The sequence below is a fragment of the Pseudomonas sp. OTU5201 genome, from assembly GCF_038440135.1.
Taxonomy (GTDB): domain Bacteria; phylum Pseudomonadota; class Gammaproteobacteria; order Pseudomonadales; family Pseudomonadaceae; genus Metapseudomonas; species Metapseudomonas resinovorans.
Genome location: NZ_JASATC010000022.1, coordinates 1 through 57,671, shown reverse-complemented (window position 1 = coordinate 57,671; position 57,671 = coordinate 1). Strand labels below are relative to the sequence as shown.

Annotated in this window: 43 protein-coding genes and 4 pseudogenes (1 of these 47 running past the window's edge); 17 read left to right on the top strand and 30 right to left on the bottom strand. The window is 65.0% G+C overall.

Features of this window, described 5'->3' with window-relative positions; translation table 11 throughout:
* Positions 1-135, bottom strand: partial view of an aminodeoxychorismate synthase component I gene (gene pabB / locus AAHM40_RS15245; protein ID WP_342245400.1) — the 5' portion only. It extends 1,218 nt beyond the left edge of the window; only the first 135 of its 1,353 coding nucleotides appear in the window; its start codon is at positions 133-135; its stop codon lies beyond the left edge, outside the window.
* Positions 136-299: 164 nt separating this feature from the next.
* Here pabB and AAHM40_RS15240 point away from each other — a divergent pair, with 164 nt between their 5' ends.
* The 9 genes from AAHM40_RS15240 to AAHM40_RS15200 all read left to right on the top strand — a co-directional run bounded on the left by AAHM40_RS15240 (position 300) and on the right by AAHM40_RS15200 (position 12,808).
* Positions 300-3,014 carry a LuxR C-terminal-related transcriptional regulator gene (locus AAHM40_RS15240; RefSeq protein WP_342245399.1) on the top strand — a complete coding sequence of 905 codons (2,715 nt, stop codon included), beginning with the start codon at positions 300-302 and terminating at the stop codon, positions 3,012-3,014.
* Positions 3,011-5,722 carry a helix-turn-helix transcriptional regulator gene (locus AAHM40_RS15235; RefSeq protein ID WP_342245398.1) on the top strand — a complete coding sequence of 904 codons (2,712 nt, stop codon included), beginning with the start codon at positions 3,011-3,013 and terminating at the stop codon, positions 5,720-5,722. Before AAHM40_RS15240 ends, AAHM40_RS15235 begins: the two co-directional genes overlap by 4 nt.
* Before the next feature lie 229 nt (positions 5,723-5,951).
* On the top strand, positions 5,952-6,401 hold the full coding sequence (locus tag AAHM40_RS15230) for a DUF6160 family protein (RefSeq protein ID WP_280285499.1): 450 nt from the start codon (positions 5,952-5,954) through the stop codon (positions 6,399-6,401).
* An 86-nt stretch (positions 6,402-6,487) separates the two neighbouring features.
* Positions 6,488-7,249: a C39 family peptidase gene (locus AAHM40_RS15225; protein ID WP_028627330.1), complete on the top strand. Its 762-nt coding sequence runs from the start codon at positions 6,488-6,490 to the stop codon at positions 7,247-7,249.
* 37 nt (positions 7,250-7,286) lie between these two features.
* On the top strand, positions 7,287-8,291 hold the full coding sequence (locus AAHM40_RS15220) for a transporter (protein ID WP_420847207.1): 1,005 nt from the start codon (positions 7,287-7,289) through the stop codon (positions 8,289-8,291).
* 24 nt (positions 8,292-8,315) lie between these two features.
* On the top strand, positions 8,316-9,902 hold the full coding sequence (locus AAHM40_RS15215; RefSeq protein WP_446731575.1) for an outer membrane protein transport protein: 1,587 nt from the start codon (positions 8,316-8,318) through the stop codon (positions 9,900-9,902).
* Entirely contained in the window at positions 9,902-11,059 is a 1,158-nt protein-coding gene (locus AAHM40_RS15210) for a MalM family protein (protein WP_342245396.1), read from the top strand. Before AAHM40_RS15215 ends, AAHM40_RS15210 begins: the two co-directional genes overlap by 1 nt.
* Before the next feature lie 180 nt (positions 11,060-11,239).
* Positions 11,240-11,989, top strand: coding sequence for a class I SAM-dependent methyltransferase (locus AAHM40_RS15205; RefSeq protein ID WP_342245395.1), 750 nt, complete (start codon positions 11,240-11,242; stop codon positions 11,987-11,989).
* A 108-nt stretch (positions 11,990-12,097) separates the two neighbouring features.
* Positions 12,098-12,808 (top strand): lipoyl protein ligase domain-containing protein, encoded by a 711-nt coding sequence (locus AAHM40_RS15200; protein WP_342245394.1) that lies wholly within the window; start codon positions 12,098-12,100, stop codon positions 12,806-12,808.
* A gap of 365 nt (positions 12,809-13,173) precedes the next feature.
* Here the strand turns inward: AAHM40_RS15200 and AAHM40_RS15195 are convergent, their stop codons facing one another.
* From AAHM40_RS15195 to AAHM40_RS15165, 8 genes and pseudogenes are all read right to left on the bottom strand, one after another.
* Complete coding sequence (locus AAHM40_RS15195; RefSeq protein WP_342245393.1) at positions 13,174-14,403, bottom strand: DUF3422 domain-containing protein; 1,230 nt, start codon at positions 14,401-14,403, stop codon at positions 13,174-13,176.
* A gap of 181 nt (positions 14,404-14,584) precedes the next feature.
* Positions 14,585-15,109 (bottom strand): annotated as a pseudogene (locus tag AAHM40_RS27305) (methyl-accepting chemotaxis protein); the annotation flags it as partial.
* 333 nt (positions 15,110-15,442) lie between these two features.
* Positions 15,443-16,435 (bottom strand): annotated as a pseudogene (locus AAHM40_RS27300) (HAMP domain-containing protein); the annotation flags it as partial.
* A gap of 341 nt (positions 16,436-16,776) precedes the next feature.
* Complete coding sequence (locus AAHM40_RS15185) at positions 16,777-18,102, bottom strand: hypothetical protein (protein ID WP_342245391.1); 1,326 nt, start codon at positions 18,100-18,102, stop codon at positions 16,777-16,779.
* A 194-nt stretch (positions 18,103-18,296) separates the two neighbouring features.
* Positions 18,297-19,250, bottom strand: a complete 954-nt coding sequence (locus AAHM40_RS15180; RefSeq protein WP_342245390.1) for a helix-turn-helix domain-containing protein — start codon at positions 19,248-19,250, stop codon at positions 18,297-18,299.
* Between the two features lie 140 nt (positions 19,251-19,390).
* Positions 19,391-20,413: a phosphotransferase enzyme family protein gene (locus tag AAHM40_RS15175; RefSeq protein ID WP_342245389.1), complete on the bottom strand. Its 1,023-nt coding sequence runs from the start codon at positions 20,411-20,413 to the stop codon at positions 19,391-19,393.
* A 10-nt stretch (positions 20,414-20,423) separates the two neighbouring features.
* Complete coding sequence (locus AAHM40_RS15170) at positions 20,424-21,704, bottom strand: aspartate aminotransferase family protein (protein ID WP_342245388.1); 1,281 nt, start codon at positions 21,702-21,704, stop codon at positions 20,424-20,426.
* Positions 21,697-23,016, bottom strand: coding sequence for an amino acid permease (locus tag AAHM40_RS15165; RefSeq protein ID WP_342245387.1), 1,320 nt, complete (start codon positions 23,014-23,016; stop codon positions 21,697-21,699). Before AAHM40_RS15165 ends, AAHM40_RS15170 begins: the two co-directional genes overlap by 8 nt.
* A 461-nt stretch (positions 23,017-23,477) precedes the next feature.
* On the opposite strand from AAHM40_RS15165, the gene AAHM40_RS15160 reads away from it, so the two are divergent.
* Positions 23,478-23,837 carry a hypothetical protein gene (locus tag AAHM40_RS15160; RefSeq protein WP_342245386.1) on the top strand — a complete coding sequence of 120 codons (360 nt, stop codon included), beginning with the start codon at positions 23,478-23,480 and terminating at the stop codon, positions 23,835-23,837.
* Between the two features lie 18 nt (positions 23,838-23,855).
* Here the strand turns inward: AAHM40_RS15160 and AAHM40_RS15155 are convergent, their stop codons facing one another.
* From AAHM40_RS15155 to paaA, 9 genes are all read right to left on the bottom strand, one after another.
* The gene (locus AAHM40_RS15155; protein WP_342245385.1) at positions 23,856-24,488 is read right to left on the bottom strand and encodes a cell wall hydrolase; all 633 of its coding nucleotides are present in this window, start codon (positions 24,486-24,488) and stop codon (positions 23,856-23,858) included.
* 802 nt (positions 24,489-25,290) lie between these two features.
* Positions 25,291-27,342, bottom strand: coding sequence for a phenylacetic acid degradation bifunctional protein PaaZ (gene paaZ, locus AAHM40_RS15150; protein ID WP_342245384.1), 2,052 nt, complete (start codon positions 27,340-27,342; stop codon positions 25,291-25,293).
* A gap of 40 nt (positions 27,343-27,382) precedes the next feature.
* Positions 27,383-29,029, bottom strand: a complete 1,647-nt coding sequence (locus AAHM40_RS15145) for a cation acetate symporter (RefSeq protein WP_342245383.1) — start codon at positions 29,027-29,029, stop codon at positions 27,383-27,385.
* Entirely contained in the window at positions 29,026-29,334 is a 309-nt protein-coding gene (locus AAHM40_RS15140) for a DUF485 domain-containing protein (protein WP_342245382.1), read from the bottom strand. The genes AAHM40_RS15145 and AAHM40_RS15140 overlap by 4 nt, the downstream gene beginning before the upstream one ends.
* Positions 29,335-29,486: 152 nt before the next feature.
* Entirely contained in the window at positions 29,487-30,563 is a 1,077-nt protein-coding gene (paaE, locus tag AAHM40_RS15135; RefSeq protein WP_342245381.1) for a 1,2-phenylacetyl-CoA epoxidase subunit PaaE, read from the bottom strand.
* A 25-nt stretch (positions 30,564-30,588) separates the two neighbouring features.
* Positions 30,589-31,122 carry a 1,2-phenylacetyl-CoA epoxidase subunit PaaD gene (gene paaD, locus AAHM40_RS15130; protein ID WP_342245380.1) on the bottom strand — a complete coding sequence of 178 codons (534 nt, stop codon included), beginning with the start codon at positions 31,120-31,122 and terminating at the stop codon, positions 30,589-30,591.
* Positions 31,109-31,870 (bottom strand): 1,2-phenylacetyl-CoA epoxidase subunit PaaC, encoded by a 762-nt coding sequence (gene paaC, locus AAHM40_RS15125; protein ID WP_342245379.1) that lies wholly within the window; start codon positions 31,868-31,870, stop codon positions 31,109-31,111. The genes paaD and paaC overlap by 14 nt, the downstream gene beginning before the upstream one ends.
* Positions 31,871-31,880: 10 nt before the next feature.
* Complete coding sequence (gene paaB / locus AAHM40_RS15120; protein WP_016493150.1) at positions 31,881-32,162, bottom strand: 1,2-phenylacetyl-CoA epoxidase subunit PaaB; 282 nt, start codon at positions 32,160-32,162, stop codon at positions 31,881-31,883.
* 27 nt (positions 32,163-32,189) lie between these two features.
* Positions 32,190-33,182 (bottom strand): 1,2-phenylacetyl-CoA epoxidase subunit PaaA, encoded by a 993-nt coding sequence (gene paaA, locus AAHM40_RS15115; RefSeq protein WP_342245378.1) that lies wholly within the window; start codon positions 33,180-33,182, stop codon positions 32,190-32,192.
* 312 nt (positions 33,183-33,494) lie between these two features.
* Here paaA and AAHM40_RS15110 point away from each other — a divergent pair, with 312 nt between their 5' ends.
* A complete protein-coding gene (locus tag AAHM40_RS15110; RefSeq protein WP_342245377.1) occupies positions 33,495-33,890 on the top strand; it encodes a DUF4280 domain-containing protein in 396 nt (131 codons plus the stop codon).
* 75 nt (positions 33,891-33,965) lie between these two features.
* Here AAHM40_RS15110 and AAHM40_RS15105 read toward each other — a convergent pair whose 3' ends face one another.
* From AAHM40_RS15105 to tssB, 10 genes are all read right to left on the bottom strand, one after another.
* A complete protein-coding gene (locus AAHM40_RS15105; RefSeq protein WP_342245376.1) occupies positions 33,966-34,511 on the bottom strand; it encodes a toxin-antitoxin system YwqK family antitoxin in 546 nt (181 codons plus the stop codon).
* Positions 34,512-34,513: 2 nt separating this feature from the next.
* Complete coding sequence (tssI, locus tag AAHM40_RS15100; protein WP_342245375.1) at positions 34,514-36,520, bottom strand: type VI secretion system Vgr family protein; 2,007 nt, start codon at positions 36,518-36,520, stop codon at positions 34,514-34,516.
* A 97-nt stretch (positions 36,521-36,617) separates the two neighbouring features.
* Complete coding sequence (locus AAHM40_RS15095) at positions 36,618-37,478, bottom strand: hypothetical protein (protein WP_342245374.1); 861 nt, start codon at positions 37,476-37,478, stop codon at positions 36,618-36,620.
* Positions 37,479-37,566: 88 nt separating this feature from the next.
* Entirely contained in the window at positions 37,567-40,113 is a 2,547-nt protein-coding gene (tssH, locus tag AAHM40_RS15090; protein ID WP_342245373.1) for a type VI secretion system ATPase TssH, read from the bottom strand.
* A gap of 2 nt (positions 40,114-40,115) precedes the next feature.
* The gene (gene tssG / locus AAHM40_RS15085) at positions 40,116-41,132 is read right to left on the bottom strand and encodes a type VI secretion system baseplate subunit TssG (protein ID WP_342245372.1); all 1,017 of its coding nucleotides are present in this window, start codon (positions 41,130-41,132) and stop codon (positions 40,116-40,118) included.
* A complete protein-coding gene (tssF, locus tag AAHM40_RS15080; protein ID WP_342245371.1) occupies positions 41,096-42,895 on the bottom strand; it encodes a type VI secretion system baseplate subunit TssF in 1,800 nt (599 codons plus the stop codon). Before tssF ends, tssG begins: the two co-directional genes overlap by 37 nt.
* Positions 42,879-43,319 (bottom strand): type VI secretion system baseplate subunit TssE, encoded by a 441-nt coding sequence (gene tssE / locus AAHM40_RS15075; RefSeq protein WP_342245370.1) that lies wholly within the window; start codon positions 43,317-43,319, stop codon positions 42,879-42,881. The genes tssF and tssE overlap by 17 nt, the downstream gene beginning before the upstream one ends.
* A 15-nt stretch (positions 43,320-43,334) precedes the next feature.
* Positions 43,335-43,832 (bottom strand): Hcp family type VI secretion system effector, encoded by a 498-nt coding sequence (locus tag AAHM40_RS15070; protein ID WP_280285525.1) that lies wholly within the window; start codon positions 43,830-43,832, stop codon positions 43,335-43,337.
* A gap of 79 nt (positions 43,833-43,911) precedes the next feature.
* Entirely contained in the window at positions 43,912-45,390 is a 1,479-nt protein-coding gene (gene tssC / locus AAHM40_RS15065) for a type VI secretion system contractile sheath large subunit (RefSeq protein WP_342245369.1), read from the bottom strand.
* Positions 45,391-45,421: 31 nt separating this feature from the next.
* Complete coding sequence (gene tssB, locus AAHM40_RS15060; protein WP_342245368.1) at positions 45,422-45,970, bottom strand: type VI secretion system contractile sheath small subunit; 549 nt, start codon at positions 45,968-45,970, stop codon at positions 45,422-45,424.
* Between the two features lie 207 nt (positions 45,971-46,177).
* Between tssB and AAHM40_RS15055 the strand changes: the two genes are divergently transcribed.
* From AAHM40_RS15055 to tssA, 5 genes are all read left to right on the top strand, one after another.
* Positions 46,178-46,651 (top strand): type VI secretion protein, encoded by a 474-nt coding sequence (locus tag AAHM40_RS15055; RefSeq protein ID WP_342245367.1) that lies wholly within the window; start codon positions 46,178-46,180, stop codon positions 46,649-46,651.
* Positions 46,652-46,714: 63 nt separating this feature from the next.
* A complete protein-coding gene (gene tssK, locus AAHM40_RS15050; protein WP_342245366.1) occupies positions 46,715-48,049 on the top strand; it encodes a type VI secretion system baseplate subunit TssK in 1,335 nt (444 codons plus the stop codon).
* A gap of 22 nt (positions 48,050-48,071) precedes the next feature.
* Positions 48,072-48,842 (top strand): DotU family type IV/VI secretion system protein, encoded by a 771-nt coding sequence (locus AAHM40_RS15045; protein ID WP_342245365.1) that lies wholly within the window; start codon positions 48,072-48,074, stop codon positions 48,840-48,842.
* Positions 48,839-52,660, top strand: a complete 3,822-nt coding sequence (locus AAHM40_RS15040) for a type VI secretion system protein (RefSeq protein ID WP_342245364.1) — start codon at positions 48,839-48,841, stop codon at positions 52,658-52,660. The genes AAHM40_RS15045 and AAHM40_RS15040 overlap by 4 nt, the downstream gene beginning before the upstream one ends.
* Positions 52,657-53,733 carry a type VI secretion system protein TssA gene (tssA, locus tag AAHM40_RS15035; RefSeq protein ID WP_342245363.1) on the top strand — a complete coding sequence of 359 codons (1,077 nt, stop codon included), beginning with the start codon at positions 52,657-52,659 and terminating at the stop codon, positions 53,731-53,733. The genes AAHM40_RS15040 and tssA overlap by 4 nt, the downstream gene beginning before the upstream one ends.
* 152 nt (positions 53,734-53,885) lie before the next feature.
* Here the strand turns inward: tssA and AAHM40_RS27295 are convergent.
* Positions 53,886-54,407 (bottom strand): annotated as a pseudogene (locus AAHM40_RS27295) (methyl-accepting chemotaxis protein); the annotation flags it as partial.
* 336 nt (positions 54,408-54,743) lie between these two features.
* Positions 54,744-55,811, bottom strand: a pseudogene (locus AAHM40_RS27290) (PDC sensor domain-containing protein); the annotation flags it as partial.
* 460 nt (positions 55,812-56,271) lie between these two features.
* On the opposite strand from AAHM40_RS27290, the gene AAHM40_RS15025 reads away from it, so the two are divergent.
* Positions 56,272-57,591 (top strand): Na+/H+ antiporter family protein, encoded by a 1,320-nt coding sequence (locus AAHM40_RS15025; protein WP_342245361.1) that lies wholly within the window; start codon positions 56,272-56,274, stop codon positions 57,589-57,591.
* Positions 57,592-57,671: the final 80 nt, after the last annotated feature.

Here is a 57,671-nt window from a genome sequence, read left to right as displayed (position 1 = left end):
TAGGTCATAGCGTCCACGCTCGGCGACTGGACGGCCAGCGTCCAGCAGCACGGCACCAGGCGCCTGACGGACCAGGGCGAAGCGTTCGCACGGAGATTCGTGATAGGGAAGAACGTGTAATTGGCAGTCGGGCATAGGGCGACGCAGGCTAAGTGCAGGAGCGGATTCTAGTCTGCCTCTAGTGTCGATCCTAGAGCCTTTTCCGACGTTTACGTAGGAAAAGCATTCTGATACTTATGTACCAATCCCACGGGCATGTACGCCCGTTCCACAATGATAACGATACAGGGATTCAGGCAGTGGACGCAGTTCTCAACCCCGCAGCCGGTAGCCGCCAGCGCTCCAAGCTCGTCACACCCCAGGCATCCGCCGATTATCTTCCCAGACCCCAGGTCCAGGCGGCATTGGCCGCTCATCCCCACGCTCGCCTCATGCTGTTCTCGGCGCCCGCCGGGTTCGGCAAGACCACCGCGCTTGCGGCCCTTGCCGAACAGCGCCGAATCGCGGGCAGCGCCGTGGCCTGGTTTTCCCTGGAGGCCGAAGACGATGACCCCGCACGCTTCTTCCAACAACTGATCAAGACCCTCGGCGAAGCCGTTCCTGGCATCGGGGACTACGCCCGGGGCTACCTGCAGAACACCATGCAGGTACCGGTCAACGCCGTGCTGGAAAGCCTGCTGGTCGATCTTGCCCGGCACACCGGGCCGCTCCTGCTGGTGCTGGATGATTTGCACCTGCTGAAAGACCCTGAACTCTTCTCCGCCCTCGGCCGTCTCGTGCGTCTGGCTCCTGCGAGCTTCACGCTGGCCGTGGGCAGTCGCTCCTTGCCACCGCTCAACCTGGCTACCTTGCGGGCCAAGGGCTGGCTGCTGGAGATCGGCCTCGACGAGCTGCGCTTGTCCGCGGACGAAACCCGCGACTACCTGGCCCGTTCCGGGTTGCACCTGGATGATGCCCTACTGGCGGCGCTGCACAGCCATACCGAAGGGTGGGCGATAGGTGTCCAGCTGGCGAGCCTCTGGCTCCGCCACCAGCCCCAGGCGGCCGAGCAGATGGAGCGCCTGGGCAGTGACCAGGCCACCGTCGGTCAATACTTGCTGGCCAGCGTATTCGAACATCTGCCCGTCGAGCTGCAGGACGCCTTGCTGGCCTTGGGGGTCGCCAGCCAGCTCAGTGGCGACCTCGCCAACGCCCTGACTGGCCGCCACGATGGTCAGGCCCTGCTGGAACGGCTGGAGACCATGCAACTGTTCCTCCTGCCGCTGGACCGCGAGCGCCAGTGGTACCGCTTCCACCACCTGTTCGCCGACTTCCTGCGTAGCCGTCTCAAGGCCCGTGACCCCGAGCGCCTGAAGCAGCTGCATTTCAATGCCAGCCTCTGGTTCACCAACCACCACATGCAGAACCTCGCCATCGAGCACGCCAGCCTGGCCGAAGATCCGGAAATGCTCGCGGCCCTGGTGGATGGGTGCGGCCTGGAGCTGATCAACCGGGGTCAACTGAACAAGATCTACCGCTGGCGGCAGAAGGTGCCGGACGAAATCGCCGAGCGTTATCCGACCCTGGTGCTGGCGGACGTCTGGAATCGCGCCACCGAAATGGCTCTGCCGGAAGCCAACCAGATGCTCGACGAGTTGCTGGCTCGCTGGGGCGGCGCCCGCGCCGAAACCCAGCTCAGTGACAAGTACCTGGCGACCTTGGCCGTGAAGGCCGCTCTCGCCTTGCAGAAGGATGACCTCGAGCTCTGCGTGACCATCGCCCGCCGGGTCGAGGCCCAGCTCGGGCGCAACCAGGCCTTCCTCGAAGTGGCCATCCTGGTGATCGGCGCCATGGCCCTGGTGATCCTCGCCCAGCCGGAACAGGCGCGTCGTCTGCTGGCCCTCGCGCAGCAGCGCAATCACTTTCTCGAAGGCCGCTACCTGGACATGCAACTGGCCAACGTTGAAATCCTTCTCGCCCTGGAGCAGGGCCAGGTGAAGCAGGCGCAGATGCTCTTCGATCAGATGCGCGCCCAGGTCGTGCCGCATCTGGGCGAGAAGTCCCGGGCCATGGCCCTGCCGGTCATCGTCGAATCCCTGATCGCCTACCAGCAGGGGCGTATTGACGGTCTGGAGGAACGCCTCGGCGCCGCACTGACGCATATCGACGTCATTCGCCCGATCGACATCTACGCCCAGGGCATGCTCTTCCTGGCGCGCATCCAGCGCATGCAGGACAAGCCCAAGGAGGCTCAGGCCACTCTGGTGCTCATGCAGAACCTCGCCGCCCGCAACCAGTCCTGGCGTTTTTATGCGCGGGCGGTGGCCGACGAAATCTCGTTGATGCTGCAGGAGCCGGGTACCGACCGTATCAAGCGTGCCGAACAACGCTTCAAGGGCGTGGACTGGAACAAGCTTGCCGCGGGTGGCAGCCAGCATGGTGCCAACTCGGCGCTCTGGGTGCAGGGGTTGATTCGTGTACGTCTGCAGCAGGCTCGCGGCCACTTCAGCGAAGCCCTGCACGAAATCACCCAGATGCGCGGCAAGCTCCAGCCCAATTGGCATGGCTTGCAGCGCCTGCGCCTGGACCTGCTGGCCGCCCTCAGCTACCAGCGCCTGGGCTACCAGGAACGCTCCCAGAGCCTGCTGGTGCAATGCCTGCTGAGTGCCGAGCGTGAAGGCGTGCGCAGCCTGTTCATCGAAGAGGGCGAGGCCATTCGCCAACTGCTGCAGCAGTTGGAGTCGGCAGAGCGTCAGCCCGCGCTGCAAGGCTTCATCCGCGACCTCCTGGCGTCCTGGCCCGGTAACGACGCTCGCAAGTCCCTGGATGTGCTCGAAGAGGGGCTCACCGACCGCGAGCGCGAGGTGGTCTGCCTGGCCGCCAAGGGCATGTCCAACGAAGAGATCGGTCAGCAGTTGGCCCTGGCGCTGGGGACCGTCAAATGGCACCTGCACAACATCTACGAAAAGCTCAAGGTGCGTAACCGGACCCAGGCGATCCGGCGCGCCCGCGAGCTGGGACTGCTCGAATCATGACCGACCTCTGCCTGTCACGTCCGCACCAGATCCCCTTGCTGCGCACCAAGCTGTTTCCGGCCGATGCCGGCGGCCGCCCAGTGCTGCAACGTCGTGCCCTGATCGAGCGCCTGCATGCGGCGCGCAGTCGTCGCGTGCTGGTGCTCAGCGCCCCGGCCGGCTTCGGCAAGAGCACCGTGCTCAGCCTGTTCCGCCAGCACCTGCAGGCCGACGGCGCGCACGTCGCCTGGCTGTCCTGCGATGAGGCCGACAGCGAACCCCAGCGTCTGCTGCAGTACCTGGTTGCGGCGGTGGATGCGGCCTTGCCCGGCTTTGGCGGCAACACCGACGGACTGCTGCAGGGTGATGTGAGCTGGCCTATCGAAGCGGTGATTGACGCCTTCGTCAGCGATCTCAAACGCATCGACGTCGACCTCTACCTGATGCTCGATGACTTTCATCGCATCCGCCATGTTGCCCTGGACCAGGGCGCCCGCTACCTGATCGAGAACCTGCCGGCCAATGTCCACCTGGTCAGCAGTACCCGCTTTACGCCGCGCCTGTTGTTCAGCGAGGCGGAGTCCCTGTTGCTCAAGGCGGAAGACCTGCGCCTGACCTTCGAAGAGACGGAAGCCTACTTCCGCGAAGTGCGCCAGCTGCCGTTGTCGAGCGCTGAAGTGCGCCTGCTCCACACCCGCACCGAGGGCTGGATCACCGCGCTGCACCTGGCCAGCCTGGCGCTCGCCCGACATCCGGATCGCGCAGCGTTCCTTGCCAGCCTGAGCGGCACCGAGCGCAATATCGCCGACTACCTGACCGAGGATGTGCTCGACAGCCTGCCTCAACCCTTGCAGCAGTTCCTCGATCAGACCTCTGTGCTGGATGAGTTCTGCGCTGATCTCTGCAACGCCCTGACGGGCCGCCGCGATGGCCTCGATATGCTGATGCGGCTGCAGCGCGAGCAGCTCTTCATCATCCCCCTGGACGAGCAGGGCGAGTGGTTTCGTTACCATCATCTGTTCGCCGAATTCCTTCAGGGGCGGCTGGCGCGTCAGACGGACCCGGCGACCCTGCTACACGCCGCGGCCCGGTGGTGCGAAGGGCACGACCTGCCGGATCGCTCCATCAAGTACGCGTTGCGCGGTCGCGACTTCGCTTTCGCCGCTGAATTGCTGGAGCGCCAGGGCGCGCGACTGATCGCCGGCAACCGGGTCTACGGCATTCTCTCCATGCTCAAGGGCGTGCCCGCCGAAGTCATCCGCGAGCATCCGGTGTTCCAGATCTTCTACGCCTGGCAACTGGCCTTCGAGCAGCGCTTCGCCGAGTCCGAGGCGCTGATCGAGGAAGTCAGCACGCGCCTGCTTCAAGGCCGTGGCAAGGTCATTCACTTCGGCCTTGGCGAATTGCTGGCGGCGTCCCAGGTGCTCAAGGCCCTGGTCATGCTCTACCAGGACAAGCTGGAGGCCTGCCTCAAGGTTGCCCGCCAGTGGCTCGCCATGGTGCCGGACAACCAGCCGGTGTTCCGCGCCAGCCTGGCCTGCGTGCAGGCGGCGGCCTATGCGCTGATGGGGGAGTTCGGTGAGGCCGCCAAGGCCATCGCCGTTGCCCGCGACAATCTGAAGCTGGTGGACAGCGAATACCTGCACGTTATGACCAGCCTGATCGAGGCGCTGATCTGCAAGGAAAGCGGCGAACTGGAGCGCGGCCGCGCCATCGCCGAAACCGCGCGGTCACGCGTGGAGCGGGTGTTCGGCCGGCGCAGCCGGGTGGGTGGGCCGTTGGCCCTGGCCTATGCCGACCTGCTATATGAACAGGACCGCCAGGCGGCGATACTTGCCGAGCTGCCGCTCGCCACCACCTGGCGCGACGTGGCGACACCGGTGGAGTTGATCAGCCGTGGCCAGTTGGTGATGGCGCGGGCACGCTTCTTCGCCGGTGAGGCGGAGCAGGCCCTGGTCCAGCTCGACGAATGGCTGACTGGACTGCAGGGGGCAGGCTACGAACGGGTCTTCGCCCACGGCATGGCCTGCAAGGTTCAGTTCCTGCTCTGGCTGCGGCGGCCCAACGAAGCCGAGCGCATCTGCCTGCAATTGCAGCAGCACCTGGCGGTGTTGCCCCTGGCGCGCTACTCCGACGCCCATACGGTTCTGGCCCTGACTGAAGCGCGCCTGGCCCTGACCGAGCGTCGTCCCGAGCGGGCCCAGGCCAGCCTGGAGAACTGCCTGGCGCGGCAACAGGACGAGCACCAGCGCGACCGGCGCCTGCGGCTGTCGCTGTTACTTTCTGTGGCGTATTGGCGCAAAGGTAACAGCGAAAAAGCCTTCTCCCTGTTCCAGAACACCCTGGAAGACGCCTGGAACCGCGGCTACCGCCGGCTGTTCCAGGATGACGCGCTCTGGCTGCTGCCGCTCTGGGATGCCTGGCGCGCTGCCGAGCCCAAGCGCGCCGGCGCCTGGCAGGGCGTGGCCGAGAGCTTGCGCGAGCAATGCCGCCGGCTCTCCGTCGACCCGGAAACTTTCGATGAAAATCAAGATGTTAGCCATCGCGAGCGGGAGATCCTGCGCTATGTCGCGGCCGGTCTTTCCAACCGCGACATCGCCCAGGCGGTGCACCTGTCAGAGGCCACAATCAAATGGCATCTGCACAACCTGTTCGCCAAGTTGGGAGTTCGCAGCCGTACCCAGGCCGTGTTGAAGGGTAAGAGTCTGGGCCTTCTGAGCGAGGCCTGAGGTGGGAGCCCCGCCGCCCCTCCATCCCTTGGATGGGCTGGCAGCGGGGGAGGGGCTCAGTAGTTTTGTTCCCAGGTCGAGAAGCACGGTGCTTCACGAATCCTCGCTGGACGCGCCTAGGGAATCAGTGTCCGGCCTGGAGATCGGCGTGAGCCGGTCCAACTGCCGATGACAGGAGTCGACGGCAGGCCCTGGGGCAACCCACCTGTGAACTTTGGAGATAAAAAGAATGAAAAGCTTCAAACAACTGGCTCTGGCCGCTGCTGTGCTCGCTGCTCCGTTCATGGCCCAGGCCGACCTCAAGGCCATGGATGATTCCGCTCTGTCCGGTGTGACCGGTCAGGACGGCATCAGCATCTCCGGTAGCTTCAACGGCAGCATCGGCAGCATTGTCTACTCCGACTCCGAGACCGTCGGCAGCACCACCACCACCGGTTCGCTGCGCCTGGAAACCGTGTCCTTCACCGGCTTCGACATCCTCGACAGCGACCCGCTGAAGATCGACGTCATTGACGGCGGCGCCAGCGGCGACAAGCTGCAGATCAGCCTGCCGTCCATCACTGGTCAGCTCGAAGTCGGTGCCATCCGTGTCGGCGACGCCAGCGCTGCCAGCATTGGCTCCCTGGCCGTCAACAACATGAACATGTCCGGCTCCACCATCAAGGTCTGGGGTCACTGATCGCGTTCGGTCGGTAATCCGGAGAGCCTCGCCGGCCTGGTCCGGCGGGGGCTTTCCCCGCGAAGAGTCGAGTAGTCGGAACGGCAATGATCGAAATCCTGGTTGGCAGTTTGCTCGGTCTGTTTGGCTTCACCCAGTCGGTGGACACCAAGCCGCAACCACAAGGTTCGGTGAACATCAGTCAACCGCTGTCACCCAATGGCCCCTACCGCGAGACGGCGGTGGTGGAGCCGATGAGCCAGTTGCAGTTCCGCAACGTCATTCGCCAGGCCTATGACTACAGCTGCGGTTCTGCCGCGCTGACCAGCTTGCTGGACTATTACCTGGGCCGGAACCTGGAAGAACGCCAGGTTATGGAAGGCCTGCTGCGCTATGGCGAAGCCGACAAGATCGTCGAGCGTCGTGGCTTTTCACTGCTGGACATGAAGCGCTTCGTCAGCGCCCTGGGCTACAAGAGTGGCGGCTTCCGCGCCGAGTTCGCCGACCTCGACGACCTGGAACATCCGGCCATCGTTCCAATCCACTACGGTGGCTTCAAGCATTTCGTGGTGGTGCGCGACGTCTACAACGACCACGTGTTCGTCGCTGACCCCGCACTCGGCAATATCAGCTTCACCCGTGCCCGCTTCGAGGAAATCTGGGACCAGAACGTCCTCTTCGTGATCTTCCCCTCGGGCAATGAACCACAGAACGCCATGGCCCTCACCGAGCGTGACCTGCGCCTGGTGGACGACCGCATCGTCAGCCTGTTGGCGTTCCAGGAATTTCCGCAGATCACCAAGTTCACCCAGAACGAAATCGACGAACTGGGTTCGGGGGGCGATATCCGCTACATCCGCCGCAAGTGACACCCGCTCATAACAAGAAAGACCTGGGGATAGCACCATGGGACCAAGGGAATACGCATGGCTGGCCATGCTGGTGCTCTGTACCAGTCTGCCGCTGCAGGCCGAGGAATCCTCGGTGGACGATGCACGTGATGCGCTGAGCAAGAAGGATGACGACGCCGACAGTGCCAAGGCGTTGGAGGAAGTCTTCCAGGCTTCCGAGAAGAGCTACACGCTGCTGAAGAAAGGCGAGCGCACGCTCACCTACGGTTTCGACTACTCGCTGGTGCGCGATGTCCGGGTCGAAACCTTCCGTACCGGCGCCAACGTCTACAGCGTGCTCAGCGAGAGCGAGGCCCAGCACACCTTCACCAACGCTTTCACCTTCGATTACGGGGTGTGGGACAACCTGACCTTCAGCGTGCGCCTGCCCTTCGTCGCCAAGTACGACACCGAGCGCGACCTGAACGTCTACAGCCTCGGCGACATCTCCGCGTCCCTGCGCTGGCAGCCCTGGGCGGCGACGCGCGGCCGGCCGGTCAGCACGCTTTTCGCCACCCTCGGCCTGCCTACGGGCGAGAGCCCCTACGACATCAACTCCGACAACGACCTGTCCACCGGCAATGGCTACTACAGCCTCGGCGTAGGCGCCAACATGTCTTATGTGATCGACCCGGTCGTGCTGTTCGGCTCGGTCGGGTACACCTACAACATGCCGGTGCATGACATTCACCAGATGCGCGGCGGGCGCATCCTGGAAGACGTGGAACCGGGCGACACCCTCAACTTCAGCATGGGCTTTGCCTACGCACTTTCGTACGACGTGTCCCTGGCCACCTCCTACCAGATGGCCTACACGACCAAGCCGACCTACAAGTTCCAGACCGCGAATCTGGAGGGCACCGAACAGACCAGCTCGATCATGAACTTCTCCCTCGGCCTGCGAACGTCGCCGGACTACATCGTCAACGTCAACGCTGGCTTCGGCATGACCGAAGACTCACCGGACGTACTCCTGGGGTTATCCGTTCCCCTCGACATCAAAGGCCTCAAGGCCCAGTAACCGGCGAGATAGCACCTCATGAGCATGCATCTTTCGCCGCTTGCGCGGGCGATCGCCGGGGTTGGTCTGTGCTGGGCGGGCATCGCCCAGGCGCAACTGGCCAACGACCTGACCATCGGCAACCCCAAGGCGATGGCCATGGCCAACGCCGTTACCGCCGATTCGTCCGGTATCGACGCCGTGCATTACAACCCGGCCGCCCTGACCAAGCTCAAGGGCCGTCAGACCACGGTGAAGTTCCTCACCGGGGTGATGGACATCCGCGCCAAGTTCGAAGCGCCGGAGGACTACGGCTTCCTCGGCTACGACGACGACCCGGTCGCCAACTCCAGCAGCCGCACCCTGACCCCGGCCATGTACCTGCCCGGCATGGGCGGCATGACCGAAGTCCCCGTGCTGTTCGCGCCGCTGGCGGGCCTGTCGATCAACCCGCCGGGCTCCAAGTTCACCTTCGCTACCAACGTATACGCGCCCATGGCCCTGGGCTATTCGCGGGACTCAGACAGTGACCCGGCGCGGTACCAGGGCCGAGAAGTGGCCTTGCAGCGCATCACCTACTTCTCGCCTTCGGTGGGCTACCAGGTGAACGACGAATTGGCGGTCGGACTGTCCGTCGGTTTCTCCCACCAGGCGATGGCCCTCAACCAGGACTTCCGCAACCCGGGCTTCCTCACCGGCCTGACCCGGCTGTTCAACGAGTTCCTCTGCCTGCCGGGAATGGGGGAGGTGGTGTCGGGGATCATCAACGTCTGCGGCGGCAAGATCGGGCCCTTCGATACCCTCGCCAACATGGACCTGGACCTGCAGCAATCGCTCTCGCCCACCTGGAACATCGGCGTCCTGTGGGAGCCCACCGACTGGTTCGCCTGGGGGGCCACCTACCAGAGCGAGGCGCGCATGCACCTGCAGGGCAAGTACCGGGTCGACTACAGCAAGGACTGGCAAGGCTTCTGGTCCGGCATGCAGTCGTCGCTCTTCGGACAGGTACTGAGCCCGCTGTTCCCTTATGGCAACGTCGATGAGGAAATCGGCAACGCGTCGCTGGACATGACCTACCCGGACAACTTCTCCACCGGGATCAAGCTCGTGCCCTTCGACCGCTGGCAGTTCAACGTCGACCTGAAGTGGAGCGGCTACAGCGACTGGAACGAGTTCGAGATCGAGTTCGACCGCGAGCTGGACCTGCTACGCATCGCCAAGAACTTTGGCGGTGGCAACGCCACCAGCCACAGCATCATCCTCGACCGCGGCTACCGCGATACCTGGAGCTGGGCGCTCGGCGTGCAGTACCAGTGGACCGACAGGCTGGCCGTGCGCGCAGGCTACGAATGGCGACCGTCGGCGATTCCCGACGACAAGGCGGATGTGCTCGCGCCCATCGGGGATGCCCATCTCTACGGCCTGGGCCTGGGGTACCGCTGGGACAAGGACACCAACATCGACATCGGCTTCAACTACTTCACCACCAAGCAAAGCACCAAAGCCAACACGAGTTGCAGCCTCAACTGCACCGGTATCGATAATCTGGTGTACAACCCCTATGCCGGGCAGAACGTCGAGACGTCCGTAAAGGCATACATCCTGGCCCTGACTTACCAGACGACCTTCTGATGAAAGCGCCCATCCTGTTTCTCGCCCTGACCCTAATCGGTACCGCCCAGGCCAACAGCGGCCGCTACCTGACCTGGATCGATGACCAGGGCCGGGTGCACAACACCTTTGTCGACAGCCGCTACAGCGACCAGCAGCGCCAGGCGGCCAAACGCATCGCCCAGAGTGACCAGGCGCGCCTCAAGGATGCCGATGGCACGGTCTGGCCCGGCAGTGCCAAGGCTGGTGAGAGCAAGCGGCGCTACTTCACCTGGGTGGATGCCAGCGGCAACCTGCAGAACAGCTTCTACGCAGCCGGGCAAGTGGAGGCGGGGGAGCGCAACTTCGTCCTGCCCAACGGCCAGCGCTCGGAGGTGTACGTCGATTCCGACGTGCTCGAAGGCCGCGGCTACTCCCGACCGGAACAGGGGCCAGCCTATTTCACCTGGGTCGACGAACAGGGCCGCACCCACAACTCGCCGGTGCCGGCACGGGGCAGGGCGAGCGCGGATGACGAGGAACGGCCCGGCCCCATCGTCTACACCGAAGCCCGCGAAATGGCGTTCAAGCGCAAGGCAGCGTTGCTGCCGTCCCTCGACGGTCAACCCACCGCCGCCATGAAAGCCTTGCTGGAAGGCAGCGAAGCGCAGGGCGAAGCGCTGTACCAGAGCCTGGTGGAGCGCTGCTGCGGCCAACTGCCGGATGACGCCTTCACCGAAGTTTCGGTCGAAGAGCCGCGCTATGAAGAGTTGAACAATCTCTCGCCCAGCTTCGAGTTCCCCATGGGGCGCAGTTACTACAGCGCACTCAAGCTGCCGCGCTCACAGCACAGCTATGGCCTGCGCATCCGCAGTTTCGCCAACCGCCAGGTCGTTTATCCGTCCCTGCTGTTCCTCGACGAAGCCAAGCGCCCGACCCGTCTGGTGAGCGACGCCGTCTACCAGCTCCACGGCGAAACCTGGTACCGCTACGCCTTCATCGAAGGCACCGTGCAAGTGCGCGCCAACCAGGGTGAGCGTTACGTGCTGCTGCTCACCACCGAGGAGGACCGCAGTCTGCAGACCCTGGACAACAAACCCTTCAAACGCCCCCTGCAGGACCTCGCCTTGAGCGAGTCGGGCATGCAGGTACACGAACACAGCGATCAGGGCTCCTTCGAGCTGGCCATCGTGAAATGACCGCAGAACGCCCGCTGTAGGGGCGATTTCAATCGCCAAGCAGGCCGAAGGCCTGCCCTGCTGAATCTCCGGGGCAACTGCGTTGCCCTTGGCGAATCAATTCGCCCCTACAAGGTCAGCCCTACGGCTTCGCCCGCGCTATGCTGGTAGCCCCCAGCGGCCCGAACCGGATCTTCTGCCATGTCCGAAACCAGCGCGCTCTTCACCCGCAATTCCGACGCCTATCGCGCCAATCGTCCCACCTACGATCCTGCCCTGATTGCCTGGCTCAGCCAACAGGCGCCCGACCTGTCCCTGGCCTGGGACTGCGGTTGCGGCACCGGCCAGGCCACGCAGGACCTTGCCCGGCACTTTCAGCGTGTGGTGGGAACCGATATCAGTGCACCGCAACTGGCCAGGGCCGAGCCGGCAGCCAATATCGACTACCGCTGCGAGCCGGCCGAGCAGACGTCGCTGGCCGACGCCAGCGTGTCGCTGACGCTGGTGGCCCAGGCACTGCACTGGTTCAACCTGGAGCGCTTCTACGCGGAAGTGCGACGCGTCAGCAAACCGGGTGGGCTGCTGGCGGTGATCTCCTACAACCTCACGCAGATTTCCCCTGAGGTGGACGCGCTGGTCAGCCACCTCTATCACGACATCCTCGGCAGCTACTGGGCCGAGGAGCGCAAGCATGTGGAACAGGGCTACCGCACCCTGCCATTTCCCTTCGAACGCATTGAAGTCCCGCCATTTACCCTGGATGCCGAGTGGGACCTGACGCGTCTGCTGGGCTACCTGGAAAGCTGGTCAGCCCTGGCGACCTACGAGGCCGCCCACGGCAGCAACCCCCTCGACCCATTGCGGGAACGCTTCCAGCAGGCCTGGGGCGACCCAGCCAGCACCCGCCGGGTGAGCTGGCCGTTGGTGGTGAATCTGGGACGGGTCAGCTGAAGAGATCGTTGAGGTGAGTTCATCATCAACGGTAGAAGCGCAATAACGGAATATCGGTTTGGCGCTGCAGGAACGCGGTGGTGGCAAGCCGTTTGAGCGGGAGTACTCATGCACCAGGTTTCACGATTTTCGGTAACCGCAGGACTGGACGCGGAACGCCAACTGCTGGAGCGCATCCAGCAAGGCGAGCAGGGGTGCGGGCTGCTGTTGTGGCGACCACTGGAGGCCGCACTGGTGATGCCGCAGCGGATGAGCCGGCTGGCCGGATTCGCGGCTGCCGAGGCCGATTGCATGGTGCTCGGCTGGCCCGTCGCCCTGCGCGACAGCGGCGGCGAACCCGTGCCGCAATCTTCGGCGGTGCTCAATGTCGCGCTGGCCTATGCCTTGCCACCGCGTGAGAGCGAGTTGACTCGCATCGAGAACGCCTACCTGCGCCTGAGCCAGCCCATGCTCGACTGGCTGTCCGGCATGGGCCTGGAAAGCGGGCTGGGCGAGGTGGACGGTGCATTCTGTGACGGTCGCTACAACGTCACCGTCTCGGCACGCAAGCTGGTGGGCACCGCCCAGCGCTGGCGCCGTCGCCGCGACGACGGGCGCCATGTCGTGCTGGCCCACGCTGCAGTGCTGATGGAGAACCAGCGTGAGCCCATGGTCGAGGTGGTGAATGCTTTCTATCGTGGCTGCAATCTGGAAGACCGCGTTCGCGCCAGCAGCCACATTGCCCTCGAAGAATGCGTGGGGCAGGTGTGGAGCCGGCTAGAGCCCTTGCGCGAGGGTTACCGCCGGACGCTGGCCGAGGCCGGGCTGGCGCTTGAATGAGTGGGGGGAGAGGGGGGCGATGGTCAGTTAATGGTATTGATTCACATTTGGCAGTTAAAATCACTTGACTGAAAAATGAGAATCATTATTATTCGAATCACTGGCCTCGCGGCCAGCTGGATAAGCTGACAAGCCCAGATTTCGGACTCATCAGATTATCTCCTCATCAGGCTAATCACGGTTATTGACCCGGCAAATTGCCGGGTCTTTTTTTGCCTGCGATTTGCGCCCGTCTGCCGAGAAACCTTGTGGGGGGCGAATTCATTCGCGATGGGCAGCAAAGCTGCCCCCTTGGCGTACAGGCAGGTCTTCAACCTGCTCAGCGATTGAAATCGCCCCCACACAACAGCTCTGGCGGCGCTCGGCTAATGCCCCTTCGCCTTCCTGATTCGTAAGAAGATCACCCCAAGAATCAGCACCACCACCGGCGTCATTACCAGGATCGCCGTCTTCGGCGACATATCCAGGCCGAGAGTATGCAGGCCGCCGTAGAACAGCTTGAACAGGCTCAGCAGGTAGTAGCTGATGGCGATGATGGACAGGCCTTCCACCGCCCTCTGGATCTTGATCTGGGTATCGGCGCGGGCGTTCAGGCTACTCAGGATTTCCGAGTTCTGCTCTTCCACTTCAACCTGCACGCGCGCCTGCAGCAGGTCGCCCAGGTTGGCGACGCTTTGTCCCAGGCGAACCAGGCGCTGGTCGGTGGCGACGCAGTAACGCACGGTGGGGCGGAAGCGGCGCTCGATGAACACGCCCAGACGCTGACAATCGCCGATGTGGGATTCGCGCAACTCGTTGATCCGCTCGAAGACGATCTGCGCATAGGCTTCGGTGGCGCTGAAGCGCTGCCGGGTGCGTGCGGTGCTGCGGACGATGCGTGCGGAGAGGGCGGCGATATCGGCCGACAGCACCTTGGCGCTGCTCTTTCCCTCGGCGTTGCGGTCGGAAAGGCTGGTCAGCTCCTTGTCGTATTCCTTCAACTGCAGGCTCACCGCCTGGGCTACCGGCAGGGTGAGGGAGGCCATCATGCGGTAGGTCTCGATCTCCAGCAGGCGACGGATCATCCGGCCGAGGCGATAGGCGTTGAGCCGTCGGTTGACCAGCAGGATGCGGTTTACCCCGTCTTCAGTCAGGCGAAAGTCGGACCAGGCAATCGCATCACCGCCGCCCAGGGTGGAGCCTGAAGGGTCCTTGAAACCATAGGCTGACGTCTCGCCGGCCCAGTTCGTCTCGGACTCCACCAGCACCTGGTCGGCGTTGATCAGCAGGTGACGGTGGTCGGCCACCAGGCTTTCCAGTTCGGCGGGTAGTGGTGGCCAGAAGGCGTCGCCTGGTGTGCGTGGTACCACCAGGGTCAGGGTGAAGAACTCCGTGTGGCGTTCCCATTTCAGGGTGTTCTCGCCCATCCGCAACAGACCCTGGGAGCCGTTGCTCGCCAGTGGTGCGTCGGTGACCTGGTTGAGCCGTTCTACCAGGGCGTCGCAGACATCCTCGGCATCGGCGAAGGCGAAGTGATAGACGTGGGCCGGATCACGGAAGTAGATCGATGGACGCGAATGCAGCTCGTTGTGCAGGGCTTTGCGTAGTGGATGCATGGAGACTTCTGCAGGCAGGGAGGTTTTCTTCGATGACGCGGCCCACCTGTGGGACGGTCACACCCGAGAAGAAGTTGTGACGGGAGTGCCACCGACCAGTCAGGGCGGGTAGCCCTTCAGGTCGGTGACGACGGGGAGTGGCAGCCGGGCTGCCTGTCGACGCGCCAGGGTCTTGTGGACCTCAGGCACGAAACTGCTGCATCAGCTCTTGCTGATGATTGGCCAGCTCGTTGAGCTGGCGACTCACCTGGGCCGACTGCTGAGCCTGGCCGGATAGAGACTCGGTCACGTCGCGGATGGCCTCGACGTTGCGATTGATTTCATCTGCGACGCTGCTTTGCTCCTCGGCGGCACTGGCGATCTGCAAATTCATTTCGGTGATCAGGTTGACGGCATCGCTGATGCGTTCCAGCGCCGACACCGCGTGCTGCACCTGGCTGACGTTCTCCTGCGCCAGGCCATGGCTGCCCTGCATGGCTTGGGTCACATCGCGGGTGCCGGTCTGCAGGTTGTCGATCACGTTGCGGATCTCTTCCACGGAGTCCTGGGTGCGCCGCGCCAGGCTGCGCACCTCATCGGCAACCACGGCGAAGCCGCGCCCGGCGTCACCCGCGCGCGCGGCCTCGATGGCGGCATTGAGTGCCAGCAGGTTGGTCTGCCCGGCGATGGAGAGGATCACTTCCAGCACCGAACCGATCTGTTCGCTGCTTTGCGCCAGCGTCTGGAGTTGGGCCATGGCCTCGCTCATGTCCCGCGCCTGGGCATGAATGGCGCGGGTTGTGCGGGTGATCACGTCGAGGCCTTCGCGGCTGGCCTGGTCGGCGTTGCGCGCGGCATCGGCAGCCTGGGCTGCACTCTGGGCCGAGGCATTGGCAGTTGCGGACATTTCGTGCAGCGCGGTGGCCACCTGATCGATCTCGCGGAACTGCTGCTGCATGCCTTCACTGGTCTGGCGGGCGATCAAGGCCGACTGGTCGGCCGTCTCGCGGGCGTCGCGCACCGAACCCTGGACCTTGGCGATCACGGGCTGCAGCTTGTCGAGGAAGCGATTGAAGGCCAGCGCCAGACGGCCGAGTTCGTCGCGCCGGGCGTAGGTCAGGCGGCGGGTCAGGTCGCCTTCGCCGTCGGCGATGTTTTCCAGCATGGCGGCCAGACGCAGGAGCGGGCGGGTCACGCCGCGGGCGGCCAGCCAGATCAGCGCGACACCAAGCAGAGCGGCGATCGAGCCCAGGGCAAACTCCAGTGCCGAGCTTTGCAGGCGCTCGTCATCCATCTGCACTTTCAGGGCTTCGACAGGGGCCAGCAGCACCGATTGCGGTACGCCCAGCAACACGCCCCAGGGCTTTGCACCGGCAATGGGGGCGAGGGGTTCCAGCACGCTGATCTGCCCCTTGTCAAAGAAACCATGGGGCTGGCTGCGGCCCAGAAACTCGAGCACTTCGGCGGCCTGGTCCGGTAGCACCACCTGCAGGCGCTTGCCGAGCTGGCCGGCATCCTGGCTATGGCCGGCAACCACGCCGGATGGGCTGACAATGCTGACGCGGCCGTTTCCCTCATAGAGTTCGCGGCTGCTGGCCAATGCATCCTGCTGCAGGCTATCGAGGCTGATGTCGAGGCCGATCACGGCCAGTATCTTGCCGTTCTCCAACAGCGGGAAAGCAATGCTGGTGATCAGCTTGCGGCTGCCGGAAGACTCGTCGAAGTAGGGCTCCAGCAAGCACAGCTGCCCGCTGTCGCGTGGGCAGGTGAAGAACGCATTGAAGGGAGCGCCGCTTGGGCCGGGGGAGGTGTCGGCGAGCAGCTTCTCGTCGCCCGGAACCGCCTGCAATTCACCGGGTTTCGCCTGCAACCAATAGAGGGCGAAGCGTCCGGCATCGTTGCTGCCGAGGTCGCTGCGACCACGGAAGTCGCTATCGCGCCCATCGAGGGCATCAGGCTGGAAGATCAGGAACAGGCCGAGCAGATCCGCGCGCTGCTCCACGGCCTTACGCAGTTCACCGGCGAGTTCGGCCCGCAGCGCCTCGGCGCTCATTTCGCCTCGGGCGGCCTGCTCGCGCAGGTAGAGCAGGTGCCGCGCCAGGCCCAGGCCGAATTCGTGGGTGCGGGTGAAGCTGCGCTGAATCTGCAGCGCCTGCACCTTGCCCTGGGCCTGCAGGTTGAGGCGCGCGGCTTCGGCCAGCATGCTCCCGCTGGAGTCCTTGACCCGCTCGGTGCTGGCGCGGGTCTGGTAGAGCGACAGGCCAACCAGCAAGCCAACCACCAGGATCAGGCAGAGGCTCGCTAGCAGGGTGATCTTGCTTTGGATGCTGACGCTGGGGCTGGACATGGACGCGGTCGCATGGAGAAACCGGGACGTTGCCGCCCCGGATGGGGTCAGAAGACGGTGACGAACACCAGTTGGCTGTAGAGGTTGCTGTCGTCGCCACCGAGCTGGGTGCCGCCTTCGTCCGCGCTCCGATCAGGCTTGTAGAGGCCGACCACGGGCATGACGATCAGGTTTTCACTCACTGCCCATTCGACGTAGAGATCCACCTCGCGGCCATCGAAGTTGCCCAGGTCACGGTCCAGGGTGTTGAAGTCGAACCACAGCGCGCCAAGGCTCAGGTTCTCCAGCGGCGTCACTTTGAAGGCAACGTGGTGGACCTGGGTGTTGGAGTTGAATGGGCCGGCATAGTTGCCCGCCACCTCGCCCTGGAACCAGGTGCCGTAACCACGGCTGAAGCCGGTGAACAGCAGGTCGTAACCTTCCGAGAAGCGGCTGTAGCGGTAGTTCACGCTCGGGCTCCAGGCCACATCGGCGAAGGTCCAGCCGGCTTCCAGGTACCAGGCGTTCTCGTCGTCGACGTTCTTCTTGTCCTGCCAGGCGTACTCGCCGGAGAGGAACAGGTTTTCTACCCCGGCATTGCCCTGGCCGCGCAGGCTGTAGGTCTTCATGCCATCGCGTTCGGCTTGGAACGGGCTGGCGAACTCCTCGTCGATATCGCGAATGTCGATAGCGGTGAGACCCAGAGTGCCGGCCTCGGACACGTGTTCCAGGGTGCCCACCAGCAGCTCCGGCTTGGCCTGGGAGCGGTTGTCGGACTTGAGCCACATCAGGTCGCCGCGCAGGCCGTCCTTGCCACCGAGGCGCAGGATGGCGGTCTGGTCGAACGCCTTGCGTGCCGCCAGCCAGTACGCGCCGCCACGATTGAACTCGCCGTCGGCAAGGCCCTTGCCGAGGTTCAGGGCATCGCCGTTGATGAGGAAACCATCGCCGATCATGACGTTCTGCCGGCCGAAGGAAAGGTCCACGCCGTCCTCGCCCAGGGCTTCGAGCCGCTGGCCGGAGCGCCAGCCGAGGTAGGCGTCTTCGATCTTCGTGGTGCGCTCGGAGCCATCGGTGAAGCCAGCTGCGTCGCCATCACCCCAGGTGCCGGAGCTGAGCAGGTTGAAGGCGCCATAGCTGGTGCCGGCCCCTGCCAGACCCTGGTCGAAGCTGATGCCGTACTTGGCATAACCCTCGCGCCAGGACGACGACCCCTCGCTCTTCGAGCCCGCGGTGGCGTAGTTTTCCTGGCTGTGGAAGAAGCCGTACACGGCCTCCAGGGTGGCGTTCAGGTGGGTGTCGTCGTCGGCGTAGAGCTCATAGGCGCTGGCCTGGGTAGCGGCACCCACCAGCAGCGCCAGGGTGGAAAGTCGGAACAGGTTCGACCGGGACATGGCAAGGCTTCCTTCTTCTTGGTATTGGCAGCGGAGCGTTTCTGCGACCGGATACTAAGGAGTTGCCGTGCACTGGCCTTGTGCCTGCTTGCCAAGGGTTTGATGCTGCGTGCCAGATTCGTGGGAGGCGGGCACCCCGGCGTGCTGGCGGGCTCCAGGGCGTTCGGCGGGAGAGGGAAGGTGTGGTTCCCGGCCTAGCTGCGGCGGCCGATCAGCGAGGGCTGTTCGGCATACAGCCTCTTGTACAGGGAGGAGAAGTGGCTGGAGCTGGCGAAGCCGAGGTCGAGCGCCAGGGTGGTGATGTTCTGCTGCGGGGCGAGTTTCAGGCGGCGTCTTGCCTCGGCCAGGCGCAGGGAGAGGAAGAACTGCAGCGGCGTGGCCTGGCAGATCTGCCGGAAGCAGTACTGCAGGGTGCGGTGGCTGGTGTTCAGGGCTTGGCAGAGTTCGATGATCGACAGCGGGATGGCGATGTTGGCCTGCATGATCTCGATGGCGGCCAGCACCAGGCGGCGGTGCTGCTCCAGGGCGCGGGGATTGGACGAGAGCCGCGCTGCGCCTTCGCGCAGGCTGTCGTCGAGACCCTGCACGACGCAGCCCAGTGCCGACATCACGGCCGACATGCTATGCCGGGCCACCGCTGCGCTTCGCTCCTCACGTTCGAAGGCTCCGATCGAGTTGCAGAGGTCGCTCCTCAGGTCCTGCGCGGCCGCCGGGGAAATGTCCAGGCGGCGCCGCTGCAGCGCCTGTTCGAGCAGTTCCTGTTCCTGTGCCCCGAGCGCCCGCGCGAGCAGCTGGCGGCTGACCGTCAGCCCCAGCATGCGGATCTCGCCGGGGGCGCAGATTTCCATTTCCTGGCCGCCTTCGAGCACCAGCAGGGTATCGAGCGACAGGACGTGGCCGTTGAACAGCGAGTCGCCGGAGACGCTCAGCGGAATGCCGAAGACGATCTGCCCGGCCGGCGGAGCCATGTTCTCGTGCAGGTGCAGGTTGGACTGCTCGTAGATCAGCGACGCGTCCTGCAGCAGCACCTGCAGCAGTTCGCCCTGCAGCTTGCCGCGCCCCAGCTGGGTGTAGTCCTGGCTCCAGCCGGCCAGCGCGCCGGCGAGTTCGTCCGAGTCGAATGCCTGATGTCGGGCTATGCCTGTCATGGCGGTTCACCTTGGTGTTGCGGGCTGTCAATCATCAGCGACGACGGATGTGCCGGGCAATGGTGGCCGGCACATCCGTTGTCGTCATTGCTCTGTGCGCCAGTTGCTTGCCCCTCCCTGCCAAGTTTCAGCGCACAGGTTCAGCGGCGCTGGCCCAGGTAAGCCTGCGCCAACCGGCAGGCCCGCTCGATCAGCAGGGGCGCCAGCTCCTCGGCCGTGCGGCTTTCGCGGCGGGTATGGACCCAGCCCAGGTAGGTCGATCCGCGCAGGGCCAGAAACAGCGGCAGCGTGGCGCGGTCGGTCGGGGTCAATGGCTTCACCGCGTGATAGCCGTCGAGCAGAGCGGCTTCGATTTCGGCGTAGCGCGGATCGTCCAGGCAGAAGTAGAGCGCCGTGGCCAGTTCGAACATGTGCCAGCCGAAGCCGGCGTCGTCGAAGTCGATCAGGTGCAGGCGGCTGTCCTCCAGCAGCAGGTTTTCCGGCACCAGATCGGCGTGGATCATGCCGAAGTTTTCCAGGGTGCGGCCGTAGCGGCGCAGGTCCGCGCGCGCTGCCTGGCGGGTCGATTGCAGCAGGTCGCGCTGCGCCGCGTCGAGCAGGTCAAGCTCCCAGAAGCGTCCCCAGAACGGCTGCTGGCCGATCAGGCCTTCCTCGTCCCAGGCGTGGCGGCTGAAGGTATTGGGTTGCTGCCACTGGGCCGAGCGCAGGTGGATGCGCGCGGCCACGGCGCCGGCCTCGGCGAACAGCGTGGCAACGTCGGCGTCGATTTCCAGGCCGTGCTCCGCCGAGCCGATGCTGCTGCCCGCCAGCCAGCCGAGCATGTCGACGTAGCGCGCTTCGCCCAGCTCGTCGCAGCGCACCTGCGCCAGATGCTCGCCGTCGCGGGTGCGGATGATCTGCGGAACCTGGAGCCCGCCCGCGGCGAGGGCATCCATCCAGAGCAGTTCCGAACGCAGGGCTTCTTCGGAGTGGTAGCCGTCGCGGTGGATGCGCAGGGCGCTGCGTTGGCCGTCTGCCCGCGTCGCGCAGAACACCGCGTTCTCGCGGTACTTGACCAGCTCGACGCGGACGAACTCGCCTTCCCACTGCTGCAGGGCGCGCAGCGCCAGGCGATGGAGGCTGGCGAGCTGTTGTTCATGGTTCAGGGTGAGGAATTGGCTCATGTCGGTGTCCTTAGAGTTCGTTCATCACGGTGTCGAGGGTGTCGATGAAGAAGTCGGCGTCGGCCGGCGTGAAGACCAGTGGCGGGCGGATCTTGAGGATGTTGTCGCCAGGGCCGATCTTGCTGATCAGCACGCCGCGCTCGCGCATCTGGTTGACGATCCGGCGCGCCTCGATGCCGGCCGGCGTCTTGTCGCTGCAGTTGCGCACCAGCTCCACGGCGAAGAACAGGCCCTTGCCGCGCACGTCGCCGATGATCGAATGGCGTGTGGCCAGGCGCTCCAGCTCAGTGGCGAGGTGGGCGCCGACTTCCCTGGCATTGCACAGCAACTGCTCGTCTTCGATCGCGTCGAGCACCGCCATGCCGACGGCGGCGGCCACAGGCGAGCCGCCGAAAGTGTTGAAGTAGAGGTTGGTCCCGCCGAACGCCTCGACCCGCCTGCGGCTGGTCACCAGCCCGGCGAGGGGGAAACCGTTGCCCATGGGTTTGCCGAGGGTGACGATGTCCGGCACGGCGCCGTGGGCCTGGTGGCCCCACATGTGCGCGCCGGTACGGGCGAAGCCGGACTGGACTTCGTCGACGATCAGCAGGCCGCCGGCCTGGTGGACCAGGTCGGCGATCCGCTCGATGTAGCCGGCGGGCAGCCGTGGAATGCCTTCGTTGGCGAACAGGGTGTCGATCAGCATGGCGGCCAGCCGGGTGCCCTGGGCTTCTAGCGAGGCGATCGCCTCGGCCACCTTGGCCACGTACTGGTCGGCCAGCTGTTCCGCGCTGGTACCCGTGGGTGCGCGGTACAGGCAGGGGATGGGCACCGCCCGGGCGTGGCGCGAGAAGGGCTCGGAACTGGGCAGGGCGGTGGTCAGCTCGGCCAGGGTGGTGGTGTTGCCGTGGTAGTTGTAGTCGCTGACGATCACCCCCTTGTTGCCGGTGCAGTAGCGCGCCATGCGCAGCGCCAGTTCGTTGGCCTCGCTGCCGGTGCAGGTGAACATGACACTGTCCAGGGAGGCGTCGAAGGTCCCGGTCAGGCGTTCGGCGTAGGCGACTATCCGCTCGTTCAGGTAGCGCGTATGGATGTTCAGGGTCGCCGCCTGCCCGGCCATGGCCGCCACCACCCGGGGGTGGCAGTGGCCGACGCAGGGCACGTTGTTGTAGACGTCCAGGTAGCGCCGCCCGGCTTCGTCGTACAGCCACACACCCTGGCCCTGCACCAGTTGCAACGGCTTGTCGTAGAACAAGGGCGACTGGCTGCCCATGACCTGGTGGCGGCGTTGCAGAAGGTCTTGCTCAGACATGTTCGGGGTTCTCCGTGGCGAGGGATTTGGCGGCACGCGAGGCGCGCACCAGGTAGTTGAGAATCAGGACGACGGCCAGCACGGCGACGGCGCTGAGCATCTCGACCTCCAGCTGGAAGCAGGCGGCGATCACCACCAGGGTCAGCACCATGCCGATGCCGGCGATGACCGGGCCGCCACGCAGGCGGAAAGGCCGCACCAGGTGCGCGTGGGTGCGGCGCATGCGGATGTAGGCGGCGAACAGGAACAGATGGCAGCTGCTCAGCAGCAGGACGATGCACAGCAGCAACTTCTCCGGGCTAACCAGCGACAGCGGCAGGCCGACCACCACGAGCAACAGCAGCGCCACGTAGGGCGAGCCGCGGCGGTTGGTCCTGGCCAGTGCGGCGGGGAAGTAACCGTCGCGGGCCAGGGCGTAGAGTTGCCGCGACGCCGAATAGACCACCGAGAAGAAAGTCGCCAGCAGGCCGCAGACCGCGCCGCAGCCCACCAGCAGCGCCAGCCAGCTGGAGGCGTCGTAGCGCCCGCTGTGGGTCATGGCGGCGTACAGCGGGTCGCCCGCGGCGCCAACCACCGCGACCCCAGCCGCCCCTGGCGCGCTCACCAGCACGGTCAGCGCGGTCAGCAGCAGGGTGGCGACCGCCGCGACTATCCCGCGCGACATGGCGTGGCCGGGATTGGCCGCCTCTTCCGCGGCGGAACTCACTTGCTCGATGCAGATGAACATCCAGATCGCGAAGGGCACGCAGGCGAAGATGCCGCGCACGCTGAGGGACTGGCCGAAGCCGCCGCCGCCGAACAGGTTGGCGGTCTCGACCTGGGGCAGCATCGCCGCGCCGAAGATCAGCAGGGTTGCCGCGGCGATGGCGCCGGCCAGCAGGGTGACGCCCAGGGCCTCGCCGACACCGCGGATGTGGATGCCGATGATGATGGCGAACAGCGCGATCTTCACCGGCCAGCCGCCGAAGCCGAAGACCGACTCCATGTACGACGCGACGAAGGTCGCGGCGGCGCCGGTGCCGATGGTCAGGGCGATGGCGCAGGCGGCGCCGACCAGGTAACCGACGAAGGGACCGAACGCGCTTTGCGCATAGGCGAACACCCCTCCCGCATGGGGCATGGCGCTGGACAGCTCGCTGATGCACAGCGCCAGGCCGCCGCTCAATGCCGCCATCAGTAGCGTGGCCAGCAGCATATTGGCCCAGCCATTGTCGAGCAGGCCGTAGTTCCAGCCGGAAAACTGGCCGGCGATTACCAGCGAGACGCCGAGCCCCGCTATCTGGGGCCAGCCGAGAACGCCTTGTTTGAGCATGATGTTTGGTTCCTCGCGTTTTCTTGTTGTTGGGAGCACGCGCCAGGCGCAGGGGCCAGGCCAGTGGACGTTAAGGCGCTGAGGAGGGCGGCGATATAAGGAATGCGCAAAGAGGTGCCGGCACGAGAGATCCGAGAGACGGGAGGTCTTCGGCTGGACGGACGCCTCCCTCTCCGGAACAGACAAGGTAGGGTGGATCACGCTTCACCGATCCACCATCGGCGCTGGGCCCGGCCGCGGTGGTGGATATGAAGAGCGATATCCCCCTACATTCGGGACGAGTTCGCGTAATTGGGGCTCTCCGCGTACACGGACAGCCTCATCTCCTCTTCAGGGAGAGGGAGACAATCGGCGCATCGGCAAATTTCCGTCCGTCTGCACGGGCAGTTCGTTGGCGATGGTTCAATACTGATGTGCGAGCAATCTAAACGGCGGTACTTCAGGCGAAGGGTTCTCAGCGCATGCGTACATTCCCGATCCAGAATGCGGTGGGCATTACCTATGCCTTCGAGATAGAGAATGCCTACATCTCCGCTGCGGATGTCGCTTCCACGCTGGCGCGGGTCGATGGGGTATCGGGGACCTTGCCCCGACGACCCTCCAGCTCCGACAAGTTCCTGGTCACCTTTCAATTCAGGGGCCATGACTGTGCGGTCTGGGAGCCCTTCGGCGACAACAGCCGCTACTGGATCGGCCCGCAGGAAGCAGAGCGGGATGTGGACTTCGCGGCGGTGGAAATGGCGTTCAAGCAGTACCGGCCGGCTCTACTGAGAAAGGTCCTGGGGGACCTCCTCGGCCTGAAGTTGCTGTCGCGCCGCTAGCCCGGGTGGAATCCGGGCTCAGGGCTTGGCGTCTTCCCCTGCGGCAGTCGGTGCATCGGCGAGGGGTTTGTAGAAGAGGAAACGCCGCGTCTGCGTGGTCCTGAGGTATTCCTGTGCCCACTCCGGCGACACGGTGCGGTCGTGGAAGTAGAGGGCACCGTCGGTGCGGTCGCGCAGTTGTCCGTTGAGGGCCTTGCGCGCGACCTCTCGGGCCTGTTCGTAACGCGCCTCTTCCACGACTTCGTCGGGGCGGCCGTCGCACCACCAGGAGAACTGGCAGCTCCTGGTTTCCGAGCCTTGCTTGACCACCGCGCAGACCGTGTCGGGGAAGTCCTCGTGGCCGACCCGGTTCATCACCACGTTGGCCACCGCTTCCATTTCCTCTGGCGCTTCGCCCTTGGCTTCCCAGTAGATGGAGCGGGCGAGGCAGGTGATGGCATCGTCCAGCGGCGCTTCGCCGGCCGGGTCTACCGCCTGGGCCTCGCCGCGGGTGATGGGCTGTGCATCGCCGCTGGTCGGCTGTTGGCCATGGGCGGCCTTTTCTTCCAGCACCTCGGCCTTGTCTTCCGCCACCTGAACCTTGGTTTCGGCTATCGCGCTGCCGCCGAGAAACAGGACGGCTACGCAGAGTGCCCCTGCTATCCGGCGCATGATCATTCCTCGCTGAAGTCGCACCATAGAGGCCGCCACAGTGACAGCAAGGAACGGCAACCTGCAGGGCCGCCAAGGGGCCGATCCCGCTTGAGGAAATAGACCCCGGTCGCGGCGATTCATTCCATCTGCGAATCGCTGGAGGCCACGGATGGCGATGGCTGTGGCCGGGTTTAGGACTCTGCTTCGCGGAATACTAGGGAAGACCTGCTCATACCGGATTGGCAAGATTGTGTGAGTGTCCTTGATTGGCACCGTGCAGCCGGGCGCTTCCCTCTCCCCCGGCCCCTCTCCCGGAGGGCGAGGGGTGACTCGCGCCGGCACCGGCCAAACATTCCGGAGGCCCAAACGGGCCTGAAACTGAGAAAAAACGGTGGGGCAAGGACAGCGCCCCTTCAGGAGGCCGAGCGGAATCGTTGTGAAACGGAGCGAAGCGAAGTAACAGCCGAAGGCTGGCCCGCAGGGCGAGCGTAGCGAGTCAGGGGGACGAGCGGCATGGATGCCGCGAGAGGCGTGTGGGGCCATGGATGGCCCCTCACGCCGGGCCGGATGCCGGGGCAAGTTTTTTGCTTCCTTTTCACGGGGCCGGCCATCCGGCGATTGGAAAAGGGAGTCGCCTGGGAAGGCGAAACAGAGACATCAAGCCGGCTCGGCAATGAGCTAGGCAATAGACTCCAAGCCTCCTCACACCGGATTGCCGATCCGGTGTGCACCGCTTCTCCCTGACATTCCACGAAGAGCCCCAAAAAAAACCGGCCCAAGGGCCGGTCGAAAACTCACGCAGCGACTCCGTTCACACCGCTCAGGGGCGTTTCAGCACCAGGGTGAGGATGTCGTAGCTGGCCACCAGCTCGCCGTGCTGGTTGGTGACTTCCACGTCCCAGGCCACCACGCCTTGCGGCTCGCCCTTCGGGCTCTTCTTGCCCTGGTCGATCTTGCGCTTGCAGGTCAGGCGGGCCTGGATGGTGTCGCCGATGCCCACCGGGGTGATGAAGCGCAGGCTGTCCAGGCCATAGTTGGCCAGCACCGGGCCAGGGGCCGGGGAGACGAACAGGCCGGCGGCGGCGGAGAGCACGAAGTAGCCGTGGGCGATGCGCTTGCCGAACTGGGATTCCTTGGCGGCCAGCTCGTCGAAGTGCATGTAGAAGTGGTCACCGGACAGGCAGCCGAAGTTGACGATGTCGGCCTCGGTCACGGTGCGGCGGTGGGTCAGCAGGGATTCGCCGATCTGCAGCTCGTCGAAGTAGCGGCGGAACGGGTGCACGTCGGTCTCGACCACCTTGGCGCCGCGCACGTGTTCGCCGGTCACGGCGGCCAGCATGGTGGGCGAGCCCTGGACGGCGGCGCGTTGCAGGTAGTGCTTCACCGCGCGCAGGCCGCCCAGTTCTTCACCACCACCGGCGCGGCCGGGGCCGCCGTGCTTGAGTACCGGTAGCGGCGAGCCGTGGCCAGTGGATTCGGCGGCGGACTCGCGGTCGAGGATGTGCAGGCGACCGTGCAGGGCCGCGGCTTGCGGTACGACGTGGGCAGCGACCTTCGGGTCCTTGGTGACCAGGCTGGCCACCAGGCTGCCCTTGCCGCGGGCAGCCAGGGCAATGGCTTCGTCGATGTCGTCGTAGGCCATCAGGGTGCTCACCGGGCCGAACGCCTCGATGTCATGGGCGCCGCCTTCGGCGTGCGGATCACGAGCGCGTAGCAGGGTGGGGGCGAAAAAGGCGCCTTCGTTCACGTCTTCACCGCGCGGGGCGAAGCCGTCACGCGCGCCGAACAGCAGGTCGCTGCTGGTAAGCAGGGCATCCAGGCGCTCGGCCACGTCGGCCTGCTGGGCATGGGAGGCCAGCGCGCCCATCTTCACGCCTTCCACGGCGGGGTCACCCACCACCACTTTGGAGAGGCGCTCGCGCAGGCGCTCGGCCACGGCGTCGATGTGCTTTGCCGGGACGATGGCGCGGCGGATGGCGGTGCACTTCTGGCCAGCCTTGACGGTCATCTCGCGGGCGACTTCCTTGACGAAGAGGTCGAACTCCGGATCGTCCGGGGTGATTTCCGGGGCGAGGATGGCGCAGTTCAGCGAGTCCGCTTCGGCGTTGAAGGGAATGGAGTTGCGAATCAGGTTGGCGTTCACGCGCAGCTTGGCGGCGGTGTCGGCCGAGCCGGTGAAGGTCACCACGTCCTGGCCCTGCAGGCGGTCCAGCAGGTCGCCGGTGCTGCCGATGATCAGCTGCAGGCTGCCTTCCGGCAGCAGGCCGGATTCGTGCATCAGGCGCACGGCAGCTTCGGTCAGGTAGCTGGTCGCGGTGGCGGGTTTGACGATGCACGGCACGCCGGCGAGGAAGCTCGGGGCGAACTTCTCCAGCATCCCCCAGATCGGGAAGTTGAACGCGTTGATATGCACGGCCAGGCCGCCGCGCGGCACCAGGATGTGGGTACCGGCGAAGGTGCCCTGCTTGCCCAGCGGCATGGCCGGACCTTCATGCACGATGTTGCCCGACGGCAGTTCGCGAGCGCCGACGCCGGCGTAGCTGAACAGGGTGGAGGTGCCGCCCTCGATGTCGATCCAGCTGTCGGCACGGGTGGCGCCGCTGTGGCGCGACAGTGCGTAGAGCTGTTCCTTGTGCTCGTTGAGGTAAAGCGCCAAGGCCTTGAGGCGCGCCGCACGCTGCTGGAAGTCCAGGGCCATGAGGTTGGCGATGCCGCGTTTGCGGCCGTGCTCGATGGCTTCCGAGAAGTCCAGGGCTTCCTCATGGGCGCGGGCGATTGTGCTGCCGTCGATGGCACTGCGCAGTGCCTGGGCGCCTTGCTGGCCGATCCAGCGGCCGGCGATGAAGCTTTGCAGGGTAGTGGCTTGGGTCATCGGATGTTCTCTGCGGAGTAAGAAGGTGAAAGGGGCGCGCTCAATGGCGTGCAGCGCCGGCTGCGCCGATTCCGGTCATGGAACGGATGAACTGCGCCAGATAGCGGCCACGTTCTTCCCTGGCACGCTCGGAGGCATCGGTCACCGAGAGCAGCCAGGCACTGAAGAAGGCCATGCCCATGGAGAACAGCGCCGGGTTGGAGTACGGGAACAACGCCGCGTCGTGATGCAGCACGTTGACCCAGACGGCCGGGCTCAACACCAGCAGGACGATGGCGGATAGCAGGCCCATCACGCTGCCGGCCACGGCCCCACGGGTGGTCAGGCCCTTCCAGAACATGGAGAGGAACAGCACCGGGAAGTTGACCGACGCGGCGATGGCCAGCACCAGGCCGGAAAGGAAGGCAATGTTCTGCGACTCGAACAACAGGCCGAGGATCACCGCCAACGCGCCGATGCAGAGGGTGGCGATGCGCGACACGCGCATTTCCTCGCGCTCGCTGGCGCGGCCTTTGCGGATCACACAGGCATACAGGTCGTGAGAGACGGCCGAGGCGCCGGACAGGGCCAGACCAGCGACCACCGCCAGAATGGTGGCAAAGGCCACGGCGGAGATGAAACCGAGGAACAGGCTGCCACCGACGGCGTGGGACAGGTGCACCGCGACCATGTTGCCGCCGCCGATGATGGCGCCAGCCGCGTCGCGGAATTCAGGGTTGGTGCCGACCATCACGATGGACCCGAAGCCAACCACGATCAGCAGCAGGTAGAAGTAGCCGATGAAACCGGTGGCGTAGAACACCGATTTACGGGCTTCCTTGGCATCGCTCACGGTGAAGAAACGCATCAGGATGTGCGGCAGGCCGGCGGTGCCGAACATCATGCCCAGCCCCAGGGAAATGGCGTCGATGGGGTTCGACAGCAACCCGCCCGGCGCCATGATGGCAGTGCCCTTGGCGTGTACCGAGGTGGCGGCGGAGAACATGGCCTCGGTACTGAAACCGAAGTGCTTGAGCACCATGAACGCCATGAAGCTGGTGCCGGAAAGCAGCAGCACGGCCTTGATGATCTGCACCCAGGTGGTGGCCAGCATGCCGCCGAAGGTCACGTAGCAGACCATCAGCACGCCCACCAGCATCACGGCCTGGGTGTAGGAGAGACCGAACAGCAGTTCGATCAGTTTGCCGGCGCCGACCATCTGCGCCACCAGGTACATCAGCGCCACGGTCAGGGTGCCGAAGGCGGCGGTAATGCGAATCGGGGTCTGCTCCAGACGATAGGACACCACATCGGCGAAGGTGTACTTGCCGAGGTTGCGCAGGCGTTCGGCGATCAGGAACAGGATGATCGGCCAGCCGGCGAGCACGCCCAGGGCGTAGAGCAGGCCGTCGTAGCCGTTCATGAACATCATCGCGGAGATGCCGAGGAAGGACGCTGCGCTGATCATGTCGCCGGCAATCGCCAGGCCGTTCTGGAAGCCGGTGAGACCGCCGCCTGCGGTATAGAAGTCGGCGGTCGAACGGGTGCGCAGGGCGGCCCAGCGGGTGATGCCGAGGGTGAAGAGCACGAACGCCAGGAACATGTAGATGGCGTTCCAGTTAAGCGGACGCGCGGCTGCATCGGCGGCTAAGGCGCTTTCCGTGGCCAGCAGACCGCCGGTAAGCAGCAGGGAGGCGAGGGCTTTCATTGGCTGCACTCCTGCTTGAGCTTGTCGTTCAGCGGGTCGAGCTGGCTGTTGGTGCGCTTGACGTAGATGCCGGTCAGCGCAAAGGAGAGCAGGATGATGGCCACGCCGACCAGCATGCCCACGCTGGTGACACCACCATTGAGCGATTGCCCGAGTACGCCAGGGGCGAAGGCTACCAGCAGCACGAAGCCGTAGTAGATGGCCAGCATGGCGGCGGTCAGGGACCAGGTCAGGCGCTGCTTGCGACGGACCAGCTGGATGAAATCCGGATGCTGCCGGATGCGATCGAGGTCGTGCGGGGTCATGGTTGCTCTCTCTTTTTGTGATTGTCGAGGCGGTGCTTTAAGGGGCCGACGGCAAGGCCTGGGTATTGCTCTGGTTCTTATAGGAGCCAGCTTGCTGGCGAATGCGGGCTGCCAAAGAGCTTCGCGAGCAAGCTCGCTCCTACAGGTGCTGCTTAAAGCTGGTCGAAGTCGAGGACCACCTTGTTGCTGACCGGGAAGGTCTGGCAGGACAGCACGTAGCCCGCGGCCACTTCGTAGTCCTCCAGGGCGAAGTTGCTGTCCATCTCCACCTCGCCTTCGATCACCTTGCACTTGCAGGTGGAGCACACACCGGCCTTGCAGGAATAGGGCAGCTCCAGACCCTGGGCGTTGCCGGCATCCAGCACGCTTGCGCTGTTGCGCGGCAACTCGAAGGTCAGTTCGCGGCCATCGCTGATCACGGTCACCTGGCTCACGGCACTGTCCACGCTGCGAGCGGCTTCGCGGGCTTCACGTTTGGCACTGCTGCCGGCGGCGGCGAACAGCTCGAAGTGGATGCGCTCTGCCGACATGCCGTTGGCCTTGAGCTGGTCGCGCACGGTCTCAGTCATCGCCTGCGGGCCGCAGATGAAGGCAGCATCCAGGGCCTTGACGTTGATCCAGCGGGAGAACAGCTGGCCGCATTTGTCGGCATCGATCCGGCCGTTATAGAGGTCCACATCCTGTTGCTCGCGGCTGAACACGAAGATCAGGTTGAGGCGCTGCAGGTAGCGGTTCTTCAGGTCCTCCAGCTGCTCGCGGAACAGTGCGGAAGCACTGGAACGGTTGCCGTAGAGCAGGGTGAAGCGGCTGTTCGGCTCGTTTTCCAGAGTGGTCTTGATGATCGACAGGATCGGCGTGATGCCACTGCCGGCCGCCACTGCCAGGTAGTTGCCGTGGCGCGCGGCGTCCAGCTCCACGAAGAAGTGGCCGGACGGCGGCATCACGTCCAGGCTCTGGCCGGCTTTCAGGCTGTCGTTGGCAAAGGCGGAGAACCGGCCGCCTGCCACGCGCTTGATCGCCACCCGCAGCTCGCCGTCGTTGACGCCGGTGCAGATGGAGTAGGAGCGGCGTACTTCCTCGCCGTCCATCTGGGTGCGCATCACCAAGTGCTGGCCCTGGGTGAAGCGGAATGCCGCGGTCAGGTCGGCAGGAATGTCGAAAGCGATGGACACCGCGTCGCGGGTTTCCGGGCGTACTTCGCGAATTGTCAGGCTGTGGAACTTGCTCATTGTTCTTCTCCGACGGCAGCGCCGTTCAGATGCACTTGAAATAGTCGAAGGGCTCGCGGCAATCGATGCAGCGGTACAGGGCCTTGCAGGCCGTGGAACCGAACTCGCTGAGGCGCTCGGTGTGGGCGCTGCCGCATTGTGGGCAGCACACATCCGGAGCCTCGCCCAGCAGGCTGCGCTTGCTGGTGCTGCCGGCCGGCGGGGCGATGCCGTAGGCGCGCAGGCGCTCGCGGCCCTCAAGGCTGATCCAGTCAGTGGTCCAGGCCGGGGTCAGGCGGCGCTCCAGCTTCGGCGCGGCAAAGCCGGCGCCTTCCAGGGCCTGCTCGATGTCCTGCTCGATCACCTCGGTGGCCGGACAGCCGGAGTAGGTCGGGGTGACGACCACATGCAAGTGGCCGTCCTGCCAGTCGAGGCCACGGACGATGCCGAGGTCGACCACGCTGACTACCGGCACTTCCGGGTCCATCACCTCGCCCAAGACCGACCAGGCGCGCGCCAGATCATCTGGCGCGCCGGCCCGGGCGCCGCGGTCGCTGGCGATCAGCTCACCAGGACGCATCGGGGTGGGCCCGCTGGAGGAACTGCATTTCGGCCAGCAGCAGGCCGAGGTGCTCGGTATGCAGGCCCTTGCGACCGGACAGGTAGAAGTAGCTGGCCGGTTCCGGCAGCGGCAGGGTGGCGCTGGCGAAAATGTCGGCGACCTTGGATTTCCAAGCGATGGCGATCTCTGCCGGGTTCGGCGCAATGCCGGACTCGAACAGGCGTTGCTCAACCTCGTCACCATTCACCAGTTCGACGGTGAAGCGCCATACGTCGCGTATGGCCGCCAGCATGCGCCGGTGGCTTTCCTCGGTACCGTCGCCCAGGCGCTCGACCCATTCGCTGGAGCGGCGCAGGTGGTAGGTGACTTCCTTCAGGGCCTTGGCGGCGATGCCAGCAATGCGCTCGTCGGTGGACTGGATAAGCCCGTGCAGCACCTGGAAGTGCCAGGCGTCGTAGAAGAACTGCTTGGTAATGGTCACGGCGTAGTCGCCGTTGGGTTGCTCCACCAGCAGCAGATTGCGGTAGGCGCGCTCGTCACGGCGGAATGCCAGGTGGTCGGCATCACGGCCGTCGGCAATCAGCTCGGCGGCGTAGTCCAGCCAGTTGCGGGCCTGGCCCACCAGGTCGAGGCCGACGTTCATCAGTGCCAGTTCTTCTTCCAGCGCTGGGGCATGGCCGCACCATTCGCACAGGCGCTGGCCCTGGATCAGGGCGCTGTCGCCGAGGCGCAGCAGGTATTGGATGAGGTCTTCGCGTTGAGTCATGGCAGCGGCCTCACATGTGGCCGACTTCAGCCGGCAGCTCGTAGAAGCTGGCGTGGCGATAGACCTTGTCCTGGGACGGGTCGAACAGCGGCTCCTTCTCGTCCGGGGAGGAGGCGGTGATCAGCGCGGAAGGCACCACCCAGAGGCTCACACCTTCGTTGCGGCGGGTGTACAGCTCGCGAGCGTTCTCGATGGCCATGCGCGCGTCAGCGGCATGCACGCTGCCGACGTGCTTGTGATTCAGGCCGTGCTTGCTGCGCACGAAAACTTCAAAAAGGGTCCATTCAGACATGGCAGGAATCTCCAGCTCAGAGGCAGGTCAAGCGGCGTTCGCTTTGCGTTGTTGTTTACGGGCGTGGGCTACCGCGGCTTCGCGGACCCAGGCGCCGTCTTCGATGGCTTTGCGGCGGGTGGCGACGCGCTCGACGTTGCATGGGCCGTTGCCCTTGAGCACTTCGTAGAACTCTTCCCATTGGATGTCGCCGAAGTCGTAGTGACCGCGTTCCTCGTTCCACTTCAGGTGCGGGTCGGGGGCGGTGCAGCCGAGCAGCTCCAGTTGCGGCACGGTCTGGTCGATGAAGCGCTGGCGCAGCTCGTCGTTGCTCTGGCGCTTGATCTTCCAGGCCATGGACTGGGCGCTGTTGGGGGAGTCGGCGTCACTCGGGCCGAACATCATCAGCGACGGCCACCAGAGACGGTTGATGGCGTCCTGGACCATGTCCTTCTGGGCCTGGGTACCGTGACGCATCATGTGCAGGAGGATTTCGTAGCCCTGGCGCTGGTGGAACGACTCTTCCTTGCAGATGCGGATCATGGCGCGGGAGTAGGGGCCATAAGAGGTGCGCTGCAGCACCACCTGGTTGACGATGGCCGCGCCATCCACCAGCCAACCCACAGCGCCCATGTCGGCCCAGCTCAGGGTCGGGTAGTTGAAGATGCTCGAGTACTTGGCGCGGCCCGAGTGCAGCTTGGCAATTTCGGTATCGCGGTCGGCACCCAGGGTTTCCATGGCGCTGTACAGGTAGAGGCCGTGACCGGCTTCGTCCTGGATCTTGGCCATCAGCTGCAGCTTGCGCTTGAGGGTCGGTGCGCGGGTCACCCAGTTGCCCTCCGGCAGCATGCCGACGATCTCGGAGTGGGCGTGCTGGGAAATCTGGCGGATCAGGGTCTGCCGGTAAGCGTCCGGCATCCAGTTCTTCGCCTCGATCTTGATCTCCGCGTCGATCTTTTCCTGGAAGGCGCGTTCTTCGGGGGACATCTCCTCCAGCGCCTTGATGCGCTTCACGCCGGTCTCAACCAATTGTGCGTACATGCCGTTCTCCAGCCATGCAGGGTTCGTGGGGTGGCTTGGCCATGGCGTTATTTTTAAATGATACGAAATCAAATATCAAACACTAAATTGTGTATCGAATAGAGTTTTTGTATCGCTTTCAGGAAAGCCGAGGGTGCGCTTCTGGCATAAGACGCTGGGCGACGCCCCCACAGGGAACGCGCGCGATCCCGTATCGCGTGATGTGATACAGGAAGGTTGTGGTGATTGATTGCGATATGAACGGTTGTTGCGCCAGGCGACAATCGGGAGGGTCGTCTAGAGTTTCAGGCGACGAACGGAGGAGGATGGAACATGGGATGTCCGCAGGTGTGCAGCGGCGCGACGCTGCAATGCAGTTTCGGCGTGGCGCCGACGGTACTCAACGTGCTGCCGGTTAACCGCACCCTGACGGGTGGGATGCCGGCGGCGAACATCATGGATCACATCCCCCTGGTGAATGTTCCCACCTTCGGCATGTGCCAGAGTCTGGCCAATCCCACGGTGGCCGCCGCCACCGCCGCCGCCCTCGGCGTGCTGACCCCCATGCCCTGCATACCGGCCACGGCGGCGCCGTGGATTCCCGGCGGCGCGCCCACCGTGCTGCTGGGCAATATGCCGGCGCTGGACTCGAACAGCACGTTGATGTGCAGCTGGGCGGGCGTGATCAAGATCGTTATGCCCGGCCAGGTGCAGATGTTGATTCCCTAGACCGGTGCTGAGTCCGCTTCGCGAGCAAGCTCGCTCCTACAGCGGCTGGGAGCCGGCTTACCGGTGAAGGCGCTGTCAGGCTTGCGCTGGTTCGGTCCAGCGTTTCCACCACCAGCGCAGCCGGGACATGGGCTTGCCCTCGGCGTCCAGCGGTCGTCCATCTTCGGCAAAGGGTTGGCCCGGCTCCAGCAGTTGGCCCTTCAGGTAGCGGCTGCGTAGGGCCAGTTGACCGTTACCGTGGAAGCGCTGGTAGGGGCCGTCGCGCACGCCGTCGCGATACTGCTCGATCTCCGCGACGCTGCCGTCCGGGTAGTAGCTGATCGCTTCGCCATGCATCAGCCCCTGGCGGTAGCTCACCTTGCGTTGCAGCCAGCCTTCCGGAGCATGGAAGGTTGCCACTCCATGCAGTTTGCCGCGCATGTAAAGCATCTGCGCCGAAACCCGGCCGTTGGGGTGGAAGAGGGTGGACGGGCCGTTCAGCTCGCCCTGGCTGTAGCTGAGCTGGGCCTGGGGACGGCCAGCTTCCTCGATGCGCACCGGCCCTTCCAGCTGGCCGCCCTGCAGTTGGCCTTGCATGCGGCTGTCGCCGCGCGTGAGGTCGAGCTTTCCGGAGTTCGCCATGTTCAGTTCACCTTCACCAGGCCGCCTTTGATGGTCAACATGCCGCCGCCATCCACCGTCTGTTCGGCGCTGGCCTTGTTGGTCAGGCTGATACCGGCGTCGTTGGTCAAGGTCGTGCCGGCCTTGTTGTCCAGCGACGTACCCGCCTGGTTGGTCAGGGAAGTGCCGGCTTTCTGGGTGATGGACGTACCGGCCTGTGCGGCGAGGTCGGCATCGCTCTTGAGGGTCAGGCTGCCGCCGCTCTGCAGGGTGAGGGTGCCGCTGACCTTGATGGTGAGGTTGCCGTCCACGGTGAGCTCGTAGTTGCCCGTCACCTTGTGGCTGTAGTTGCCGCCGGTGCTGTGGGTCTGGTCGGCGCCCACCGTCACTGTGCGGCTGTCCTTCACATCCAGGCTGTCACTGCCGGTCTGGATGGTGACGCTGCGCTTGCCCTTTTCCAGGGTGATGGTCTCGTCGCCTTCCTTCACCGTGCGGGTGCGGGCGTTCTGCACCGTGAGGGTTTCGTCGTGGCCGATGGTGGCGCTGCTGTCGTTGAGGACGTTGACCTTGAGGTCCTTCTGCGCCTGGAGGAAGACTTCCTCGGCGTCCTTCTTGTCCTCGAAGCGCAGCTCGTTGAAGCCGCCGCCACCCTTGGAGGAGTTGGTCTTGATCCCGGACTGGGTCTGGTTGGCAGGCAGGGCATAGGGCAGGGCGTTGTCACCGTTGTAGACGCAGCCGGTCACCAGCGGGCGGTCCGGGTCGCCATCGATGAAGGTGACGATCACTTCCTGGCCGATGCGCGGGATGAACTGCATGCCGAAGCCCTTGCCGCTCCAGGGCAGAACCACACGTACCCAGCAGGACGAGGTTTCGTCATTCTTGCCGTCGCGGTCCCAGGGGAACTGGATCTTGATGCGGCCGTACTGGTCGGTCCAGATCTCTTCGCCAGCCTTGCCGACGACGACAGCTGTCTGCGTGTGCATGCGCGGCTTGGACGTGGTGCGCGGTGGACGGTAGTGGGCGGCCCTGGGGATGGCCTCGAAGCGATTGCGGTAATGCTCGTGGCTGGCCTCGTGAGTCACCGAGGTCACTACCCAGTCGATATTCAGCGCGTCATCGTCATGGCCGCTGAGAGTGAACCAGTGCCCCGGCACCAGCCAGCGGCAATCGCTCTCGCCGATGAAGCGCTTTTCCTGGCTGCGTAGCTCATCTACCCGTTGTTTGGACAAGGCATCCCCACGCGCCTTGGCGGTGTAACCGCCCGGATGCTCATACATTGTTCGTGGCCCGGACACCGCCTCGGCCTGGCTGTAGAGCGAGGTGGTGGGCGTGGTGAATTCGTAGTCCGTGGCGCTGTACACCCCGGCCACCGCCTGCAGGCACAGCTGCCCGGAACGTACGCCGTGCAGCTCGCGCTCACCGATGCCCTGGCCCAGATAGGGCACCTTCGGCCCGTAGGGCATCTGTACGAAAGCATCGTTGCTGTCGCCCAGCACCAGAGTGTGCTTGCCGTCCTCGTGGGTGAAGAACCAGAAGATGCCTTCCTCCTCCAGCAGCCGCGAAACGAAAGCGAAGTCCGTCTCGCCGTACTGCACGCAGTATTCCCGCGGGCTGTAGCTGCCGGTGAGTTTCACCTCGAAGTCGGTGAAACCGTGGGCCTTGAAGATGGTGGTGACGATGTCGCTGGTGGCGAGGTTCTGGAACACCCGGTTATTGCTCGCCAGGGTGAGCCACCAGAGCCAGGGACGCAGCACCAGCTGATAGCGTTCGGCGGTGGCGTCGGCGGGGAGCTGGTGAATCTCGGCGACCAGGGCGTCGAGGCGGCGTTGATTGCCGTCGTTGTGGAGGGTGGTGGTGACATGGGACGCCACGGCGCTGGTCAGTGTGAGGGCGGTGGCGCTGTAGCCATTCAGGTGCATGCTGCCCAGACGGTTCAGGTGCTCCCCGCCGGCCAAGTGCTGTGGATACAGGTCCGCCAGGGCCGATGCAGTGAGGGAGAGGCTGGTGGTGGAGTCGACGGGACGGGGCATCAAAAGCCTCAACCATTAACTTGTGAGTTGTTCGGCTGGAACGAGATGTTTCTTCTGAAGAATAACTAAGTTGTTTCCTGAGAATTATTGCGGGTTCTCACTCTACCCATATGATCCACTCGGGTTCGGGTCTTGGCGCAGACATCGGTAAGTCCCTTACATATTCTAAGTGGGCAGCGCATGCCGGGCAGCGTAGGAGGGTTTGCTCGCTAGTTCGGATGCTTCCCCAAGGGCCGCGCGAAATGTGTTCAGTTGGAGTGTATCGTTTGCGGATTGTCTGGGATGGAAATATCAGAACAAACGTCTTCCTTGCCGGCTTGGTCTTGCAGTACTCGGATTTCATGTCGTGGGTGGAGCATCGAAATTCAGCCTTTGGCAAAGACGAAAATAGCGATGCGGGTGGGGTTGGCTCTTCGATTGCGTCGGATACCACTACCCCGAAAGTTCGCCCATTTTCGGTGTTGTTCTCGAAGCTGTAACTCAGCGCAGCCTTGAAGTCATCCAGCGTAATCCGATGGTTCATGGCTTGCATTACTCCCGCGATAGAACCTTTGTGTTTTGAGCGATAATCTACGACGGCGGCATTTGTGGTGCGTGTAATCCTCTTGGAGCCTTCCGAGCCGAACTGTAATTGCCATTGGCAAAAATGCTTCAATTTGCCGATCAATTCCTCCGGTGGTCTTGTGTCCCTCCATATGATCTCTCTTGTCACCAGATTGGAAGGTTTTCCTTGCAGGTCTAGTCTGAAGTGGGAATCGTCCGGTGCCAGTATCTGGCCTTCCCAGTTGTTGTAAAGATAGAACGGCGGAAAAGCCTCGAATGAAATTTCAGCGCCTTGGGGCTTGATATATGGGCAGGATATTAATTGGTCGCACATTTCAAGCCCGGTTTCGATGTCGCTTGCCGAGGGGAAACGAAAAAAATCCCCCGCAGTATATCTGCCAATGTAAACAGTCATCTTATGTCCTCCCTGATTTTAGAATTGATGGGGAAGGGTGATTGTTTGGTGGGTTTGGAGTGGGAGTTGTTGGTGTCATGCCCATGAATTACTCCAACACCCACTCCGCCAACTTCCCTGTCACCTGCGCCATCAACACATTCTCGATATCCCGTGCTCCCGCCGAACTGCACTTGGTCAATACCGCTTTCACGATGGCCGGGTCGAAGTCGAACTGTTTGCCGGTGGCGGCCTTGTAACGGCCCTGGAGTTTCTCCAGTTTGGCGATGACGATGCCTTCCAGGGTCGCTTCGTCCAGCGGGCGGTAGGGCACCACGGTCATGCGGGCGAGGAAGGCGGGGCGGAAGGCTTGCAGCAGGACCTTGCGCAGGCGTTCGTTGAAGGCGTCGTTGCCGAGCTGGTCGGGTGTGGTGTCCAACACCAGTTCGGCACCGACATTGCTGGTGGCGAGCATCACGGTGTTTTTGAAGTCCACCACCAGGCCGGTGCCGTCTTCCATCACGCCCTTGTCGAAGACGTTGTAGAAGGCCTCCAGCACATCCGGGTGGGCCTTTTCGATCTCGTCCAGCAGCACCACCGAGTAGGGGCGGCGGCGCACGGCTTCGGTGAGCACGCCACCGGAACCGTAGCCGACATAGCCGGGCGGGGCGCCCTTGAGCTGGCTGACGGTGTGGGCTTCCTGGTACTCGGAGAGGTTGATGCTGATGAGGTTGCGCTCGCCGCCGTAGAGGGCGTCGGCAAGGGCGTAGGCGGTTTCGGTCTTGCCGACGCCGGTGGGGCCCACCAGCAGGAAGACGCCCACCGGCTTCTGCGGATCGGTGAGGCCTGCGCGATAGGCCTGGATGCGCTGGGCGATGGTGCCCAGTGCGCTGTCCTGGCCCATGACGCGCTGCGCCATGCGCTGGCCCAGAGTGCGTACGGCGTGGGCTTCGTCTGCGAGCATCTTGCCAATGGGGATGCCCGTCCAGCCAGCGATCACCGCTGCGACGGTCTTGGAGTCCACCTGCTCGGGCACCAGCGGGTCGTCCTGACGGATGGCGTCCAGGCCGGCTTCCAGGCGGGCCAGTTCGGCGGCCAGGTGGTCGATGCGATCATCCAGTTCTTCGTTTGGCTTGCTGGCGTCGACGCTGTCGCTGAGGGTGAGCAGTTCGCGGCGGGCATCCAGTAGTTCGCGCACGGCTTCGCGTTCCTCTGCCCAACGGGTTTCCAACTCGCGAATGGCGACGAGGTTGCTGCGTGATTCGGCCTCCAGCGCGGTAATGCGCTCGCGGTGGTCGAGCCCGGTGGCCTGTTCGCGGCGCAGGCGTTGCAGCTCTTCCTCCAGGGATTGTTCACGGTGGCGCAGGCTTTCCAGCGGCGGCGGTACATCGTGTTGGCCGAGGGCGACGCGGGCGCAGGCGGTGTCGAGCACGCTGATGGCCTTGTCCGGCAGTTGCCGGCCGGAGATGTAGCGATGGGAGAGTTTCACTGCGTCATGGATGGCCACATCCAGCACCTGCACGCCGTGGTGCTGTTCGAGCTTGGCGGCGACTCCCCGCAGCATTTCCACGGCTGTGGTCTCGTCCGGTTCTTCCACTTGCACCAGTTGGAAGCGCCGGGCCAGGGCCGGGTCTTTCTCGAAGTACTTCTTGTATTCCAGCCAGGTGGTGGCGGCGAGGGTGCGCAGTTCGCCACGGGCCAGCGCCGGCTTGAGCAGGTTGGCCGCGTCACTCTGGCCTTCGGCGGCGCCGGCGCCGATCAGGGTGTGGGCCTCGTCGATAAACAGGATGATTGGCTTCTCGGCATTGCGTACGCCGTCGATCACGCCTTTCAGGCGTTGTTCGAACTCGCCTTTGACGCCGGCGCCGGCTTGCAGCAGGCCAAGGTCGAGCACCCGCAGGCTGACATCTTGCAAGGGGGGCGGCACGTCGCCCGCGGCGATGCGCAGGGCCAGGCCCTCGACCACAGCCGTTTTGCCCACGCCAGGAGCACCCACCAGGATGGGGTTGTTTTGCCGGCGGCGCAGGAGGATGTCGATGCTCTGACGGATCTCGCTGTCGCGCCCGACGATGGGGTCGATGCGCCCGGCATGGGCATCGGCGGTGAGGTCCTGGGTGTACTGGTCGAGGATGGAGTCCTGGGCGCCGGGCTGGGCGGGCTTGCCTTTGGCTGCCTGCGTTGAAGCGGGCTGCTCGCGGGATGCCTGGGTCCATTCCTGCAGGTTGCTGCGCAAGGCTTCGCGGGGGATGCGCAGCAGGGACGAGGCGCTATTCAGCAGCAGGGTGCGGCGCTCGTCACGGTCGAGCAGGGCGAGCAGCAAGAGCCCGGATCGGATGCTCTGCTGGCCGGATACGCTGGCCTGCACCACGGCATCTTCCAACAGGCCGATGGTTTGCGCGGAGAGTGCCGGCGTGCGGGTGTTGCCGGCCTTGAACAACTCCAATGCCAGGTTGATCTCCGAGGCCACCGTGTCGCGCTCCAGGCCGAAGCGTGGCAAGAGATAGGCGAGGTCGCCGCCTTCAATGTCCATCAGCTCCAGCAGCAGGTGTTCGATTTCCACGTAGTGGTGGGTGCGCTGCAGGCAGCGTTGCGCGGCCCGTTCCAGGGCGCGGCGGCTTTGTGCGTTGAGGCGTCCGATCAGGCTGCCGAGTTCCATGGTCAGGCCACCTCCGAATGGCGCAAGCGAGTGTCGATCGTTTGCAGCTGTTCGCCGCGCAGGTGCAGGCCGCCACTCCAGCGCAGGCGCGGCGGTTGGGTGCGGTCCAGGGACAACGGCGCACCGGGGCGCACCAGCAGGCGCAGGGTGCAGTCGAGGTCCGGGCCGAAGTAGAGCGCGGCGAGGCTGGCAAGCCGGGTGTGCTCGGCACCACCAGGAAGGAAGTCCGGCGCGCGTTCGCTGGCCAGCGGCCCAAGGGTCAGGCGGATGCCGGCATGCTCGTCCCACACGCGGGTGCCGGCGATTGCATCGAGGCCCAGTCGCAGGTTGCGGCCCCGGCGTTGCAGGAGGCTGCGGCTTGCCGGCGGGATATCCCGCCAGCCGCCCTGGTAGGCCTCGTAATGCACCTCGACGCTGAACTGGTGGCGGACCAGCGCGGCGAAGCCGGCCAGGGAGCGTCGGCCGCCGGCAAAGAGCGCAGTTCGCGCGGTCACGGCGGAGTCGGGCAGCGTCAGACGGTTTTGCAGGGCGTCCGGCAGCAAGCCGCAGAGCGCGAGCATCTGGTCCCGTGCTGGCGAGTCCTCCGGCGCGCGGAAACCCAGGGCCAGGCGATGCTTGTCCAGAACGCGATAGAGCAGGCTGAGCAGGCGGTGCTGGAACAGGTCGAGGAATTCCGCCGGGGCGTGATCTTTCTGCTTCGCGCGTTGCTGCAGCCATTCCTGATAGGCGTAGGGCAAGGGGCCATCGGGTCCGCCAAGGCCGAATACCGGCGTGGTCAGCGTCGGTGGTTGGCCGGCCTCCTCGTCCAGGCGCTCCACCTGGCTGGCGGCGAAGGTAGGGGTCAAGGGGCCGCGCAGGCGCAACGCTTCGCCCTGGGGCGCGCTGCTGCGGCCAAGGGACTCGCTAGCGGGCCGTTCGCGCTCCAGCAGCAGGAGCGCCTGCAGGAGTTCGAAGGCCTGGGGCGCGTCGCGCAGGCGCCGGCTCAGAGGGAGAGGGGCATTCCGGCTTGGGGCTGCCACGTCCTGACCTCCTTGTCGGCATCGACCAGCACGGTGCGCACGAAGCGGTTGGCGGTCGCGTAGAGCGAAAAGAATTGCGCCAGCACGGCCGAGAAGAGCACTGCGCTGGCACCGGCGAAGTGTTGCGAGTCGAGCGTGATGCGTACTTCCAGGCCATTGCGCCAGCCGCGCCAGGCGTCGTCGCCGACCCGCGCCACCACGCGCTCGCAGGTCAGTCGGGCGATGCCGTCGATCTGCCGGCGGGCGCTGCCGTCGTCGCGCAGATTGTGCAGGTCAAGCAGTTCGCGCAGGGCTTCCAGGGCCTGTGGCCCCTCCACCAGGGACAGGTGGTTGAGGGTGAGCTGCGACACCATGCGCCAGCGCGATTCACCCGACAGGCGCGGCAGGCTCTGCGGGCTGGGCGGGTTGCGCAGGCTGGCGCGGGCGATGGGACCGGGCCGCTCGAAGCCCAGGCGGGTACCCGCGGGCAGGTTCTCGGCCAGGTGCCGGTTGGTGCACAGCAGCTCGGCCGTCAGGCTGTACTCGGGGGCGTCCAGCAACGGGTCGAAACCAGTGTCCACCAGGCTCAGCAGCAGGTCGGTGCCGAGTCGATTGGGGCTCATGCCCTGCACCCTGCGGGCGTGCCAGTAGAGGCGAGCAGCGGTGGAGGCGGTCCCGTGGGCATGGCCGTAGTAGGCCGGAACCTGGCTGACGCCACGGGGTGAGGCGGCGCGCACGGCGCGGATGCTGTGGATTTCTACGCTGCTTTCGCGGTGAGCATCGGCCACCAGGCGGTATTCGCTGCGCGTGCCGTCCGGGCGCAACGGTTCAGAGGTGCGCGGAAACAGGTTGATGGCCGGCGTGCAACCCAGGCGCAGGTCACTCGGCTGCAAGTGCAGGCGACCTGCCGGGGCGCGGTCGAAGGCGATGACCAGCAAGCAGTCGCGACCGCCCACCGTCGGTGGCTGGATCGGAATATCGAAGAAGGCGAACTTGTCGGGGAAGGTGAAGTACTCCGCCAGCAGGCGCAGGCCTGGATGCTGGCCGTCTTCCTCGGGCAGCAACGCCTGGTCGTCGGCGAAACCCACCAGCTGTGGTTCGCCCGAGCAGGGCAGCAAGGGCTGTCCCGGCACACCGCAATGAATGCCGAGGGCGTGGGCGCCGAGCAGATCGTAGAGCGCGGCGTTGCTGACCGGTGAGGCGGCCAGGTGCAGGCGCAGTTGGCGAACTGGCAGCTGCGCCCAGTCGAACTCACCCAGGCAGTGCAATTCCAGGCGCAGGGCAGAGCGTGCTTCGGGGCGGCCGGTCAGGGCCACGGCCTCGTCGCCGTCCAGCAGCGTCGCTTCGCCGATACGAATTGGCCAGAGCGTGGCCTCGGCCGTGGTGCGGAAATGCACGCTGGCGCCCTGGCTGGTGGTGACGAACAGCGGTGTGTCGCGGGGCATCCGGTAGCCCTCGGCCAGGCTGCCCTGGGTCGGGTCCGGTTCGAACTGGACGATGGCGCAGGAGGGCAGGGGGCGCAGGGCCAGGGGGTAGAGCTGCTCCAGCAGGGCGTCGCTGAACTCGGCGTAGTCGTCGTCCAGACGTCGTTGCAGGCGCGCGGTCAGCAGGGAGAAGCCTTCCAGCAGGCGTTCCACGTGCGGGTCCGGGCACTCGCCGGGGGCCAGTTCCAGGCGCCGGGCAACTTTGGGGTAACGCGCAGCGAAGCTGGCGCCGGCATGACGCAGCCAGGTGAGTTCGCGTTGGTAGTAGTCCAGCAGTTCCGGGTCAATCGAGTCGCTCATGGCGCACCTCGAGACCCGCTTCGCTGTTGTCGATGACGAATAGTGCCGGCCAGGTGCGCTGGCCACTGCGCAGGCTGCCGCCGAGGCGGATGCGCAGTCGTTGCGGCTGGCCGGGGATGGGGGCGGCATCCACATCCGTGAGCTGCAAGCGCGGTTCGAAGTGCTGCACGGCGGTGCGGATTTCCCGCACCAGTTGGCGTCGGTCGTCGCCGCGCTGCGCCTGCAAGGCGCTCCAGTCGCCGATGCCATAGTCGAGGATGGTCAGTGGCCGACTGGTCCTGGTACTGGATCGGCGTGTGTTGAGCAGGCGCGCCAGTTCCAGGCGGACGGATTCGGCCAGCGCCTCGCGGTCGAAGGCCGGCGCCTCGTCCGCCTGGGCGGAGAGGCGCTCGAACAGCGGAGGGAGCAGGCCGGCGTCCGACATGAGCGGGCGACGTCCTTACTTGGCCAACTTGTTGGCGGCCAGGTCCCAGGTAGAAGCCGCAGTGCCCTCCTTGGTGCCGTCGTCCTTCTGGGCGGTGAGCTCCCATTTGATCTTGGTGAAGTTCAGCGACAGGGTTTCGACCGGCTTGCCACCGCTACCCCCGCTCACGCTGACGTTGGAGAGCACCACGTTGTCCAGGGTGTAGACGATGAAGGGCAGGATCTTGCCGTCGCCTTCGGCTGCGTTGCGGCCGATGGTGATCTTCGCCGTGGTGATGGGTTTGCCGGCGCAGCAGTACTCGTTCAGCGACGGGGTGGAGGTGTCGATGAACTTGGTGAGGGTGAATTCGCCGATGTGCGGCCGGCCTGAAGTACGTTCCGAGTTGCTGACGTCGTTGGTGACCTGCATGGCCACGTTGTGGCTGTAGGACATCACCTCGATCTTGTCGGTATAGCCCTCGAGCAGGCTGTCGCCTTTGATGTCGTCGCCGAGGTCGAGAATGATCGCATCCATCGCATGGAACTCCTGATTCTGGAAAGTCTGGAGAAAAGGGTGGTGCCCGCCCGCCGGGGTGACCGGTGGGCGGCACGGGTCAGGCAGCTACCGGTGGCGGCAGGCTGGCCACCAGGCGGATCGAAGCGGTCAGTTCCTCCAGCTGGAAGTGCGGGCGCAGGAACACGGTCGCCCGGTAGGCGCCCGGCTTGCCGGCCACTTCCGAAACGTCCACCCGTGCTTCGCGCAGCGGGTACTGGGCCTTGATTTCCTGCGGTGCGTTGTCGTTGATCAGCACGTAGTCCGCGATCCAGTTGTTCAGGTAGGTCTGCACGTTGTCGCGGGTCATGAAGCTGCCCACCTTGTCGCGCATGATCACCTTCAGATAGTGGGCAAAGCGCGAGGCGGCGAGCACGTAAGGCAACATGGCCGAGATGCGCGCGTTGGAGTTGGCTTCGTTGGTGTTGTAGAGCTTGGCCTTGTTGGTGGTCTGGCCGCCGAAGAACACCGCCAGGTCGCTGTTCTTCTTGTGGCAGAGGGCGATGAAACCGAGGTCGTTTAGCTCCTTCTCGCGGCGGTCGGTGATGGCCACTTCGGTCGGGCACTTCAGCGACAGGTCGCCGGAACTGGTGCGGAAGGTATGGGCCGGCAGGCCCTCTACCGCACCGCCACCTTCGGCACCGCGGATGGCCGCGCACCAGCCGTATTTGGCGAAGGCTTCGGTGATGCGCTGGGCCAGCGCCCAGGCAGCGTTGCCCCAGAGGTACTTGGAGTGATCGGTGCCGTTGACATCCTCGACATAGTTCATGCCTTCCACCGGCAGGGTGTCCGGTCCATAGGGCAGGCGCAGGAGAAAGTGCGGCAGCACCAGGGAGACGTAGCGCGAGTCTTCGCTCTCGCGGAAGCTGCGCCACTTGATCAGTTCCTGGCTCTCGAAGACCTTCGCCAGGTCACGCGGCACGGCCAGCTCGGTGAAGCTGTTCATGTCGAACAGTTTCGGGTTGGCGGCGGCGATGAAGGGCGCGTGGGCCGCGGCAGCGACGTTGGATAGCTTCTCCAGCAGAGCCACGTCCTGGGGATGACGGCCGAAGTTGTAGTCGCCCACCAGCAGGCTGAACGGATGGCCGCCGAAGGTGCCGTATTCCTCTTCGTAGATCTTCTTGAACAGCGCACTCTGGTCGAACTCGACGGCCTTCTCCAGGTCGGTCTGCAGTTCCTTCTGGGTAACGTTGAGCAGGCGCAGCTTCAGGCGGTTACTGGTCTCGGTGTTCTGCACCAGCAGGTGCAGGCCGCGCCAGGAGGCTTCCAGCTTCTGCAGGTCGGGGTGGTGCAGGACCTGGTTGAGCTGGTCGCTGATCAGCTCGTCGATCTGGCTGATGCGGTCATTGATCATGGCCACCGTGTCCTTGTCGATGGCCATGCCTTCGTCGAGTACCTGGGTGGCGAACTCCGCGAGCATGTCGCGGGCGTAGTCTTGCTGGCTGTCGTCATGGGCCATACGGCCCTCGGCAACGATACGGTCGAGCAGGGTCAGGGTTTGCGTGGTGCTTTCGCTGTTCGCACCGGCTTCTGTGGCCATGGCGAGTCCTCCGGGAATGTCGGGTTATCGGTCAGGCCTGGGGTTCGGCCGGTGCGTCGCCTTCGCCTTCGGGCGCGGCGGATTCGGCTTCGGGACGAGCCGACTTGATCTCCTGCAAGCCTTCGGTGTTGCTCACCACTTCCTGCAGCAGCTTGTCCAGGTCGTCGTTGCCGTCCAGCTTGGTGAGCAGGTCGCGCAGGCGCTGGCGGGCCTCGAACAGGCGGCGTAGCGGGGTGATCTGCTTGACGATGTTGACCGGATCGAAATCGTCCATGTCCTTGAAGCGCAGCTCGACATTGAGCTTGCTGCCGTCACCGGTGATGGTGTTGTCCACCTGGAGAGTGGTGCGCGGCGCGATGGAGGCGAGCACCTGATTGAAGTTGTCGCGGTCGATTTCGGTGAAACGTCGCTCGACGAGCTTGGGAAGGGGTTGGTCGGGCTTGCCCGAAAGGTCAGCGAGGATACCGACGACCAGCGGCAGTTCCTTCTTCTCGATGGCGTCGCCGATTTCGACGTCGTAGGTGATCTGTACCCGGGGCGGGCGGACCCGGTCCAGTTTGTGCTGCGTGCTTTCTGCCATGGTGGTGGGCTCCGGTGCATTGCCACGAGCGCAATGCATCGGACGGGTCCTGTCATCGCACTCCCTTGCTGGATCACGCGACGCGACAGGGGGAACTACACGCAAGCCTGTCCTTGGCGATCCCTCGTGTTCGTCAGTCCGACGAACTACTCAGACACGCTAGAACAGGTCTATAAATTTGCAAATGCAAACCAGGGTCCGACCGCCATGAAGCAGGGACGTTTCATTTTCGTTTCGAAAGCCGTGTTGTTCGCCGCCGCGATTGCGCTGGGCGGCTGCTCTTATGTCTTGGGTCCACGGGTCCAGCTCGATGCGCTGACGCTGGATGTGGCCGAGCGTGCCAACGATGACACGCCCATCGCCGTCGACTTCATCGCGGTGCGCGACCCCGAACTGCTCAAGGTGCTTTCCGGTATCAGCGCACGGCAGTGGTTCACCGATCGCGAGCAGTACCGCCGTGATTACCGCCAGCAGTTCTCTGTCTGGAGTCTGGAGCTGGTCCCCGGACAGTTCATGGAGGCACAGGAGTTCCCGCTGGCGGGTGATAGCGCGGCTGGACTTTTGGTCTTCGCCGGCTATAACAGTCCCGGTGCTCACCGCCTCCGGCTGGATGAGCAGAGTCGTGCCTGGCTCCGGTTCGATAGCAGGGAAATGCGCTTGTTGAGCGAGAACGAGCATTGACGAAAGCCCCTGAACATCAGGGCGTCGAGCTCGCGACAATGTCGGACGTCGAAGGGGAGTGGTATGAAAGTTCTGCCTGACGCGGTGTGCTGGCACGAGGGCATGCAGTTGCTGCCCCAGCATTTCCAGCTGCAAGGGTTGCGTGCGGAAGTGCTCGCCGCTCATTTCGCCCAAGCCGGCAATCCCTGGTTCTGGGGCGTTTCCCATCTCGAACTCGATCCTGCCGCCCTCTGCGCCGGCCTGGTACGCGTACTGGCCCTCGACGCCATTCTCCCCGACGGCCTGCCCGTCAGCGTCAAGCCAGGTGAAGGTGTCGCGCTGGAGCTGGACGTCAGCGCCGCCATCGCCCAATCCGCGACGTCCAGCGTCACCGTCTTTCTCGCCGTTAACCCGCTCGGTCGCGGGGGCCAGGTGTTGCCGCTGCGCGGGCGCCTGCAGTCGGCGGTGGGCGAAGCCGTGCCGGACCTGGCCAGCGGCGAACATCCCGAGCCCATCCTGGTCTGGCGACCGGCGACGCGCCTGGTCACCGAGAGTGGCCGTGCTGATTCGGTCTGCCTGCCACTGCTGCGCATCGCCAAGGAAGGGGGTGGCTTTGTCCGCCAGGCCTACGTGGCGCCGACGCCAAGGGTGCTTCCCGAATCCGCACTCGGCCGCGCTGTCGCCGCGCTGTGTGCCCGTGCGCGGGAAAAGTGCCTGTTCCTCGCTGGCCGACTGCGCCAGGCCGAACAGGCCGGTAACCATGACGACATGACCGAAGTCCGGCGACAGCTCGCCGCGCTATGGACACGCCTGCCGGAAGTGGAGGCGGCGTTGAACAGCCGGGTGGCCGCGCCGGACCGCCTGCATGGCCTGCTGGTGGGCATGGCGGGTTCCTGGTGTGCGCTGGACCCGGTGGCGGGGGTGCCGGCCTTTGCCTCCCTGGACTTCCTCGACCTCAAGCGTGGCTATGACGAAGTGCTCGATTGGCTGGAGAACGCCCTGACCCGCGTGCGGGTCGGTTATCGCTGCCTGGCCTTTGAGCAGGTGGAGCAGGGCTTTGCCATCGAACTACCCGATACCCAGTCCCGTCGCCAGCGCCTGGTGATTGGCCTGCGCATGCCGGCCGGTGCCGGCGAGCAGGCGGCCTTCCACTGGCTGGGGCAGGCCATCATCGCGTCCCAGGGGCATGTGCCCACCCTCGCACGCCAGCGCATGAGCGGTCTGGCGCACCAGTCCATGAGCCGCGCCGAGCAGGTCTCTTACAGCGTGGGCGAGGACACCCGGCTATTCGTGGTCCAGGCGGCTGGCGAGTGGTTCGATCCCGAGCAGAAACTCTGCCTCGTGGTGCCCGGCCAGGCGGCATTGGCGGGCCCCTGGCAGGTGGTGCTGTTTGTCGCCAACGCACACGAATTCGCTTGATTGACCAGCCAAGGACGCGCAAATGCCGGAAAGGAGTGTGGCCCTGTATCCACCGGAGTTCGGCGAGGCACCTTTGAGCCTCGCGTTCCGCCAGGCCTGGCTGGAATGGCGCGATGCCTGGGACGAGCTGGAAGACGCCGACGACAGTGACGGCCAACTGGTGGAGCGCACCGCCGAGACCGCCACCCGTATTGTCCGCCGCCTCTGGCGCAGCGCCTTCGCCAGTGTCGGCGAGCCGGCGGCGGCTCAAGTCAAGGCCGTGGTCTATGCCTTTGTCGCGTTGCTGGATGAGACCTTGTTGTTCGGCAATTGGGCCGGCCAGTCAGCCTGGCAGGGGCGGCCGCTGGAAGCCCGTCTGTATGGCTCGCGCAACGCCGGCGAACGCCTGCCCATGGCCATTCGAGGCTTGCTCAAGGAGCGTGCGCCGGCTACCCGCGACCTGGCCAATGTCTACCTGGAATGCCTGTTGCTCGGTTTCCATGGGCAGTTACGCGGAGAGCGCGGGCAGGCCATGCACGAACGCTGGCGGCAAGCGCTGTTCACCTTTGCCTGGCAGCGCGAGCCCGCCATCGCGGGTGCCCTGCAGAGTCTGGAACGGCCCCTGCAGGCGGCACCATTGCGTCTGCCATTGCGGCGGGCGCTGCTGGATGGACTGCGCCTGGGACTGGCGATCCTCGGCTTTTCGCTGCTGCTGAGCGCGGTGGGGCACTGGCTGTGGAGCGATATCCAGTCCGAGCTGGAGCCGGTGCTTCATCTGGCCGCCACGCTGGATGACGAGGAGCGCGCGGAATGAGCGGTTTCGCCATTGCCCTGATCGTCCTGGCCATCCTGCTGTTACTGCTCGCCCTGGTGGCGATTTTCTGGTGGCTGCGCACCCAGTCCGGCACGGCCATCCGCAGTTTCTACACGGCCGTGCGCAAGATGGAGCATGACCAGGGTAGCCAGGACCGCTACCTGACACCCTGGCTGTTGCTGGTGGGGGACCCGCGAGAAGGCAGCCAGCTTTGCATTGACTGGCAGCTGAAGCCGACGGACCGCCCGGCCTGGTTCGGCCGCTGGTGGGCCGACCCGGATGGCTCGCTGCTGGTGGTGCCGCAGGGCCTGTTCCTGCCGGAAGAGGGCGGCACTGCGCCGGCCTTCGCCTGGCGCCGCTTGCTCGCAATGCTGCTGCGCCTGCGTGGGCAGCGACCGCTGGATGGCGTTATCTGGACCATCCCCCTGGCGCGCCTGCTGGATGACGCCCAACTGGCGATCGATGCCGTTGCCGTACGCCGGCGCTTCGGCGAAATGCTGCAGCGACTGGGGCTTAGCCTGCCGGTACATGTGCTGGTCACCGGCCTGGAAGAGCTGCCGGGTTTCCAGGAACTGGTGGCGGCGCTGCCGGAAGAGGGCCGTGAGCGTGCCCTGGGCTGGTCCTCCCCCTATGCCCTGGAAGCCGGCTGGCAGGGTTACTGGCTTGACGACGCACTGGACCAGGTAGTGCAGGCCGTGCAAGCGTCGATCCTGGAAGTAGGGGCGCTCACGGGCGAACTGGGCGAAGACCTCTACCGCTTGCCGGACCAACTGGACGGCCTGCGCGGCAATTTGCGAGCGCTGCTCGAACCCGTGTTCCAGGGCAATGCCCAGGGTGAGGCGGCGCGCCTGCGGGGCCTCTATCTCAGTTCGACTCAGGCTTTCGCCAGCGACGCCGAGCCCTGGGAGCTCTCGGCCCGTGACCTGCCGCCAGCGCGCGGGGTGTTTTCATGTGCGCTCTGGCGCCAGCGTTTCCTCGCCGAGCAAGGGCTGGCCCAAGCGGTACCGCGCATCCTGCGTCTGCGCCAGCGTTGGCAACAGGTGGTCGCCGGCACGGCGGCGGTTGTCGGCGCATTCTGGTTGCTGGGCATGCTCTGGGTATGGCATGACGGCCAGCGTGACGCCCGCGAGCTGACGCGCGTGCTGCAGGTTGCGCAGAACAACCACGTGGCACTGATGGATCCGGCGCGCAGCGCGGAGCAGGCGCGGCGCAACCTGCTGGGCTTCTGGCGATTGATGCAGGACGCGCCGCGCTGGCATTTCTCCTCGCTGGTCTATCCCACCTCCTGGTTCTCCTCCCTCGATGGACGCATGGACAGCGTCCTCCGCTCCATGGCGCGCAGCGAAGCGATGCACCCCCTGGGGGAATTGCAGCGAGTGGAGCTGGACAAGCTGCTGGCGATCCGCGTGGGAGATCGGCGCACTAGCGTCGAAGGCGAGCAGCCCGAGGATTGGCCGAACTACGTCAAGGCGCGCAACCTGGCCTATGGCGCGTCCAGCCTGGCGCAGCAGAACCGCCTGTTCAGCGAAGTCCTGTCCGGCGACAAGGGCGTACTGGAACCCCTGGCGCAGCTTGGCAACATGGCGCTCGGGCTGGACCTGAACACGGCCGACCTGCGCCGCCGCGCCTATTACGAGCGCGTCTTGCGCGGGTTGGGCGGGCCTGGCCTGGCGCCGCTCGACCTGCAGTCCCAGCGCCAGGCCCTGAGTCAGCAGTACCAGGCGCTGATGAAGCTCTGGCTGACGCAGTACTTCCTCGCCGACAACTTCGTTCGCCCGGCCGGGTACCTCAAGGTGCATCTCGAGAGCCTGCAGGGCGGGCAGGGCAATACGCTGCCCGAGCTGGAAGAAATCAACAGCCTGATCGACACCCTCGAAGATTTGATCGCCCTGACCAACTCGGCCTGGAGCCACAGCAACGGCGAGGAGCTGGTGCCCGGTTATCGCAACCACATGGAAACCGTGCGCCAGAGCAACCTGCTGGGGCCTGCTGTGGAGCAGAACCTCGAGGCTGAGGCGGCCCGCCTGCGCAAGGGCTTCCACGGGCAATGGATCGCCAGCATCGGTACCCGCTCCAACCTGTTGCAGCGTCAGGCGGGAGGCACGCTGACGCTGCAGGAACACATCAGTGCCCTGTCCAAGGCGATCAAGGGACTGCTCAAGCGCGACTTCGTCGTGGTGGCCTTGCGCCGGGACGCCGTGGAGCCCGATCTGCGCACACTTCGCCACGTCGATTCGCGGGCACTGGCCCAGGCGCAGGGCTTCGTCGACAGCTATCACGCCTTCGTCGGCCAGGAGCTGGCACAGATTCCGCCGGACTATCGCGAAGGTATGCTCAAGGCCGCCGGTGAAGCTGCAACGCGCGCCATCTGGGCCAGTTTGAGCGCTTCCGATCCGCGCCCGTCGGGCAGTGCCAGCAAGGCCTTCGATGTTCCGGTGGAACAGGCCGGCCAGGTGTTCGAAGCGCTGGTGGAGCTTGATCGGACCGACCTTGCCGGTGCATTGCGCAGCCAACTGACCCGCATGGCCATGGCGGATGTCGATTCGGCCCTGCGCAGCATCGATGCCCTGCCGGTGTTTACGCAGCGCTTCGACATTAACCAGTGGGACGGCGGTCGCAACCTCGGGCTGCAACTCTTCCGCTCCAGCGATGTGCAGGACCTGAAGAACAGCCTTGGCCAGCAGTTCGCGGTCATCCTCACCACCAGTGAGGGAGCGGCGCCGGCGCTGACCTGGCTCCAGGCACAGTCCGGGCTGCCCTCCTACGAGCGGGATCGGGTGGCGCGCCTGGCCGCACTGAGCGAGGAAATGACCAAGTACAAGGCGCAGAACCCCACCAGCTCACCGGCGCTGTTCGAGCAACTGGTCAGCCGCGACTTCGTCGAAATGGACATGGGCTCCTGCACCCAGGTGCTGGCCACCGCCACCCTGTCCAGCGGTGTCGGCGACCTGGCCCGGCGCACCCACGTACTGCGCGAACAGGCCTCGCAGCGCTGCAGCCAGTTGCAGCAGCAGCGCGCCGCCCGGGCCTGGAACGACCTGGCGGACTACTTCAACCAGTACCTCGCGGACCGCTTCCCCTTCGCCTACAGCCTCCAGGCCGACGATGCCGACCCCGCACGGGTGCAGCATCTGGTGGAGCTGATCGACAGCCGGCTGGCGCAGGCTGAAGAGGGGCTGAAATGGAGCAATGCCAGTGATCGTCCGGCCGCGGAGGACTTCCTCGCGCGTCTGAAACAGGCGCGTAGCTGGCTGGCCCCGCTGTTCCTGCGCGACCCGTCCGGTTCCCTCGGCGTCGAACTGGACGTGCGCTGGCGTACCGACCGCGATGACGAACGCGGGGCGGACCAGGTGATCGCCTGGGGACTGCATGCCGGCGACAAGCAGATCGGTTTCCCCGGTGAAGCGCAGCGCCTGCATTGGAACGTCGGCGATCCCGTGCAACTGATGCTGCGCTGGGCCAAGGACGGCAGCCAGCGGCCGAGCATCGACCCCTTGCAGCCGAGCATGGCGGTGTCCGATCTGGAGGCGGGCTGGGAGTACCGCGGTCCCTGGGCGCTGTTGCGCCTGATGCGCGCCCATGTGGTGCTGCAGCGTCAGCCGAGCATGGACTACACCGATTTCCCGCTGACCCTGCAGGTGCCGGTACGCGGTACCCCCAGTGGCAACCAGCAGGCGTTGATGTTCATGCGCCTGTCGCTGATGACCCAGGGCGGCAAGCTGCCGCTGTCGATCCAGCCGTTGCCGGTGAAGGCACCGCGCTCGCCATTCACCGACCGCCACAGCGCTTCCCTGGTCAGCACCGAGGCGACGCCATGAACCAGCCGATGACCGATACCCTGGCCAGCGAACTGCTGGACCCCATTTCCAGCACCGATCCCTGCGGCCCGAGCCTGCGTTACGACCCCGCCTGGGACCGTTTGCGGGAGCTGCGCCGGGAAGACGATGCCAGCCTGCCGGCCGGTGTGTGGCAGGCGGACCTCAAGCGCGGTGACTGGGCCGCCGTAGAACGGCTGGCCAGCGAACTGCTGCGCGAACGCAGCAAGGACCTGATGCTGGCGGCCTGGCTGGGCGAGGCCTGGCTCCTGCGCAGCGGACTCGACGGCCTGGCTCCTGCGCTGGGGTTGTTGGCCGGGCTCTGCGAACGATACCCGGAGGACCTGCACCCGAAGCCGGAGGAGGGTGATCGTTCCTGGCGTGTGGCGCCGCTGGAATGGTTGGTCCGCCGCTACAGCGAGATCGTCCTGACTCGCTGTGCGCTGTTCGGCGCCGAACAGACCGACCTCGCCCACCTGACGTTGCACGGTTGGCAGCAACTCCAGCAGCGCCAGGTACAGGCCAGCGATAGCAAGGCGGACAAGGTGGCCGCCGAGGCCGCCCGACTGGAGCAGCGCAAGCTCAACGAGGCACTCCGGCAATTGTCCACCGCCAGCTTCGTGCGCGTTCACCAGGGCGCGGAGGCGAGCCTGACCGAGCTGGGTCGTCTGGGCGCCTGGTGCGATGGCTGGCTCGGCGAACTGGCCCCCAGCTTCGCCCCCCTGCACCAGACCCTGAACGCCATCCACACGCTCATGCAGGAGTTCATTCCCATGCAATCCCAGACTCCGGCCGCCGAGTTGCCGGCTCCCGAAGTCGTGCCCGAGCCTGACCCCATTGGCGCGGAGGCGCCACCCATCTTCAACGGTATGCCTGTCAGCCGCGAAGACGCCTACCGACAACTGGCGCTGATTGCTGATTATCTGGCCCGCACCGAACCCCACAGCCCTGTGCCCTACGTGATCCGCCGTGCAGTGGAATGGGGCAACCAGCCGCTAAGTAGCCTGCTGGACGAGTTGATCACGGCGGATGCCGAATCCCGCCGCCTGTGGAAGCTGCTGGGCGTGCTGAAATAGGGGCGAATTCATTGGCCAAGGGCAGGAGAGTTGCCCTCTTCGAGGCCGAAGAGCGAACCCTCAGTCCGCTTGGCGATTGAAATCGCCCCTTCAGAAAAGCGCCCGGTGCTCGGACAGTACCCTCTCCCGCGTGCGGGAAAGGGTGAAGACCGTCAGGCGCGAAACTGATCCATCAGTCCTTGCTGGTGGTTGGCCAGGCGGTTGAGGGCCTGGCTGACCTGGGCGGATTCCTCGGCCTGCCCGGAGAGGGATTCGGTGACGTCGCGGATCGCCGCCACGTTGCGGTTGATCTCCTCGGCCACCGCGCTTTGTTCCTCGGCTGCCGAGGCGATCTGCAGGTTCATGTCGCTGATCACCGTCACCGCGTCGCCGATGCGCTGCAGCGCTACCACCGCCTGTTCCACTTGCTCGACGCTGCCCTGGGCCTGGCGGTGGCTGCTGTGCATCGAGCCGACCACCTCGCGGGTGCCGTGCTGCAGGCCTTCGATCACCTGGCGAATTTCTTCCACCGAGTCCTGGGTGCGCTTGGCCAGGTTGCGTACCTCGTCGGCCACCACGGCGAAGCCTCGGCCAGCCTCACCGGCGCGGGCGGCCTCGATGGCAGCGTTGAGCGCCAGCAGGTTGGTCTGCTCGGCGATGGCTCGGATCACTTCCAACACCGAGCCGATCTGCTCGCTGCTGCTGGCCAGGCTTTGCACTTCTTCCATGGCCGCGCTCATCTCGCTGGCCAGTTGCTCGATGGCGCTGGTGGTCTTGCCGATCACCCCAAGGCCCTCTCGGGTGGCGTGGTCGGCGCCACGGGCGGCTTCGGCGGCCTGAGCGGCGCTGCGGGCGACGTCCTGGGCGGTGGCGCTCATCTCGTGGGAGGCGGTGGCCACCTGGTCGACTTCGCGGTACTGCTGCTGCATGCCGGCGCTGGTCTGGCTGGCGATGGCGGCGGACTGGTCGGCGGTACTTCGGGCGTCCTGCACCGAGCGTTTCACGTCGGCGATGATCGGCTGCAGCTTGTCGAGGAAGCGGTTGAACCAGCCGGCCAGTTCACCCAGTTCGTCCTGGCGGGCGTAGTCGAGGCGGCGGGTCAGGTCACCTTCGCCGCTGGCGATGTCTTTGAGCATGCTGGCCACGCCCTGGATCGGCCGGGTCACGCCACGGGCGGTCAGCCACACCAGCAGCAGGCCGACGACGCCCGCGACCAGACCAATCAGCAGGCCGGTGAGGTTGGCTGTGTGGTTCTGCGCATCGAGCTTGGTGCTCAGCTCCAGCGCAGGGGTCAACAGGACCTTCTCCGGCACTTCCAGCAGCACACTCCAGGGGGCAGCGGTGGGGATCGGCTTGAAGGGCTGCATCACGCGCAGCATGCCGTCGTGCTGCATTTCCACGGCCGTGCCGGCCTGGAGGTTGCCGGCCAGCTCGCTGGCCTTTTCGCCAAAGGCCTTGTCGAGGTTGGCGCTGAGCAGGCTGACGTCGCGGCTGTGGCCGGCGAGCAGGCCCGCCGGGCTGAGGATGCTGACATGTCCATTGCCGTCGTACAGCTCGCGGTTACCAGACACGCTCAGTTGCTGCAGGCTTTCCAGGCTGATGTCCAGGCCCATGACACCCACGGTCTTGCCGTTCAGTTGCAGGGGGAAGGCGATGCTGGTCATCAGCACCTGGCGGTCGCCGACGTTATCGAAGTAGGGGTCCAGTACGCAGGCTTGTCCGGTCTTGATCGGACAGGTGTACCAGGCGTTGTAGGGGGCGCCACTGGGACCGGCACTGCTGTCGGCGAGCAGTTCCTCGGTCATGGATTCGGATTCCAGCTTGCCGGGAGTCGGTTGTGCCCAGTAGAGGGAGAACCGGCCCTTGTCGTTGCTGCCGAGCTCGGCCTGGTCAACGAAGAGTTCGTCCTTGCCGTCCAGGGCATTGGGTTCGAAGACGAGGTAGAGGCCGAGGATTTCCGGGTTGGCTTCCAGGCTGGTACGCACCTGACGGGTCAGGTCTTCGCGCAGGTCGAAGGCGTCGAGGAAGCGCTTTTCCGCCTGTTCCTTGAGGAACAGGACTTGGCGCGAGAAACCCTTGCCGTACTGATAGTTGTCCATGAAGTAGCGCTGGATGCGGATGGCCTGAAGCTCCGCACGGGCCTGCAGGCGCAGTCGCGCGCTCTGGTCGAGCATCTGGCTGCTGTCGGCCTTCACCAGGCTGGCGCTGCGTTTGGACTGATACAGGGACGAACCGACCAGCAAGGTCACGATGGCCAGCAGGCAAATGCCGGCCAGCAAGGTGATCTTCCACTGGATGGACAGGTGATTGAACGGCATTGGGACTTCCTTCTGACTCGTCGGAACTTCATTCGATATCGGCGCGACAGGCGATTTCTTGACGCGTAGACGACGATTAGCCGTGCGGAATGCACGAGGGCGCAATTTGCAGGCAAGAATTATGCACACTCCGCACAATATTCCGAACGCTTTTGACAGATGTGGCCGGTTTGGGCAGAGTGCGCGCTTTTTTTCGCGGCGAACCCGCGGTTGGCTTGGCCCCGGAACCTGAGGAGAGGCTATGAATGCGGTAGTGGCGGCGGTGGGGATCATGTTGGTTCTCAGCCTGTGCCGGGTGCACGTGGTGGTGGCCCTGATCGTGGGTGCCCTAGTGGGTGGAACGGTCGGTGGCCTGGGAATCGAAGGTTCTCTGGCGGCCTTCAACAAGGGGCTGGGGGGCGGTGCCACCGTGGCATTGTCCTACGCACTGTTGGGCGCGTTCGCCGTGGCCATCGCCCGTTCCGGCCTGGCCCACGCCCTGGCGGACAAGGCCCTGGCCCTGGTGGGCCGGCAGGAAGCCAACGGCGGTAATGCACTGAAATGGCTGCTGGTCGCACTCCTGCTGTGCGTGGCGATTTCCTCGCAGAACATCCTGCCGATCCACATTGCATTCATTCCGCTGCTGGTGCCGCCGCTTCTTTATGTGTTGACGCGCCTGTCCATCGACCGTCGGCTGGTTGCCTGCGTGATCACCTTCGGCCTGATCACGCCGTACATGTTTTTGCCGGTGGGTTTCGGCAACATCTTCCTGAACGAGATTCTGCTGGCGAATGTGGTGAAAAGTGGCGTCGACGTTACCGGTGTGAATGTCACCCACGCGATGCTGATACCGGCCCTGGGCATGGTCGCCGGTCTTCTCATCGCGGTGTTCGTCAGTTACCGCGGCGAGCGCGTCTATGACCTGGAGCGCATCGCCCGGACCGAGCAGGTGAGCGTTGCCTATAACCCGCTGAGCCTCGGTGTGGCGGGGGTGGCCATCCTGGTCGCCTTCGTGGTGCAGCTGTGGCTCGACTCGATGATCATCGGCGCGCTGCTGGGCTTCGTGATCTTCTCGCTGTCGGGCGTGGTGCGCTGGAAAGAGGCGGACGACCTGTTCACCGAGGGCATGAAGATGATGGCCATGATCGGCTTCATCATGATCGCCGCTTCGGGCTTCGCCGAGGTGATGCGCGAAACCGGCCAGGTGGAAACCCTGGTGGATGCCTCGGCCGGCTGGATTGGCCACAGCAAGGCGCTGGGCGCGTTGCTGATGCTGCTGGTGGGACTGCTGGTGACCATGGGGATCGGCTCGTCCTTCTCCACCGTGCCGATCATCGCGGCCATCTTCGTGCCGCTCTGCGTGCAACTGGGCTTCAGCCCGCTGGCCATCGTCAGCATCGTCGGCACTGCAGGCGCCCTGGGTGACGCCGGCTCGCCAGCGTCCGACTCGACCCTGGGCCCGACATCGGGCCTGAATGTGGACGGCCAGCACAACCATATCTGGGACACCGTGGTACCCACTTTCCTGCATTACAACCTGCCGCTGATGGCATTCGGTTGGGTCGCGGCGATGGTGCTCTGAGGCGCCTCGTCCCAAGTGTTCGCTTAATCATTTCGACCCAGTGGTCATTTAAGGTGCGCGGCGGGGTGGGGTTTAAATTA

Bases quoted from the DNA above. Each gene is read 5' to 3' on its own strand.
- AAHM40_RS15235 (WP_342245398.1), top strand. From the start codon at position 3,011: ATGACCGACCTCTGCCTGTCACGTCCGCACCAGATCCCCTTGCTGCGC.
- AAHM40_RS15230 (WP_280285499.1), top strand. From the start codon at position 5,952: ATGAAAAGCTTCAAACAACTGGCTCTGGCCGCTGCTGTGCTCGCTGCT.
- AAHM40_RS15225 (WP_028627330.1), top strand. From the start codon at position 6,488: ATGATCGAAATCCTGGTTGGCAGTTTGCTCGGTCTGTTTGGCTTCACC.
- AAHM40_RS15220 (WP_420847207.1), top strand. From the start codon at position 7,287: ATGGGACCAAGGGAATACGCATGGCTGGCCATGCTGGTGCTCTGTACC.
- AAHM40_RS15215 (WP_446731575.1), top strand. From the start codon at position 8,316: ATGCATCTTTCGCCGCTTGCGCGGGCGATCGCCGGGGTTGGTCTGTGC.
- AAHM40_RS15210 (WP_342245396.1), top strand. From the start codon at position 9,902: ATGAAAGCGCCCATCCTGTTTCTCGCCCTGACCCTAATCGGTACCGCC.
- AAHM40_RS15205 (WP_342245395.1), top strand. From the start codon at position 11,240: ATGTCCGAAACCAGCGCGCTCTTCACCCGCAATTCCGACGCCTATCGC.
- AAHM40_RS15200 (WP_342245394.1), top strand. From the start codon at position 12,098: ATGCACCAGGTTTCACGATTTTCGGTAACCGCAGGACTGGACGCGGAA.
- AAHM40_RS15195 (WP_342245393.1), bottom strand. From the start codon at position 14,403: ATGCATCCACTACGCAAAGCCCTGCACAACGAGCTGCATTCGCGTCCA.
- AAHM40_RS15185 (WP_342245391.1), bottom strand. From the start codon at position 18,102: ATGTCCCGGTCGAACCTGTTCCGACTTTCCACCCTGGCGCTGCTGGTG.
- AAHM40_RS15180 (WP_342245390.1), bottom strand. From the start codon at position 19,250: ATGACAGGCATAGCCCGACATCAGGCATTCGACTCGGACGAACTCGCC.
- AAHM40_RS15175 (WP_342245389.1), bottom strand. From the start codon at position 20,413: ATGAGCCAATTCCTCACCCTGAACCATGAACAACAGCTCGCCAGCCTC.
- AAHM40_RS15170 (WP_342245388.1), bottom strand. From the start codon at position 21,704: ATGTCTGAGCAAGACCTTCTGCAACGCCGCCACCAGGTCATGGGCAGC.
- AAHM40_RS15165 (WP_342245387.1), bottom strand. From the start codon at position 23,016: ATGCTCAAACAAGGCGTTCTCGGCTGGCCCCAGATAGCGGGGCTCGGC.
- AAHM40_RS15160 (WP_342245386.1), top strand. From the start codon at position 23,478: ATGCGTACATTCCCGATCCAGAATGCGGTGGGCATTACCTATGCCTTC.
- AAHM40_RS15155 (WP_342245385.1), bottom strand. From the start codon at position 24,488: ATGCGCCGGATAGCAGGGGCACTCTGCGTAGCCGTCCTGTTTCTCGGC.
- paaZ (WP_342245384.1), bottom strand. From the start codon at position 27,342: ATGACCCAAGCCACTACCCTGCAAAGCTTCATCGCCGGCCGCTGGATC.
- AAHM40_RS15145 (WP_342245383.1), bottom strand. From the start codon at position 29,029: ATGAAAGCCCTCGCCTCCCTGCTGCTTACCGGCGGTCTGCTGGCCACG.
- AAHM40_RS15140 (WP_342245382.1), bottom strand. From the start codon at position 29,334: ATGACCCCGCACGACCTCGATCGCATCCGGCAGCATCCGGATTTCATC.
- paaE (WP_342245381.1), bottom strand. From the start codon at position 30,563: ATGAGCAAGTTCCACAGCCTGACAATTCGCGAAGTACGCCCGGAAACC.
- paaD (WP_342245380.1), bottom strand. From the start codon at position 31,122: ATGCGTCCTGGTGAGCTGATCGCCAGCGACCGCGGCGCCCGGGCCGGC.
- paaC (WP_342245379.1), bottom strand. From the start codon at position 31,870: ATGACTCAACGCGAAGACCTCATCCAATACCTGCTGCGCCTCGGCGAC.
- paaB (WP_016493150.1), bottom strand. From the start codon at position 32,162: ATGTCTGAATGGACCCTTTTTGAAGTTTTCGTGCGCAGCAAGCACGGC.
- paaA (WP_342245378.1), bottom strand. From the start codon at position 33,182: ATGTACGCACAATTGGTTGAGACCGGCGTGAAGCGCATCAAGGCGCTG.
- AAHM40_RS15110 (WP_342245377.1), top strand. From the start codon at position 33,495: ATGGGATGTCCGCAGGTGTGCAGCGGCGCGACGCTGCAATGCAGTTTC.
- AAHM40_RS15105 (WP_342245376.1), bottom strand. From the start codon at position 34,511: ATGGCGAACTCCGGAAAGCTCGACCTCACGCGCGGCGACAGCCGCATG.
- tssI (WP_342245375.1), bottom strand. From the start codon at position 36,520: ATGCCCCGTCCCGTCGACTCCACCACCAGCCTCTCCCTCACTGCATCG.
- AAHM40_RS15095 (WP_342245374.1), bottom strand. From the start codon at position 37,478: ATGACTGTTTACATTGGCAGATATACTGCGGGGGATTTTTTTCGTTTC.
- tssH (WP_342245373.1), bottom strand. From the start codon at position 40,113: ATGGAACTCGGCAGCCTGATCGGACGCCTCAACGCACAAAGCCGCCGC.
- tssF (WP_342245371.1), bottom strand. From the start codon at position 42,895: ATGAGCGACTCGATTGACCCGGAACTGCTGGACTACTACCAACGCGAA.
- tssE (WP_342245370.1), bottom strand. From the start codon at position 43,319: ATGTCGGACGCCGGCCTGCTCCCTCCGCTGTTCGAGCGCCTCTCCGCC.
- AAHM40_RS15070 (WP_280285525.1), bottom strand. From the start codon at position 43,832: ATGGATGCGATCATTCTCGACCTCGGCGACGACATCAAAGGCGACAGC.
- tssC (WP_342245369.1), bottom strand. From the start codon at position 45,390: ATGGCCACAGAAGCCGGTGCGAACAGCGAAAGCACCACGCAAACCCTG.
- tssB (WP_342245368.1), bottom strand. From the start codon at position 45,970: ATGGCAGAAAGCACGCAGCACAAACTGGACCGGGTCCGCCCGCCCCGG.
- AAHM40_RS15055 (WP_342245367.1), top strand. From the start codon at position 46,178: ATGAAGCAGGGACGTTTCATTTTCGTTTCGAAAGCCGTGTTGTTCGCC.
- tssK (WP_342245366.1), top strand. From the start codon at position 46,715: ATGAAAGTTCTGCCTGACGCGGTGTGCTGGCACGAGGGCATGCAGTTG.
- AAHM40_RS15045 (WP_342245365.1), top strand. From the start codon at position 48,072: ATGCCGGAAAGGAGTGTGGCCCTGTATCCACCGGAGTTCGGCGAGGCA.
- AAHM40_RS15040 (WP_342245364.1), top strand. From the start codon at position 48,839: ATGAGCGGTTTCGCCATTGCCCTGATCGTCCTGGCCATCCTGCTGTTA.
- tssA (WP_342245363.1), top strand. From the start codon at position 52,657: ATGAACCAGCCGATGACCGATACCCTGGCCAGCGAACTGCTGGACCCC.
- AAHM40_RS15025 (WP_342245361.1), top strand. From the start codon at position 56,272: ATGAATGCGGTAGTGGCGGCGGTGGGGATCATGTTGGTTCTCAGCCTG.